Source organism: Polaromonas sp. CG_23.6, from assembly GCF_029892315.1.
In the GTDB taxonomy this organism is placed as follows: domain Bacteria; phylum Pseudomonadota; class Gammaproteobacteria; order Burkholderiales; family Burkholderiaceae_C; genus Polaromonas.
This window is the reverse complement of record NZ_JARXUY010000001.1, coordinates 685,356-742,550: the sequence shown is the minus strand read 5'-3', so window position 1 is coordinate 742,550 and position 57,195 is coordinate 685,356. Positions and strand designations below refer to the sequence as shown.

The window sequence follows — 57,195 nt, the reverse complement described above, 5'->3', positions numbered from 1 at the left end:
CCGCCTTGTTGTTGTCCACCTGCACCGCGTTGAGCTCGATGGCCCGCATCAGCGCCGCATGCGACAGCGGCACCCGGCCTTTTTGCCAGGCAAAGCCCAAGATCAGCGGATTGGTGTAGATCGAGTCGCCAATCAGCTGCACCGCGACCTGTTCGGCATCGAAACTGGCCAGGCCTTCTGCGCCCACCGCCGCCTGCACCGCGCTTTCGCAGTTGCCGCCCGGAAATTGCCAGCCGGGATTGGTCACAAACGCTGCCGTCGGCGCGCCGTGCGAGTTCATGGCGACAAACGTGCGGCCCGGCTGCATGGTGGCCAGCGTGTACGGGCTGGCGGTGACGATCGGGTCGCAGCCGATCACCAGGTCGGCCTTGGCGGTATCGACCTTGGTGGTGTAGATCGACTCCGGCCGGTTGGCAATCTGGATATGGCTCCAGGTCGCGCCGCCCTTTTGCGCCAGGCCGCCCGCGTCCTGCGTCACCACGCCCTTGCCTTCCAGGTGCGCGGCCATGCCCAGCAACTGGCCGATGGTGATGACGCCGGTGCCGCCAACGCCGCCCACCACGATGCCCCAGGCCTTCTCGGCCACCGGCAACACCGGCTCGGGAATCGGGCTCAAGCTGGACAGGTCGCCTTTCTTTTCTTTCTTGGGCTTTTTAAGTTGCCCGCCTTCAACGGTCACGAAGCTCGGGCAAAAACCCTTGACGCAGGAGTAGTCCTTGTTGCAGGTGTTCTGGTTGATGCGGCGCTTGCGGCCGAATTCGGTTTCCAGCGGCTCGACCGACAGGCAGTTGGACTGCACCGAGCAGTCGCCGCAGCCTTCGCACACCAGTTCGTTGATGACGACACGCTTGGCCGGATCCACCAGCGTGCCGCGCTTGCGGCGGCGGCGTTTTTCCGTGGCGCAGGTCTGGTCGTAAATGATGGCCGTGCAGCCCTTGAGCTCGCGGAACTCGCGCTGGAGCTTGTCAAGTTCATCGCGGTGAAACACCTCAACGCCCGGCGGCAAGTCGTTAAGCAGCTCGGTGTGGCTGGCGCGCGCAGCGCTGGTGTCCTGGGTGTGCGTGCGGCCGTGGTATTTCTCGGGCTCGTCGGTGACCACGATCAGCTTGACCACGCCCTCGGCGCGCAGGCTGTGCGCAATTTGCGCCACCGAATGGCCTTCAGGGCGCTCGCCGACCTGCTGGCCGCCCGTCATGGCGACCGCGTCGTTGTACAGAATCTTGTAGGTGATGTTGACGCCAGCGGCAATGCTCTGGCGAATCGCCAGCAGGCCGCTGTGAAAGTAGGTGCCGTCGCCCAGGTTGGCAAACACATGCGCGTCGGTGGTGAAAGGCGCCTGGCCAATCCAGCTCACGCCCTCGCCGCCCATCTGCGTGAAGGTCGAGGTGCTGCGGTCCATCCAGGTCGCCATGTAGTGGCAGCCAATGCCGGCCACGGCGCGCGAACCTTCGGGCACGCGCGTGCTGGTGTTGTGCGGGCAGCCGCTGCAAAACCACGGCGCGCGTTCGCCGGTGTCCAGCTTGGTTTCAATGAGTGCGCGTTCGCGGGCGTCAATCACCGCCAGCCTTGAATCCATGCGGGCCACGATGTCGGCGGACACGCCCAGCTTCTTCAGGCGTTTGGCAATCGCCTTGGCAATGATCGCCGGCGTCAGGTCGGCCTTGGCGCGCAACAGCCAGTTGTCGCTCGGGTTGGCGCGACCCCATTCGCCGCCCGACTGGTCGCCTTCGGGTTCGTCGAACTTGCCGAGCACATTGGGCCGAACATCGGCGCGCCAGTTGTAGAGTTCTTCCTTGATCTGGTACTCGATGACTTGGCGCTTTTCCTCAACCACCAAAATTTCCTGCAGCCCCTGCGCAAAGTCGCGGGTGATGGTGGCCTCCAGCGGCCAGACCACGTTGACCTTGTGCAGCCGGATGCCCAGCTGGTGGCAGGTGTCTTCGTCCAGGCCCAGGTCGCTCAGCGCCTGGCGCGTGTCGTTGAAGGCCTTGCCACTGGCAATCAGGCCGAAGCGGTCGTTCGGCCCGGAAATGACGTTGTAGTTGAGCTTGTTGGCGCGCACATAGGCCAGCGCGGCATACCATTTGTAATCCATCAGCCGCGCTTCCTGCTCCAGCGGCGCGTCGGGCCAGCGAATGTGCAGGCCGCCCGGCGGCATCTGGAAGTCCTCGGGAATGATGATCTTCACGCGGTCCGGGTCCACCGACACCGAACTCGACGATTCCACGACTTCCTGGATCGTCTTCATGCCCGACCAGACGCCCGAAAAGCGGCTCATGGCAAACGCATGCAGCCCCATGTCGAGGATTTCCTGCACGCTCGATGGAAAGAACACCGGCAGGCCGCAGGCCTTGAAGATGTGGTCGCTCTGGTGCGGCGCGGTCGAGCTTTTGGAAATATGGTCGTCACCGGCAATCGCGATGACGCCACCATGCTTCGCCGTGCCGGCCATGTTGGCATGCTTGAACACGTCCGAGCAGCGGTCCACGCCCGGCCCCTTGCCGTACCAGATGCCGAACACGCCGTCGAACTTTTTGCTTTGCGGGTACAGGTCGAGCTGCTGCGTGCCCCAGACGGCGGTGGCGCCAAGTTCTTCGTTCACGCCGGGCTGGAAGACGATGTTTTGCGCCGCCAGATGCTTTTTGGCCGCCCACAGCGCCTGGTCGTAGCCGCCCAGCGGCGAACCCCGGTAGCCGCTGATGAAGCCACCGGTATTCAAACCGTCGATGGCGTCACGCGTGCGCTGCAGCATCGGCAGGCGGACCAGCGCCTGCACGCCGCTCATGAAGGCGCGGCCATGGCCAATCGAATATTTGTCGTCGAGCGTGACGGTTTCCAGCGCTTTGCGGATGTGCTCGGGCAGCGGTGCATTCATGGTGTTTGTCTCCGAAGGGTTGTCGTGACCTGCCTTGTGGGCAGATGGTTTTGCCAGCATCAAGCCCGGTCAGGCCAGCGCTTTGCCTTTAGGCAAAAGTGTATGTCCCGCCTTGTGATATGTCTTTGCTTTTTTTGCCTGATTTGGCGAGTCTCGCGAAAGATTCTTGCTGCAAAATACGAAAAATGGAAACATTGGACAAGTTTGACATCGCCATCCTGAACGAGTTGCAGCGCGAGGCCCGCCTGACCAACACAGAACTGGCGTCGCGCGTGGGCCTGTCAGCCGCGCCCTGCTGGCGGCGCGTGCGGGCGCTTGAAGACGCCGGCTTCATCACCGGCTACCGCGCCGAGATCAACCGGAACAAGATCGGCCTGGGCGTGCTGGCCTTTGTGCGGCTGGACGCGGCGCGCAACAGCGGTGACGTGCTGCAGTCGCTGGAAGAAGCGATTCGCAAGATTCCGGAAGTGGTGAGTTGCCACTACATCAGCGGCACCGGCACGTTTGAATTGCAGGTGGTCAGCCGCGACCTGAACAGCTTCAGCCAGTTCGCTAGAGACGTGCTGATCAACCTGCCGAATGTGAAAGACCTGCACACCAGCTTTTCGCTCGGCGAGGTGAAAGCCAGCGGCGCGCTGCCGCTGGATCACTTGTTGCAAAATGACGCGAAAAAATCTCTGAAATAGGGTGCTTGTTCAGGCTGATGCTGGGTTTATTGCTATGGTTTATGCAGCATATGGGTATTGCAACTGCTCCTACCGGTTTTGCCGGCGCTCAGACGGCTGTCACGCACACGGCAACCATGTTTTGCCACGTTACTCAGCCCTGCCTTGTAAAGCGGATGGTGATGCGGCTTCTGAGATAGGCAACGTGAACATTCCTTTCAATAAATCCGCACACAACTCGACGACAGAAGCCACTTTGGCCGCATGATCGCCTGCTACCCAGTGTTAAGAAAAACTGAACAACAAGACAGGGCGGTGGCGGCGACATGGCGACTCTTATTCCCACGACAGGAACCACTTCATTCGATACCACGGGCAAGCGCTGGCTGGCTGAGCGGTTGGGGCAAAGGCTCAGTGACTATTCGCTGTGGCACACCGTGCGGGTTGGCCTAAAGCAACCCGTCAGCTGCGGACGCGACGGGCAAGCCCCCATCCTCAACAAACTGCCCACCCAGCGCGACGAAGCATTTGCCATCGCCGACCACTTGGCCAGCGCCCAGAAAAAGGGATTCGTCTGGGGCGACATGGTGATGCCGTACCTCGACTGGGCCACCATGGACCTGTGCGCCAGCGCCCTGGCCCAACGCAAGCTGCCGCACCGCGTGCGCAAACGCAGCGGCGACTACAACCTCGGCGCAGACGCCATCCAGGTCATGACCATGAAGGTCAGCAAAGGCCTGGAATTCCCTGTGGTGGCGCTACCCGGCGTGGGGCACATGCCTGCGCCGGGCGAGGACGAGAAGGAAGCGGCGCGGGTGTTTTATATGGCGGCGACGAGGGCTACGCAGAGGTTGGTGATGGGGGGTGTGGGGGATTGGTGGGTTTGGGCGTACGTTAAATGAAAGATTGTCAGAAAAATGAAAATTGAACCGATAAGCAATCTGCTGTTTGAAAATAATCTTAAGTATCCAACTCTCGCGATACTTCAACCAACAATGACGCCTTATACAGCGCTACTGGTACAACCAGAAGCCACTATTCAGGTGCGTGACGATTTCATTCGCAATGCAGATCGCATGAACGCACAAAAATTGTTCACTGCAATTGCGCAAGAAGCTAGTGCACGTTCAGTTGAATTACTGGTCACGCCCGAATACAGCTTCCCATGGATCGCAATAGAAGAGCTTCTTTCTAACGGTACTACCCCGAGCACGGGCCAGCTCTGGGTATTGGGTTGTGAAAGTTTGCCAATTGCGGAACTTCATGGTCTTCAGACTCGATTCTCAAAATGGGCGGAAGTGATCCACGAGCAAATAGTTCGACCACAAGGAGCTACCACCCGCTACCTAAACCCAATGGTTTACATTTTTCGAACTGAAACGATCGATACGAACGCCCCAAAAGTCGTCATGGTCGTCCAGTTCAAGACAGCCCCGTCTGGTGACCCGCAGAACATAGAAGCAACTCGCATGGCGTTAGGAAATGCCGTATACCTTTTCGAACACGGAAATGAAGTTCGACTAATTACGCTCATTTGCTCAGACGCCTTAGCATTCAGCAAAAAGGACATAGACGATAACTACGAGCATCTCCTTCTATTGCACATCCAATTAAACGATAAGCCCAGACATGAAACCTACATGCGCTATAGGCGACAACTCTATGAATTGGAAGGTGACAGGACTGAAGTGATTTGTTTGAACTGGGCAGAAAACATTACGTTTGACCTGCATGATGGAAGCGCACCAGTCAAAAAAGCAAACATTAGCGCATCGGCGTGGCACTCGAAATCTGCCAAGCTCGCTACTGACGATGTCCATGTGGAAAAGAACCACCTCAATGGGCTGTATTACACGCACGATGACGAACAGCACAGTCATATGCTTCATTTCAGCTATAAGCCGGCGGCATTTCTACTGCAAGCATCAAAGGTTCGTCATCACGCTGTAGCCGCGGCCTTGTCCCGACGCCTTGGCCCGGAAGTGACAAAGGTTCTTGGATGGGATGCAGCTATTGCAGCGTGGACTGAGGCGACGAAACCGCTAGACGATGGCTTCAATGCGATGACCGAGGCCTATGGTGCCCCGATTACTCGTTTAAATACTTGTCATGAAGTTAGCCCACTGGCAATCGAACGCATTTCCTGCATTGCAAGCGGCGACTTTGGACCTAGGCAAGATTGGTTCAAAGCAAGTACCTTGTCTACTACTCGTCTGGAGCCTAGAACCGAAGTCGTTCGACGTGTATCTGTTGCCATGGACCCCGACGGCAAAACATTTAGGGATGAGCGTGTCCGAACCATTCGTGCCCTCGTAAGAATTCCGAATGCATCGCTACCCTTGCCAATGCGAATGATGGATTTGCAATCAGGCTACCAATTCAATTGGAGCGCGACGTCACCCAATTGCAATGTACGGTCGATTGATGCCGATAAGCCCGCAACACTTGTATATGCAGGAGACGGGCCGCTAAATGAAGATCTTTCAAGGCTTCTCGCAAAAATTAGGGCGACGACATCCAACACCCCGCTTGCTGACCGGTTTTGTCTTCTATACCGGGATGGCCAAGATGTGAAACGATTTGATCCACCACTAGACCGATCAATCACAGGTGCCGACGCCCACCCAGGGAAAAATTTTATGGAGCCTGAAAAATGATCACTGCGGATACCCTTGGCAATCAGGTGGGAGCAAAATTTGCAAATGTAAAACATGTATCCAAGGAGGTTGTACGAGGCGAGCGGACGGACTCGACGGGGCGTCCCTATGCCATCTACTATTTTGCGTTGTCAACTGACCTGAAAGATTGGTTTGAGCATCTAGAGCAACGACAAGACGAGCTAATGGGCTCTAGTTATTTCGAAACGCCGGGCGACCTTCGCTGGAACCACTATCTCTATCTGTTGGTTGACAATGCTGAAGTAGCCAGTGATTCATTTGCTGCATACAAGCGGCAAATTGAAAGTGACAGAAGTTACGCTCGTAAGCTTGTTTTGAAGCAAGAAGAACTCGCAACCGCACTCGATGAATTGGAGTTTTCTCATGCCAAGCCGACTGACGTAATCAACCCTGATGTTTCCGAAAGATGGACGAATCGACTTCTAAAGGCAAACCTTGGAATCATCCTGGATCAATTACCACTTGCCGAGACCGTTCGTGCAATATCCAGAGGGCTACCGGGTCAGCGCCCTCTAAATGCCGACCGTGATCGCCAACAAAAGCCATTGCAGCCTCTTGCGACAAAATTCATTGACGCAATCGACTTGGTTCATTTTCGAAATTGGCCTCAAAAGCAGACGTTTGATTCGCTTGGCACTGTCAATCTGCTTGTAGGAAGCAATGGGGTGGGGAAGACTTCGATGTTGGAGGCCATTGAGTTCTTCTATTGTCAAGACAACGCTAGAACCACGGCCCCTGGTTCAGCTCACGTAAGAATCAGACTCCAAGATTCCGCGAAATGGCTTGATACCAAGGTATCGGCCAATTCAGCAGAGGCCAAACAACGAAATTTGGATTGGTACGGGCAACGGGACTTGAAGGGCAGCACTCTCAAAAACAGTTTCGCACGCTTCAATTTTCTGGCCACTGACGATGCTGCCACGCTTGGACAAAAGGACGCAAAGATTAGTTTCGAGGAAATGCTGTCTCGGCTTGTAGCGGGTCCTCAAACGGCCGAGCTCTGGGATCACATATCTCGCATCCAACAGCCGGTCGCCGCAGAGCTGGCACGCATTCAAACAGGTCTTCATGAGGCAACAAAGAGGAAAGGAAACATAGCGACTCTGATCAAGACCGCAGAAGCATCCCCACGCGCCTCTGATTCCGATTTCTCTGCACTAGCAGAGGATCTTTTGCGACTCCACTGGATAGAAGAACCAGCGAGAAATACTATTGCCTCTGTTTCTGTACCAGCATTGACGAGAGCATCTTCAATTATTCGGGAGCTTCTGACCGCGAAACTCGGATTGCAAGTCGTGTCGCCCGCAACCGTATCAATTGCACTGCAGACGGTGAGTTCAGCGTTGACGACTGCTGAAGAGAGGGTTAATGAGCTCGCTGAAGTTGATTTGAAGATACGCACTGGACGCGCTTTGGAGGCCAAATTGAAGCGAGAGATCGAAGCCTTCAAGTCGATACAACAGGCGCAACAACTGGGAGCGTTTAGCTTGACGCGCGATCTTGACCGATTGAATAGGCAGCACAGCGCGTTGAAGGCAATCGTTGGTTCAGAAGCAATTCCAATCGAGCGTCCAATTTGGTTTGATACTGCGGCAGGCACGCTTGGCGAGCAATCCTCTTCTGTCATTGAGCAGAGCAAGGAGCTTAAAAATGAAATTTTGAGACTTAACGAAGAACTCGTATCTGCGCGTGCCGCACAAGAAGCAACCACGTCATTGGTCGCGGAGCTGCGTACGCTAGCTATTCACTATTTGCAAAGCAACCCAAGTCACAAGGATTGCCCTGTTTGCGCAACCTCCTTCGATCCAGGCCAACTCCTTCAGCGACTAAAGACGGTGGCGCTTGAGGCGTCAGCGGAAAAGACAGCTCCCATACTGAACGGACTTGAGGCGGCAAAGCAAGCCTATTCACTGGCGGAATCCAAACGACTCACCCTCACTTACTTACTAGCTTACGCGAAGCGAACCGAGTTTTCGACCGAGAGCATGACTATGCACGAGGTTCATTCGAACTACTTAATGCAACGTGAAAGATTTGAGGAAACTCATCGATTACTTTCTGAAGTTGCCCAACGGATATCTGATCTGACGAGTGCTGGAGTAGCCCTAGGTGGAATTGCGGAACTTCTGCAGCTTGCCCAAGACTTAGGGATAGACGCGTTCGCATCCAATAGCGCTGACCAAGAATTGCTGAATAAGGGCGAAGAACTCCGAACCGTCATCAATTTGCTTCATGAATATGCAGCCGATGAAGCTCGCTTGATGTCGTCAATCCGCTTCACTCTTTTGTCGGATGGCGAGACAAATCTCGGGCTTGATCACATTCTGGAAGAATCGCGTGATCGCCGCAAGCTACTGCAGAAGGCGAAGGAATTGATTGAGGAATTAGGAGCATTCGTGATGTTGGAGGAATCAAGTGATGCCACATCGATTGCTGTAAAAATCGAAAGCGCAAAAATCGCAGCAGAGCGATTTGCCGCAGCGCTCGTCACTGAAAATTCCTCCAGAGCGGCCGAGACAAGTGCGAGAGCGCAACTTACACAGATTGAAGTTGAGATATCCGAATATGAGGACACCGCAAAGCGGCTCAAACTCGCGTCGGCTGAACTTACGGAACTCAAAAGTGATGATTCCCTAACCGATGCCACCAACACTGAGCTACTCGGTGTACAGGCAACGACTGACACGGTATTTCGGAGAATCCATTCCCCCCACGAATATGGTGTGCAAAGAAATTCCCACGCGCCCCTATTCCCATTTCGTTATACACAAGTCCCCTGAGCCTGAAGCTCGCGTGAGAACCTGATGCCGGCGGCAAAGTCCAGGATGCGCTGCATGCCCAGCCAGATGGTTTTCACGCCCGGCTCACCATCACCCGTGCGCGCTAGAAAGCCACCGAGTCTGGCAACCAAGCGCACCACCTCGTTGAGCGTGGGCGGCTTGCTTGGCAGCTTCTGCTTGTTCAGGATGTAGGCGGCTTTCCACTCATCGGGCTCGAACATCAACTGGGCATCCAGGTCCGGGCAACTTCGCCCCAGCCGCATCAGCCGGGCGATACGCCAGGCCACCACCATGTACAGCACCAGCGCGCGCTCAATCTTCTCGATGCTTCCCAGTTGCAGCGCCTCGATGCGGCAGCCGTTCTTCAGGACATGAAAGAACATCTCGATTTCCCAGCGGGCCCGGTACCAGTCAATCATGCGCGCGGCCTGCTCCAGGCTCTGCACCGGTAGATTGGTCAGCAGCCGCCACTCGACAGGCTTGTCGCCTGCGGCAGGCTGCATTTCCTTGGCCACGATGCAACTGGCCTGCACAAAGTGGCCTTTGCCATCGGGCAGTTCGAGCATTTGCGCCCACACCTGCTGGACCACTTCACGGGCGCGCTGGCCCTTGCGCGAGGCCATTACAAAGCGTATTTCGCCCAGAGGCTCGCTTTGCAACACAGAGATCCAGAGTTTGTCGCCGCTGGACAGGGTGCGGTTGTGTTGGGAGCGCAGCAGCCAGTCCACAGGCGTGCCCAGCGCGCGCGCACGCCGCATCAACTCCATGATGTCGGCCTCGCGGTCAGCCAGGTACACCAACCGGGTGCCGGACAACTCGGCGGCCATTTCGGCCAGCCGCTCGTAACCTTCCACCCAGCGCACACTCTCCTTGATGCCGGGGCGGCTGCCGTCCTTGTTTTTGGGTTCGCGTGCCCACATCCACGCGTCGAGCACGCCCAGCGGTTCGCGCGAAGTCGACACGGCGTAGGTCGGATGCGCGTACATGCCGCGCTGCGCTTCGTAGCTCAGCGGCCCCAGGCCGCTGGCCTCCTGCCCGTTGAAGTCCAGCTCGGTCGTGTCCTGAATGCACAGCACCACCTCGTGCCCGGCCATGCGCGTCTTGGCGCAGTCCGTGTGCGCGCCCAAAATCGCACGCCAATCGACTTCCTCGTTGCCGAAGAACCGGTACGCCGCCATGGTGTCGGCCCAGTCCCCGCAGGCTTGCGGCACGCTCGCCATGGGCTGGGCGCTCAAGCGCTCCACCAGCCGGATGGCCCGCTTGTTGCGCCGCTCATCGCCCAAGTCTATCGTCTCAAATTCAGTGCCTGCCCAGCCCATCGTTTTCCTTCAAATCTTTCTTGAGGGGAATTTTGCCGGAGTTGTGTATAACGAAATGCCCTATTCCGCCTTGACGCTCCGAACAAATCGGTAACGCTTCGCGACATAAGCACAGGACAACGCGCCGCGTTTGTGCTGTCGGTCTTCATGGCAATGAATTCAAAACTTCAGACCGCACCACCAGTACTGCTGTTCGACGATCCCATTGCCCATGTCGACGACTTCAACTCACTTTCATTTCTGGATCACCTTAGAGATGTCGCGCTCATGGGAAACCGGCAAATCTTCTACGCAACTGCGGACGCAAGGCTTGCGGGACTTTTTGAACATAAGTTCTCTTTTCTGGGCAATAAATTTCGGCGGTTTGATTTGGTTAGGTAACGCCTCATCGACACCTGGTTGCTGTTCCATGAGCGGTCGACAACCCCCCAAAAAAAATGGCCAGTATGTTCAGACAGATACAAGTCCAACCAAAAAAAAGAGGCTCCGTCGCCATGCATGAAATCATCTGTCCACACTGCAGCAAAGCCTTCAAGATCGACGAAGCAGGGTACGCCAACATCCTCAAGCAGGTGCGTGATGGCGATTTTGATAAACAGTTGCACGAGCGGCTGGAGCTGGCCGAGCGGGAAAAGCGCGACGCGATTGCCTTGGCCGAGGCCAAGATCGCCAATGCGCTGCAAAGCGCTGCGGCCCGCAAAGATGCAGAGATTCAGGCCTTGCAGGCCCAGCTCGCTGCCGGTGAGGTAGCCCGCAAGCTGGCGGTGACAGAGGCTTTGGGCGCGGTCAGCAAAGAGCGCGATGGGCTGGCGAACGCGCTGGAGCAAGCGCGCACGGCGCAGCAAGCTGCTGCTCAATTGGCCGAGGCCAAGCTGGCCCATGCGCTGCAAGGGGCTGCCGCCAAAAAGGACACCGAGATTCAGGCGCTGCAAGCCAAGCTGCAGGCCGGCGACGTGGCGCGCCAGTTGGCCGTGAATGAAGCCGTGGGTGTGGTCGCCCGGGAGTGCGATGGGTTGAAAAACGACCTCAACCTCATCGCCGTGAAAAATCAGCTGGAAGAGAAAGCCATCAAGGAGCAATACGCCTTGCAGCTGCGCGACCGTGATGGGGAGATTACGCGCCTGCGGGACATGAAGGCGCGGTTATCGACCAAGATGGTCGGTGAAACCCTGGAGCAACACTGCGAAATCGAGTTCAACCGCATCCGTGCTGCCGCCTTTCAGCGAGCGCATTTTGAGAAAGACAACGACGCCCGCACCGGCAGCAAGGGCGACTACATTTTTCGCGACTCGGACGAGTCAGGCACCGAGATCGTCTCCATCATGTTTGAGATGAAGAACGAGAGCGATGAGACGGCGACCAGGAAGAGGAACGAAGATTTTCTGAAAGAGCTGGACAAGGACCGCACTGAAAAGGCGTGCGAATACGCGGTGCTGGTGTCGCTGATTGAGCCGGAAAGCGAGTTGTACAACAGTGGCATCGTCGATGTCTCGCACCGCTATCCGAAGATGTACGTGGTGCGGCCGCAGTTCTTTGTGCCCCTGATCACGCTGCTGCTCAATGCCGCTTTGAACGCGATGAAGTACAAGTCCGAGCTGGCGCTGGTGCGCTCGCAGAACGTGGACATCACGAAGTTCGAAACCCAGCTCGACGAATTCAAGATGGCGTTTGGGCGCAATTGGCGCTTGGCCTCCGAAGGCTTTGAAGAAGCCATCAAGCGCATCGACGATGCGATCAAGGACCTGGAAAGAACCAAGGAAGCACTGCACAAGTCAGCGAACAATTTGCGACTCGCCAACGACAAGGCCGACGATCTGACAATCAAGAAGCTCACACGGGTCAACCCCACGATGGCGGCAAAGTTTGCCGAGCTGCCGGGCAGCATGACGTCGGCTGAGACAGAATAGGACCCGCTGGATTGTCGAGGGAGTCTCGATGACACAAGCCCTGCGTGCCGGGCCGAGAGATACGGCGAATTGCTTCTGATTTGACAGCTGGTTGTGCATACTACACTAGGGCTTCAGCCCGATTTGGCACTCAACCCTGCACCGACCGCGCCCCCACCTTGAACTGCAATCCCAGCGCGTGCATGACTTTGACCACTGTCGCAAAGCTGGGGTTGCCTTGTTCGCCCAGCGCCTTGTAGAGCCCTTCCCGGGTGATGCCGGTGTCGCGGGCAAGTTGCATCATGCCGCGCGCCCGTGCAATGTCGCCTACGGCTTTGGTGAACAGGGCGGCGTCTTCTGGCGCTTCGTCCATGCAGGCCTGAAGGTACTGAGCGCAGTCTTCGTCAGATTGCAGATAGTCGGCGGCTTCAAAGGGTTTGATGCCAAGTTGTGTGGCGGCAGTGGGGTTCATCAGATTACTCCTTCAAAAGTGTGACCATGTGCTGTGCTTTGGCAATGTCGCGCTCCTGGCTGGACTTGTCTCCACCGCCCAGTGCAATCACCACGGTGAGGCCGTCTTTCCAGCAATAGACGCGATAGCCTGGACCGCTATGCAGGCGAAGCTCGACAACATCGCCGCCAACCGGCTTGCAGTCGCCCCAGTGCCCCAAAGACAATCGGGCCAGCCTCGCCAAAACCTGCTTTTGCCCTACTTTGTCCCGCAATGCAGCCAGCCATGTGTCGAAATCGGCTGTGCGGAGGATTTGGAGCATCCTTAAAATGTAATCTATGGTTTACATAATTGCAAGCAGCAAGATTGTTCCATCCGATTTGACTTAACGCACAAACGGAACACTCTCGCCCATGGCTACCGACACCCAATCCCGGCGCGTACTGGGGCTTGCTGCACAGCAGGGGCTGCTAAGGGCCAGCCAGTTGCAAGCGCTGGGCGTTGCGCGGGTGGTGCTCACGCGGCTAACCGCGAGCGGTGCGTTGGAGCGTGTGGGGCGCGGGGTGTACCACCTGCCTGGCACGCAAAACGCCGAGCATGAAAGCCTGGCCACCATTGCGGTCAAGGTGCCGCAGGCGGTTTTTTGCTTGGCTACTGCCTTGCAGATTCACGGGCTCACCACGCAGCTGCCGCGCCAGGTGTGGATCGCCATGCCGCAGGGCAGCCACGCACCCAGGATGGATTACCCGCCAATCAAGATGGTGCAATTCTCGGGCGCCGCCTATGCCCAGGGCATTGAGGTGGTGCAGGCGGACCAGGTGGCGCTGCGTGTGTATGGCGTGGCCAAGACGGTGGCCGATTGCTTCAAGCACCGCAACACGGTGGGACTAGATGTTGCGCTGGAGGCTTTGCGTGAGACTTTAAGCACCCGCAGGGCCAGCGCAGACGAGCTGTGGCGGTTTGCCAAGGTGTGCCGCGTGGCCAATGTGATGCGGCCGTATCTGGAAGCCTTGGGGCACGGGGGTCTTGCTTGCCAAGCCAACCAGAGTTTGAGCGCCGCGAACTTGGTCGCGACCTGAACAGCTTCAGCCCGTTCGCCCGCGATGTGCTGATCAACCTGCCGAATGTGAAAGACCTGCACACCAGTTTTTCGCTGGGCGAAGTCAAAGCCAACGGCGCGCTGCCGCTGGGGCACTTGTTGCCGTCTGCAGTCAGAAATTCAAGCAAATAACGGCTTTTGCGCACGATGGGCGTGCGCAAACAGCTATTAAATTTATAGTGAAAACGAAAAAACCCGGCCTCCGCAGGAGACCGGGCAACCGGCTGGGCCGGAAATAGCGCTGTTATTTTTTCAGCGTTAGCCAGTTCAAATCATCACGCATTGCTCAGCTTCATCTGGGCCGGCTCGCAGGTCAGGTAACCGACGGCGGCACCAAACTTGTCCTTGTAGTTGGCCTTGACCAGCGGATCGAGCGTGGCCTTGACGACGCTGTGGATGCTGCCCCAGTCGCCGGCATGCTGGAAGTTGCTCATGATGTAGGTCCAGCCGTTCAGTTCGTCCACCGCATGCAGGCCGGTCGATTCTCCGCCCGCCGGAATCGACATGACGCGCGACAACGCCTTGGTATCGATGTGGTAGGCCCAGAGGAAATTGTTGACGTGCTGGCTGCTGTCCTCGCCGATGAACAGCGTGCGCATCTTCTCGGAAAATTTCAGGTTGTCGGGGTTGGCGATTTTGTTCGGGTTGGCGGTGTTGCCCAGCGCGTCAGACGTGATGTCTTCGCCGGCCAGGAGGGCTTTGGTGTCCACCGGCATCCACTCGGTATTGATGGCCGTACCCTTGTCGTCTTTCTGGCCACCCTTGAGGTTCAGGGCCATCACGGCGCCTGCCACCAGTGCCTTGGGCACCGAAATGCCGTTGCCGGGCACATTGGCTTTGTCGCCCGCCACCATGGATGCCTGGATGTTCTGCAGTGCCGAATAAGCAACCTTGTCCTTGATATTGACGGTGGTGCCTTCCATCTTCGTGAAGCCCAGGCTGGCGCCTACATACGCGGCATAACGGTGGGTTTCGAGAAAGGCAGCGGCTTTTTCCATGCCGGCATTGAGCTTGATCCACTCGGCCCGGCCATTGGAAACCACTTTTTTGAACGCCGCGTCCACCGGATCGGTGCTGCGCACGTCCATGATGTCGGTAGGCTTGATGCCGCCATCCACCAGGGCGCGAACCTCAGCGCTGGTGGCGCTGCCCAGCTTGATCCAGGTCAGCGCGGCGGCCGCATCGCCCGGGACGATGGAAAAACCCGTTCCCACCTTGGCGACGTACAGCGAACCGGCGGACAGATCCTTTTCCTGGTCGGCCACGAATACGAAGTAGCCGCTGTTGGTGGCGTCGTCGCCCATGAGCACCGTGCGGTTGTCGGGCATGACCTGCACCAGTTCGTGCGAAATGCGGCCCAGGTTGTAGTGCTTTTTGATGGAGGCGGTGCCGTCAGGGTTGACCGTCACTTCAGGCATGTGGCCGTAGTTGTAGGGGTTGGCCCTGGCTGCGTCGCCATACAGGTTCTTGCTGAATTCGTCCATGAAATTGCTGGCGCGCGAGGCGAAGGCGTTGGGTTCGTACTCTTCGCTGGACAAGTGGGTGCCCCAGGGCGAGATGCTGGCGCCGCAGGTGATCCACAGGCCATTGACGCCGGACGTGTCGACGTTGTGGTATTTCACCAGCGACAGCTTGCCGGTGGTGGGGCTTTGGTCGAGCGTCAGCACCGCGATGGGTGACGGCAGCTTGCCATACATGCCCGTCGTGCCATCCTGGGCGCTACTGGTGTACTCGAACTGGACCACGGCAAACACGGTATTGCCCGTGACACCGGCAACCTTGGCACCCGGCACCGTCAGCAGCGACGTGCCATCGGGAGCGTCAGAGAAAAACTGGCGCTCCTTGCCCGCTACGGTGGTGTCCATGATGGGCTTGTTGTTGATGTCCACATAGCCACCCGCCAATATTTTTCCGCCCTTGCCATCGGCCACCAGGTCGCCGGTGACAAAGAAAGGCTGGTAGGCCAGCTTGAAATCAAGCTTGCTGCTGTCGCTGTAATTGACCGTCATCGTCGAGCCGACGGTGGTCGTGGCCATGGCGGCTGCGTTGGCCAGTGTCGGCGCGGACATGGAAGAAAAACTCACGCTGCTGTAAGTGGCCACGGCCACCGGAGCGGCAATCGCATCATCGCCACCGCCGCAGCCGGCCAGCAGAAAGCTTCCGGCAAAGGTGGTCGACAAAGGCAGCATGGGCGCACCCGCAAAAAATTGCAGGGCACGGCGACGGGACAAGGTGGCAACAGGTTTCATGGGTTTTTCACTCCGGGCAAATGAGACTGCGCGCGGCGGAAATGGCCGGCGTCAGCGGGATAAATCACCCGCGTACTGTCGCCTGTCCATATTTCAACTTGATGACACCCTGCCGTGCCCGGCACGCACTCAGTCGCGCATGCAGCGCACCACCACCAGCGGCGGCTGCAAATACTGCAGCACCGCCTCGCGCCCGCCCTCGCCCGCTCCGAACTCGGCGCGCAGCCGCGCATTGCTGTAGACCGTCTGCGCGCCCTGGCCGCCGGCATCGCGCAGCAGCACATCGTCGCCGCGCGCGCCTTTGAGCACGGCGGTGTCATTGACAAACCTGACGGTGAACTTCAGGCCCTGCTCACAGCGGTACACCGGGGTTGATGCGGTGGCCGGTGGCCCGCCACCCGTCAGGCCGGCGCAACCGGCCAGTGCCGCTGCACCTACGAGCAGCAGGCATGACGCCATGCGTTTGCGCAGAAGTTTGTTCATTTTTTGTCTTTCAAGGTTTATTTGGGCCACAGCGCCCACAAGCGAAGCGGCTGGTTGACGCGCGACGCCAGCAGGCCAGCGTCAACGCCTGTGCCGGCAAAATAGTCGGCCCGCACAGCGCCGACGATGGCGCTGCCGGTGTCCTGCGCCAGTACCAGCTTTTGCAGGTTGGCGGCGCCGCCGCGCGACGCCAGCCAGACCGGCGTGCCATACGGAATGCTGCCCGGATCGACGGCAATCGAGCGGCCCGGCGTCAGCGGCACACCCTGCGCGCCCTTGGGGCCAAAGGCGGCGTCGAAATCACTCAAAGGCTGCTCCTGAAAAAAGGTGTAGCGCGGGTTGCTCCAGAGCATTTGCTGCACACGCTGGGGATTTTTAAATGCCCATACCTTGGTCGATTCCACCCAGGGCGCGAGCATCTTGCCTTCGCCCTGGTTGAACAACCACTGGGTGACACTGCGAAAAGGCTGCTCGTTCGAGCCGGCATACGCCACCCGGACGACACGCTGGGAACCGTCGGGCTCGGTAATGTTCAGCCTGCCCGAGCCCTGGATATGCAGAGACATCACCTCGACCGGGTCGTCCACCCAGGCAATCTCGCGCCCCCGCAGCGCAGCCCGCGCCTCGGGCAGGGTGTCGATTTCCTGGCGTGAAAACCACGGTTTGCGGCTGCCCAGGGTGGCCGGCGTGCGATAAACCGGCACCCCGTAGCCGGCGCCGGGCAGGCGGCTGGCCTTGAGCACCGGCTCGTAGTAGCTGGTCAGCAGGCCATCGGCGCTGCCTTGCAGGGATTCGACCCGGTAGGGCTGGAGCCGGGCGACCATCCAGTCGCGCTGTTCCTGCGCCGAGGCGATGCTCAGGCGCCTGACTTCACTGCACAAGGGGGCAAACACCGGACCGGGCCGCTCGCAACTCTTGATCCAGGCGTTCCAGGCTTCAAACAGGGTGTCTTCTTCAAAACCCGGCAATTCGGCCCAATGCACCGGAACCCAGCGGCTTTTGCTCAAGAGCCGGGGCGGCGGCAGCGGCCCGGCATCGTCCGGACGCACGGCAGTTGGAACGGACACGCTGTCTGGCATAGACGCAGGCGGCAAAGGCACGCTGGTGCAGGCGGCCAGGAACAGGGCAGCGGCGATAATCGACACCTTGCGCCATGACGGCCTCAACCCCCTTGGCCGCTTCATGCTTGCTGCCGCTTTCCAGGAATCAATCATGGCTTTGCTTTTACTCGAAGCGCTCGGTGCGCTGCTGCTGCTGGTGTTCATTGTGTGGTGGACGATGTTTTCGGGCCGTCAAAAAGGCGAGCTGAAGGACGAATCGGAGCGCGTGACGCCAGACCCGGAAAAAGAAAAGAAATAAACGGCATCTGCTACAGACTGCGCAGCAGATTGGCCAGCTCGACCGCCGACTTGACGCCCATTTTCTCAAAAACCCGGGCGCGGTGCACTTCAACGGTCCGCACGCTGATGTCAAGCTGGTCGGCCACCAGCTTGTTTGGCAGTCCTTCGATCACCAGTTGCATCACCGCACGCTCGCGCTCGGTCAGGCCGTCCAACTGGGCGCGCAGGCCGGTGGCCTGGCTGTGCTGGACCAGCGCGGCGGCCGACTGGCTGAGCGCCTGCTCGATGCGGTCCACCAGCGCATTGTCGGAAAACGGTTTTTCAAAAAAATCAAACGCGCCGCGCTTGACCGAATCGACGGCGGTCGGCACATCGGCATGGCCGGTCAGGAAAATGACCGGCAGGGTCGGCAGCAGGCCGTAGCCAATCAGCTTTTCAAACATCGCCAGTCCGCTGAGCCCGTTCATGCGCACATCAAGCAGCACACACGATGGCGAGCGTACCTGGAAGTTCTGCGACACCCGGTCGTCAAAGGCTTCGCCGCTGGCAAACGACTCGCTGGGCAGCCGCCGGGAGCGCAGCAGCCAGGCCAGCGCGTCGCGCACGCCCTTGTCGTCGTCAACGATGTAGACGGTGGCATTGTGAATCGGTTCCATGTCAGCTTTCTGCGGGCGTGTGGTGCATTGCGTCCCCTGCTGCCGACCTGGTGACGGCCACCGGCAGGGTAAAGATGAAAATGGTACCTTGCGGCCGGACGCTTTCATAGCCAAGAAAGCCGCCATGCTGCTCGATCACCGTGCGGCACAGGCTCAGGCCCAGGCCCATGCCTTCCTTCTTGGTGGTGAAAAAAGGGGTGAACAGCTGCCGGGCCACCTCGGCGGAAATGCCTTCGCCCTGATCGATCACGGCAAACTCGATCCACTGGCTGTGCGCGTTCGAGACAGCCGGCCGGATGCGCAAGGTCAGCACCTTGCCGGACAGCGCCGGTGCCGGCTGGCCGGTTTCGTCGCTGCTGTGCATGGCCTGCATGCCATTGCGTGCCAGGTTCAGCAGCACCTGCTCGACCATGGTGCGGTCGCACAGCACCGGCGGGCAGGTTTCATTGACTTCCAGGTTGATGCGCACGCCGAGCTTGCGTGCCTGCAGGATCACCAGCGGCATGATGGCGTCCAGCAGCGCACGCGGCGCGACCGCCTCGCGCACCCGCTCGCTGCGGCGCACAAAGTCATGCACGCTCTTGATCACCTTGCCGGCACGCTCGGCCTGCTCGGCAATGCGGCGCATTGCCAGCTGCAGGTCATCAGACAAGGCCGGCGCATCGGGCGCCTGGTCGCCCGCCGACGCCTGCGCCAGAAGGTTGAGCGAGCCGGTGGCGTAGCTCGAAATGGCCGCCAGCGGCTGGTTCAGCTCATGGCTGAGCAAGGACGCCATCTCTCCGACCATTGCCAGCCGGGCGCTGGCCTGCAGGCGGTCCTGGCTGGCACGCGAGACTTCCTCCGTGCGGCGCTGCTCGCTGACATCCAGAATGGCACTCATCCAGCCGGTGTGCTTGCCCAAGGCATTGATCAGCGGCGCTTCCATGATGAGCACCGGAAAGCGGGTGCCGTCCTTGCGCATGAAGACCGACTCATGGCCCTCGCGCGGCAGGTGGTTACCAGCCAGGCGTATGGCCTGGCGGTGCTGATAGACGCCTGCCAGCTCGGGCGGCCAGTAGGGCGACGGCATGCTCTGGTTGAGCAGTTCCTGGGCATCAACGCCGACCATCTGACAAAAGGCCGGGTTGACATAGGTGATGCGCCCTTGCAGATCCCGGGCGCGCAGGCCGGTTAGCAGTGAGTTCTCCATGGCCTTGCGAAAGGCCAGCGCCTCGCTCAAATCGTTCTCGACCTGCAGGCGCCGCCGCATGTCACGGCCCAGCAGGAACAGCACGGCCATCAGGGCAAGCGACATGGCGGCCACCAGCGCCGTCAGGATGTTGGGAAACAGGGCGGGCGTTCCCAGCCGGCTTTCCATGCGCAACACGAAGGTGGTGCCTGGCAGGTCAAGCAGTTGCCGTGCCACAAACATGCGGCTGGCGCGCGCCGGCACGCCGTACAACGCCAGGCGCGTACCGTCCGCCTCGGTCAGCGACAGGCCAACACCTTGCGACAGTGGTTTGCTGACCAGTTCGCTGAGCAGGCTCTGCAGCGAATAGGTGGCCACCGCATAGCCGGTCACGCGGCCTGCGTCGGTCAGGGGCATGCACATGTCGTACACCTCCATGCCCAGCCCGTCGGATTGCGGCACAAAGTAGCTGGTCGAATACACCGGGCCGCTGATCCGGCGGGCAGCGGTGCAGGCCAGGCCGACATCAGCCTGCAGGCTGGTGCGGTCGAGCTTCTCAAACACAGACTTGCGAAACGGGGTCTCGACAAAACTCAGCATGTCGAGCTTTTCGTTGCGCCACTCCAGCCGCAGGATTTCCCGGTGCTCGTGCAGCAGCTGGGCTGCGGGCACATGCCAGGCTTGGGCGCTGCGCTCGCGGGCATGCAGCGCCTGGATCGACTGAAGGTTGCGGTTCAGGCCGGAGCGGATGTCGGTTGCGGCCATTTCCGAATGGTCTTCCAGCCGGCTTTGCACCAGGCTGGATTCGTAACGCCCGGCCAGCCAGACCAGCAGGCCCAGCAGGGCCACCACCAGCGCCAGCAGCAGCAGCCAAAGGGAACCACGCCGGCTGGCCCAGCCGGCAAGTCCGGGAGACTTCAGCGCCATCGGCTCATAACACCCTGTGGTTCAGGGCGGGCAGGCGCTGGCGAACCTCTTGCAGCCGGCTGGCCTGCACTTCACTCATGACCACCCCCGGGCCCTCGGCCTGCACGGCCAGGATCTCGCCCCAGGGACCAACCACCATGCTGTGGCCCCAGGTGCGGCGGCCGTTCTCGTGCACACCGCCCTGTGCCGCTGCCACCACGTAGGCCAGGTTTTCAATTGCCCGGGCGCGCAGCAGCAACTCCCAGTGCGCCTGGCCGGTGATCCAGGTAAACGCGCTGGGCACCAGCAGCACATCGGCCTTCAGGGCGCGGTAAAGCTCAGGAAAACGCAGGTCGTAGCAGACGCTCAGGCCAACCGTGTAGATGTGGCCATCGCGCGAGGCCAGCTCGAAGCGCACCGGCTGGTTGCCGGGGTCGAGCACGCGGGTTTCGTCATGCGCTTCGCCGCCATGGTCGAAGCGAAACAGGTGGATCTTGTCGTAGCGCGCGACGCAGGTGCCCGAGGGCGCATAGACAAGCGAGCTGTTGCGCGCGCGACCGGCATCGCCAGTGGCCGTGGGCAGCGTGCCGCCGACAATCCACATGTCCAGCTCGCGCGCCGAGCGGCTCAGGAAGTCCTGGATCAGGCCACTGCCAGCGTGCTCCCGGACCTTCAGCTTGTCGGTGTCCTGCAGGCCCATGATGCAGAAATATTCGGGCAGAACGGCCAGTTCGGCGCCCTGCCCGGCCGCCTGGGCCAGCAGCCGGTGCGCTGCGTCCAGGTTGGCCTGTACGCCGGTGCCTGAGACCATCTGGATGGCAGCTATTTTCATGGTCAACGTGTCTCCGGTGTGGTCTCGTCCGCCTGGGCTTTTGCCCGCGCCTTGCGGTCAACCTTGGTGATTATCGGGTCGTACCAGCTTCCGTCAATCTGGAATTCCTGCGTGGCCGCCTCCATCAGCGGACGGCGCAGGAACATCTGCGCCAGAAAGCTGCCCAGGCCGACCACCGGATTGATGGCGGTGGCGATGAGCGAAGCCGTTCCGGCATTGATCTCGGGCACCACGACCACCTTCAGGCTTTGCGTTTCGTCGGCAAGGCTGGCGCGGCCTTCCATCAGCACGGCGGCATTGACGCCGCTCATCTGCAGGTTGTTGGTCTGCGCTACGCCGCGCCGCACCGTCACGTCGCCGCGAATGAAGTCAAAGGCAAAACCCTGCGAGAACACATCGCGGAAGTCCAGCGTCAGCCGGCGCGGCAAGGACTGCAGGCTGAGCACGCCCAGCAGCTTGGCAATGCCCGGGTCGGCTTTCATGAACTGGCCAGACGCGACGTTCACATGAAACTCTCCGCTCAGGCTCGGGTAGTCCAGGCTCAGGGGCGACCCCATCCAGGCGATTTCACCTTCCAGCGCGCCCTTGCCGCGCCGGATCACGCCGTTCATGCCAAAACGCCCAAGCAGCTCGCCCGAATCGGCAATGTCGAGCTTGAAGTCCATGCTCACCCGGCGGCGCTCGTTCAAAGGCCGTGCGGCCCGGGGACCGGCGGGCAGCGCCGCCCAGTTGCCGGTAGCGGTCAGCACGGCTTCGGGCAAGATGACATTGAACTTGTTCAGCCGCCACTCGCGCACACCACCCTCGGCCTGCGACCCTCCCCGGTTGACTGCCTCGATCTCGACCCGCCCCAGCTTCTTGCCACGCAATTCCAGGTTTTCCACCACGATGTCGAGCCCCGGAATGCTGGCGGGCTGCTCGTCCAGCATCGCCTCGACCTCGCTGGCTTCGCTGGCGGCCAGGCTCAGCCGGGAAAGCCGCGCATAGACGCGTCCGGCGCCCTGCGCACCGGGCTGGCGAAACTCCAGGTAGCCGTTCAGTTCGGCGGCAGCGATATTGGCGCGCCAGTTCAGGCCGTCCCGGCTGGCGCCCACCACCACATTGTTCAGGCTGCGGCCCTGCACCTTCAGCTGACTGGCGCGTATGGCCATGACGTTGGGCAGGTAGCCCATGGCGTCGGCCGTCGCGGCCGGCGCGCTGGCAGCCGGCGGTAGCGCGCCGGCGTCGGCGGTCTGGCCCAGAATGCGTTCCCAGGCGTCCAGGTCCAGCGCCGCCAGATTGACATGGGCACCCACGCCGGTTGGCGGCGTCGGCGTTGCTTCACCCGTGTCCAGTCCCACGCCGATGCTGCCCCGGACCACGCGGACATCCTTGCCGCCGAGGTCACGCAGGTAGCTGATCGCCACCACCTGCCCGATGCTGAGCGACAGCTGGTCCTGCAGCGTCTGGCCCGCGTCCATCGAGCCGGGTACCAGCCGGTTTTCAAAGCGCAGCGGCAAAGCCGTCTCGGCCGTCTTGGTGAGTGGTGCCGGCAGGTTCAGCGCCATGCCCTGCAGGCTGCTCGACACCATGACCTCGGGCACGGGCACGCCCTGCCTGAACTGCAGCGTGGCGGTGTAGGCGGTGCTGCCGCCAAGGTTCGCTGCCACGCGCGATGCCAGCCCGAGTTCCGTGGCCTGCCGCAGCCCTTCTGCGGTGACCGTGCCCTGCGCCCTGAAAACGACGCTGCCCCTGGGACCGGTAGGCAACGCCGATGGCCGTGTTCCGCCGTCGATACGGACATCGCCGCCCAGCAGGCTCGCCTGCGTGCCAGCCATGCTGAAACCCTGGTCGGTGACTTTCACCACGCCCCTGGCCTGGCCCAGCACCGGCGCCTGGGGCAGAAGTTTCAGGTCATTGCCAGGCAAAGTCACCGTGCCCTCGACCGTCGATTTTTCGATCGTGTCGATTGGCAGGCGCAGGCCAAACCGGTAGTCGGCCACGCCAGTCGCCGTGGCGTCTGCCAGGGCATGCTCTGTCATGGCGCCAAGCGGCGAGGTGTTGACAAAACCCAGCGCGTCTGACAACGCGCCCCTGACCGCCAGCGCCACCTCGACCACCGGCAGGTGTTCAAGGTCGGCGATGCGGGCGTCGCTCTTGAGCAGTTGCAGGCCCGGCAGGCCGGCAACCTTGCCGCTGGCGACCTTGACGTCCAGCGAAGCCCGGCTGAACAGCAGTTCGCCATTCAACTCCGTCAGCGCTGGCCAGGGCGCGGCACCGGGCGGCTGCAAGGCCTTAGGCACATAGACGAAATGCCCGTTGCGCACTTTCGCCGAAACCTGGAAATCCCCCTGCGCCGCATTGGCAAACGGAAGGTGGTGAACCGGCCCCTTGACCTTGAATTTCACCTCGCTGACCTGGCCCTTGATGACGGCATCGCGCACATAGTGGCGAACCTCTTCGTCCAGCACCAGCGGCAGGTAGCGGTGGACCCGGCTGCCGTCGCCCCGGCTCAGGCTGCCCTGCAGGTCCAGGATGCCCGGAAAGCGGCGGTCGGCTGGTTTGCCGGGTTCGGGCGGGCCGGCGGTGGCGTCATCGGTGCGCCAGCGGACCTGCGCCTGGCCCTTGGCGTCGTCATTTTCAAACTTCAGGTCGCGCAACTGCAGGTCGATTTTTTCGCCAGCGCGTTTCCATTGCGCCTGCACCGACAGCTGGTCGAGCGGCAGGCGGGATTCCTCGAAAATCCCCGGCAGGTCAAGCGCCCCTTTGGCGATCTTCACACTGGCCTGGCCACCGTCCTGCGTCAGGTTGAAGTCCATCGTGGCGCCGCTCAGGCCTGGACGGCCGGGTACCGCCTGCGCGCCGCTGCCCACCGCTACGCCGGACGCAGCGGCAGCGGCGGCCGGCATTGCGGCAACGCTCAAATCCGTCACACGGCCCTTGGCGGCAAAAGTTGATGGACTGTCAAGCGGGCCCTGCCAGCGGGCCTCCAGCGTTTCCACCAGCCCTTCAGGCGCCAGCGACGCCAGCAGCGCATGCGCCGAGGGCTCCAGCGGCAGGCGGCCGGCTATCCGCGCCAGCGAAGCCAGGTCCAGGCGGTCGGCCTTGAGCGTGGTGTGCGCAGGCGTGCCGCGTGACGCCCTGGCATGCACCAGCGCCAGATTGCCGCCCGGCCACTGCAGACCATCCCGGATGCTGAACTGCAGACCCTCGGTACTGACGTCGAATCCGCCGGGATGCTGGCTTGCCGTCACGCGCCCGGCCAGGGTGTTGAAGGCCAGCGGCTGCAAATCGGCACCCAGGCGGGCATCGACGTCCTGCAGCGCGACATCGACCAGTGCCCCGGTGACTTTTCCATCGCTGACGTCGGACCAGGCGCGCAATGCGCCCTGCCCCCGGTTCAGCGCAATGCCGAGCTTTTCCAGCCCGCTGTATTGCTGGACGCGGGACACATCGACCCGGGAGAACTCGCCATACACCTGGCCACTCCAGTTCAAAAAATCGCCACTGCGCCGGGACAGCAGCGGCTGCCGGAAGATGGCCCGCAGGCTGAAGCGCTCGCCCCACTCGGCCGGCGGCGTTGCGTCCAGCCGCATCAGGTGGCGCTGCCGGCCATTGCGCATCACCGCATCCACCTGACCCAGGGCCAGCGGCGGGGCTGGCCGCATCTCGTCGGTCCAGCGCAGGGTGCCGCCACGCACGACAAATTCGGTCTGCGAAAACAACCAGTCGGCCACCGCGCTGTGACCGGTTGCGCTGTCTTTCGACACATCCAGGCCGCCGACAAAAATCTTGCCGTCGGCAGCGCGGCGAATATCGACTTCGGGCCGCTCGATCACCAGTTGCTCGAAGCCAAGTCCCCACAGTGAGGATGGGGAAAGCGTGCCCAGCACCTGCGGCAGGCGCACCGCTTCGCGCCCCTGCGCATCGAGCAGGACCACGTCATGCAGCGCAAAGGACGGGATCGCGCCCAGCGATTTTCCTGTGATGCCGCCGATGCGCACCGGCACGCCGAGCGCCCGGCTGGCCTGGGCTTCCAGCTGCGGACGGAACTCGGCAATACGCGGCACAATCCAGCCGTGAAGCACCCCCCAGCTCAGGCCGAACAGCAGCCAGGCAGTGGCCACCAGCCAAAGCAGGCCGCGAACGGCCACGGCGATCCATCGCAGACGCCGGGATGGCAGGGCGGGAGTGGCGGACGGGCTGATGGGGATGGGCTCCATTGACCGGAGAATTATGACCGCCGACGGTTTGACCGGCCGGTGCAGAACCATGAAGTTTGTGAAGTAGTGTTGTGATGACTGATTCCTCGACTGACTGTTCAATAACCCTCGTTTCTGCAGGGTCGATTCCTCCTGATTCCTTGCCGGACACCCCGTCTTACTCGCGCTTCGTCCAGCGCATTCGCCGACGCTATGCCGAAGAGATGCCGCTGCTGGCCGCCGGCGCGCCACTGCGTCCGGCGATGCAGGCCACACTCGATGCGCTGCTGGCCAAAGGACTGGGCACCGGCGCTGCGCTGCGTGTGCTGCGCCAGCTGGTGCTGGAACGGCTGGTGGTGCTGGACTGTAGCCCCCACGCTCCGCCGCTTTGCGGGTCGCTGCCCCCCGAGGGGGCCACTGCGCCTGCGGCCTGGCAAAGCCAGTTCCGCAGCCCTGGCTTGCAGGGGGATGACCCCCACGCTCCGCCGCTTTGCGGGTCGCTGCCCCCCGAGGGGGCCGCTGCGCCTGCGGCCTGGCAAAGCCAGTTCCGCGGCTCTGGCTTGCAGGGGGATGACCCCACGCCCCCCACTGTGTGTGGTTGGGTGGCCCCTGCTGGATTGGAGAGTCCCTGCGCTGTAGGTGGTTCGCTGTCTGGCGTTCCACTGCAGGTGGTGACCCGCGCCATGACCGAACTGGCTGAACTGGCGCTTGACGTGGCGATGCAGCACTCCCGCGCGGCACTCGATGAACAGCACGGCGCGCCCCAGGCCGTGGGCGGCGGGCTGGCGCGGATGTGGGTGGTCGGCATGGGCAAGCTGGGCGCGCGCGAGCTCAATGTGTCCAGCGACATTGACCTGATCTATGTCTACGACCATGACGGCGAGACCGCCGGCCAGCCCGATGGCCGGGGACAGATTTCAAACCACGAGTATTTCGCGCGCCAGGTCAGGGCGGTGTTCAGCCTGATTGGCGAGGCAACCGAGCACGGCTTTGTGTTTCGGGTCGACCTGGCGCTGCGGCCGAACGGCAATTCGGGCCCGGCCGCGATTTCGCTCGTCGGGCTGGAAGACTACTTTCAGGCGCAGGGCCGCGAATGGGAACGCTTTGCCTGGCTCAAGAGCCGGATCGTGGCGCCGCTCGAATGCATCGGGGATGGTTCGGCGCAGGCCTTGCGCGGCGCCGTGCTGCCCTTTGTGTTTCGCCGCTACCTCGACTACAGCGTGTTCGATGCGCTGCGGGTGCTGCACCGGCAGATCCGCGAGCATGCGGCCAAGCGTTGCGCTGGCCACCCGGAACGCGCCAACGACGTGAAGATGTCGCGTGGCGGCATCCGCGAGATCGAATTCACCGTGCAGGTGCTGCAGGTGGTGCGCGGCGGGCAGTTCCCCGAGTTGCGTACCCGCTCCACGCTGGACGCACTGCAGCGCGTCGCGCATGCCGGCCTGATGCCGCAGGAAACCGCCGACGCCATGGCGCGGGCTTACGAATTCCTGCGCTGCGTCGAGCACCGTATCCAGTACCTGGACGACCAGCAGACCCATGTGCTGCCGACCCGCGACGACGACCTCGCCTGGATTGCAGAGACCATGGGTTACGCCGACGGCTGCCTGTTCCTGCATGACCTGGACGCGCACCGCGAACTGGTTGCCGGCGAATTCGACATCCTGCTCGGCGGCCAGCCCGAATGCAAGGGCTGCCGGCAAGGCCCTTCGCCGGCAAAGCAGCTTGACGACCTGCTGGAGCAGTTGCCGCTCGACTGGCCGGAGCTGTTCCGGAGCCGGTTGGCGGCATGGCACCAGCACCCGCGCATTCTGGCGCTGCGCGAGGACTCGCGCGCCCGGCTGAGCCGCCTGGTGCAGCTGACTGCCCAGTGGCTGATGGAAGGCAAGGTCAGCGAAGAAGCCGCGCTGCGGCTGATTGACTGGATCGAGCCGCTGCTGCGGCGCGAAAGCTACCTGGCGCTGCTGATGGAGCGTCCGTCGGTGCACGAACGCCTGCTGCGGTTACTGGGCGCGGCCAAGTGGCCGGCGCGCTACCTGATGCAGCACCCCGGCGTGATCGACGAACTTGCCAGCGACGAGCTGATGCATGAACGCTTTGACGCCGCCGCCTTTTCCCGGGACTTGCAGCAGCGCCTGGCGTCGCTGCGGCGCACCGGCGAGGATGACGAGGAAACCTGCCTGAGCCTGTTGCGCCACGCCCACCATATCGAGGTGTTCCGCACCCTGGCACGCGACGTCGAGCGCGTGCTCAGCGTCGAGCAGGTGGCCGACGACCTGAGCGCGCTGGCCGAGGTGATCCTGGACATCACGGTGCACTGGTGCTGGCAGCACCTGAAAAACCGGCACCGCGAAAACCCCCGCTTCGGCATCATTGCCTACGGCAAGCTGGGCGGCAAGGAACTGGGTTACGGCAGCGACCTGGACATTGTCTTTGTCTACGACGATGACGACGAACGCGCCCCCGAGGTGTATGCCGGCTTTGTGCGCAAGCTGATCAACTGGCTGACCCTGAAGACCGCCGAAGGCGACCTGTACGAGATTGACACCGCGCTGCGGCCCAACGGCAATTCCGGCCTGCTGGTCACGCCGTTCGAGTCTTTTGCCAACTACCAGCAACGGCGCGGCAGCAACACCGCCTGGACCTGGGAACACCAGGCGATGACGCGCGCCCGCTTCGTGCTCGGCAGCGAGTCGCTGCGCCAGCGTTTTGACGAGGTGCGCCGGGCAGTCATCACCGCGCCGCGCGACCCGCAGGCGCTGAGCCGTGAAATCGTCGAGATGCGCCAGAAAGTCCGCAGTGCGCGCCCGGTCCGGGGCAGCAAGTTCGACGTCAAGCACAGCGTCGGCGGCATGGTCGATGCCGAATTCGCAGTGCAGTTCCTGGTGCTGTCGCAGGCCGCACAGCACCCCGAACTGGTCGACAACGTCGGCAACATCGCATTGCTGCAGCGCGCGGAAATGGTCGGCCTGCTGCCCGACGACGTGGGTCAGCAGGCTGCCAGCGCCTACCGCGAACTGCGGCGCGTGCAGCACCTTGCGCGCCTGAACGAAGAACCCACGCAGGTCACGCCGCCCGCATTGCAGGCCGAACGCGATGCCATTCAGGCATTGTGGCTTGCCTGCTTCAAGTCAAACGACTGATTTAACTAAATCAAACGTTTGACTGGCTTATGTGCTGTAATTTGGCACATGATTTCAAGCGACTCCACCCCCTCTGCTGCCGAGCCGCGCAAGCAGCGTTCCGACGGCGCTGAAGCCCGGCTGCTGCTGCTGCATGCCGCGCTCAAGCTGTTTGCCGAAAAAGGCTTTGCCAAGACCTCGACGCGCGAGATTGCGCTGGCCGCCGGCGCCAACCTTGCCGCCATCAGCTACTACTTCGGCGACAAGGCCGGGCTGTACCGCGCTGCGTTCACCGAACCGATGGGCTGCACCGAAAACGACCTGGCGCTGTTCGACCAGCCGGACCTGAGCCTGCGCCAGTCGCTGCACGGTTTTATTGCCAGTTTTTTGGCCCCGATGAAGCAGGGCGAACTGGTTCAGCAATGCACCCGCCTGCACTTTCGCGAAATGCTTGAACCGACCGGCGTCTGGGCCGAGGAGATCGACAACGGCATCAAGCCGGCGCATGCGGCGCTGGTGGCGCGGCTGGGCCGCCACCTGGGCTTGAATAAAGCCGATGACAGTTTGCACCGGCTGGCCTTCAGCATCACCGGCCTGGCCGTGCAGCTGTTCGTCACGCGCGACATCGTGCAGGCCATCCGCCCCCGGCTGCTCGACCCCCAAGGCATCGACGCCTGGTGCGACCAGATGGTGAATTACGCCGAAGCCATGGTGAACATCGAAGCGGCGCAGCGCAGCACCGCCCCCGCGCAGGCCTCAACACCCGCCCCTTCACCTCACAGCAACGCCGCCGCATGAAACCCCACACCGTCCTTTTTTGCGTCCTGCTGCCGCTGGGGCTGGGCGCTTGCGCCACGGCCAACGTTCCCGGCGCGGTGTCAGCCCCCGTGCCCGCGCAATGGTCCGCGCCATTGCCGCCGCAAGCGGGTCCCGCAGCGCATGCCGGACTGCCGGAAAAACCGCACCACGGCAGCCTGACCGACCTGACCCAATGGTGGCAGCAGCAAGGCGACCCGCTGCTGGTCGAGCTGATCACCGCCGCGCAGGCCGTCAGCCCGACGGTGGCAACGGCACGCTCGCGCATTGAGCAGTCACGCGCCACGCGGGTCGCGGCCGACGCGGCGTTGGGGCCGTCGCTCGATGCCTCGGCCAGCGTCAACCGGGGGCGTTCGCTGCAAAGCGGCGGCGGGGCGGATCTGGCGCCCATCGTCACCACCACCCAGGGCGGCTTGCAGGCCAGCTGGGAAATCGATGTGTTCGGCGGCAACCGCGCCAGCCGCAATGCCGCCGATGAGCGCCTGGCCGGCGCCGAGGCGCAATGGCACGATGCCCGGGTGTCGGTGGCGGCCGAAGTCGCCAACCAGTATTACAGCCTGCGCAGTTGCGACCAGCTGGCGCAGATCACGCGCACCGACGCCACGTCGCGCCAGGAAACCGCGCGCCTGTCCGGCCTGAGCACCCGCGCCGGCTTCACCGCACCGGCCACCGATGCACTGGCGCGGGCCAGCGCCGCCGAAGCCAGCGGCCGCGCCACGCAGCAAAGCGCCCAGTGCGAACTGGACCTCAAGGCGCTGGTGGCACTGAGCGGCCTGCCAGAGTCCGATTTAAAGCAAAAAGTGGCTCTGGCGCAGTATCCATCCGCACAATCAGCTATTTTTTCAATAGCAAGCGTGCCCGCTGACGCGCTGGCGCAGCGGCCTGATGTGTTCAGCGCCGCGCGCGACGTGGCGGCGGCCAGCGCGGACGTGGGCAGCGCCGACGCCCAGCGCTATCCGCGCCTGAGTCTGGGCGGCTCCATTGGCGCATCGAACTTTCGCAGTGGTGGCCTGTCGGCCAGCCTGACGACCTGGTCCATCGGCCCGCTGGCGCTCAGCCTGCCGCTGTTCGACGGCGGGCGACGCGTCGCCGACGTGCAGGCCGCCCAGGCGCGCTATGACGAAGCCGCCGCGATTTACCGCGCCAGGGTGCGCCAGGCCGTGCGCGAGGTCGAAGAAGCGCTGGTCAGCCTGCAAAGCACCGCTGCGCGCGAAAGCGATGCGCAAACCGCAGTGGCCGGCTACCGCGCCGCGTTCACCGGCACCGAAGCGCGTTACCAGAGCGGCCTGGCCAGCCTGGTCGAACTGGAAGACGCGCGTCGCAGCCAGCTGGCTGCGCAGACCACGCAGGTGTCGCTGCAACGCGAACGCCTGACTGCCTGGGTGGCGCTGTACCGCGCCATGGGCGGCGGCTGGACGCCCCTCATGGCGCAGGCCGGCAACCAGGGCAAGACCAACGCCGCAGCGGATGCCACTGCCGCCCTTGCCGCCGCCACGTTCGTACCGCCAGCCGCATCCAGCCACGCGTCTGCTGGCGTGCCCGCCCGCCGCTGAACCCGCCCTTCGTCCTTATTTTTTTTCACGCCATGCAAAAATTCAAACTCAAACCCCTCGTCGTGATCAGCTTTGTGGTGGTCGCCCTGGCGGCTGGCGCGTTCTTCTACGTGTCTGCCCGCAAGCCCGAGGCAACAGCGGCCGGTGCCCAGACCGCGCCCAAGCCAGCGCTCACCGTGACGGCCGCCTTGCCTGAAACCACCCGCCTGCCGATCCGGCTGTCGGCCAACGGCAACATCGCCGCCTGGCAAGAGGCCGTCATCGGCGCCGAATCCACCGGCCTGCGCCTGACCGAGGTGCGCGTCAACGTCGGCGACGTGGTCAAGGCCGGCCAGGTGCTGGCGACGTTTTCGACCGACAGCGTGCAGGCCGACGTGGCGCAGGCGCGCGCCAGCTTGTTAGAGGCCCAGGCGAATGCCGCCGACGCGGCTGGCAACGCCGAGCGGGCGCGCAGCCTGCAAAGCTCGGGCGCGCTGAGCACGCAGCAGATCAACCAGTACCAGACCACTGAGAAAACCGCCAAAGCCCGCGCCGAAGCCGCGCAGGCGGTGCTGGGCGCGCAGCAGTTGCGCGGCCGGCAGACGCAGGTGCTGGCGCCCGACAGCGGCGTGATTTCAGCGCGTACTGCCACCGTCGGCTCGGTGGTCGGCAGCGGCGCCGAGCTGTTCCGCATGATCCGCCAGGGCCGGCTGGAATGGCGCGCCGAAGTCACCTCGGCCGAACTCGGCCGCATTGCCATTGGCACGCCGGTCAGCGTGGTGCCGGCCAGCGGCGGCGAGTTGCGCGGCCGGGTGCGCATGGTCGCGCCCAGCGTCGATCCGCAGACGCGCGCGGCGCTGGTGTATGTCGACCTGCCGGCCATGACCAGGGCAAGCGCGGGGTTATCTTCCCCAGCAGGGGCCGCGGAACCGGCTTTGCCGGGCCGCAGGCGCAGTGCCCCCTCGGGGGGCAGCGCAGCACACGAAGTGGCAAGCGTGGGGGCTGCATTACCCGGCATGTTTGCCCGTGGGGAATTCGAGCTCGGCGCCACCGACGCGCTGACCGTTCCGCAGCGTGCGCTGGTGGTGCGCGACGGCTTCAACTACCTGTTCCGCCTGGGCGAAGGCAACCGCGTCAGCCAGCTCAAGGTGCAGACCGGCCGGCTGGCAGGCGATCGCGTCGAGGTGGTTTCAGGCTTGCCGGCGGACACCCGCATCGTCGTCAATGGTGCTGGCTTCCTGAACGACGGCGACCTGGTTCGTGTGGCTCAGGAATCTGAATCAAATACGGCATCCGCGCAATCTGTACCTGCTTCAGCAGCTATTAAAACAGGAGCAACGCCATGAACGTCTCCTCCTGGTCCATCAAGAACCCGATTCCGGCGGTGATGCTGTTCGTGCTGCTGACTTTTGGCGGCATCCTGTCCTTCAACGCCATGAAGGTGCAGAACTTTCCCGACATCGACGTGCCCACGGTCAGTGTCTCGGCCTCGCTGCCGGGCGCGGCGCCGGCGCAACTGGAAACCGAGGTCGCCCGCAAGCTGGAGAACTCGATTGCCACGGTGCAGGGCCTCAAACACATCATGACCAAGGTGCAGGACGGCGGCGTCAGCATCACCGCCGAATTCCGGCTGGAAAAGCCGGTGCAGGAAGCGGTGGACGATGTGCGCTCGGCCGTGGCGCGGGTGCGCTCGGACCTGCCCGCCGACGTGCGCGACCCGGTGGTCACCAAGGTTGACCTGGCCGGTCAACCCATCCTGGCCTTCACCGTGGCCTCCAGCCGCATGGACGCGGAAGCGCTGTCGTGGTTTGTGGACAACGACATTTCACGCAAGCTGCTGGCGGTGCGCGGCGTGGGTGCGGTGAGCCGCGTCGGCGGCGTGTCGCGCGAGGTGCGCGTGGCGCTGGACGCGTCCAAATTGCAGGCGCTGGGCGCGTCGGCCTCGGACATTTCGCGCCAGCTCAAGCAGGTGCAAACCGAAAGTGCCGGCGGCCGCACCGACCTGGGCGGCAGCGAGCAGCCGGTGCGCACGCTGGCCACCGTCAAGTCGGCGCAGGCGCTGGGCGAACTCGAACTGGCGCTGAGCGACGGCCGCAAGATCCGCCTGAACGACGTCGCCACGGTCAGCGACACCGTGTCCGACCCGCGTTCGGCCGCGCTGCTCGACGGCAAGCCGGTGGTCGGTTTTGAAGTCGCCCGCAGCCGGGGCGAGAGCGAAGTCGCCGTCGGCGCGGCGGTGCAGGCGGCGCTGAAAGACCTTCAGCTCCAGCACCCCGACCTGGAACTGACCGAAGCCTTCAATTTCGTCAAGCCGGTCGAGGAGGAATACGACGGCTCGATGCACCTGCTGTACGAAGGCGGCATTCTGGCGGTGCTGGTGGTGTGGCTGTTTTTGCGCGACTGGCGTGCCACCTTTGTCTCGGCGGTGGCGTTGCCGCTGTCGGTCATTCCGGCCTTCATCGGCATGTATGTGCTGGGCTTTTCGATCAACATCATCAGCCTGCTGGCGCTGTCGCTGGTCATCGGCATATTGGTCGATGACGCGATTGTCGAGGTCGAGAACATCGTGCGCCACCTGCGCATGGGCAAGACACCGTACCAGGCGGCCATGGAGGCGGCCGACGAGATTGGCCTGGCGGTGGTCGCCACCACGTTCACGCTGGTCGCGGTGTTCTTGCCGACGGCTTTCATGAGCGGCATTGCCGGGAAGTTCTTCAAGCAGTTCGGCTGGACGGCGGCCTTGGCCGTCACCGCGTCACTGATCGTCGCGCGGGTGCTGACGCCGATGATGGCGGCTTATATTTTGAAACCCATCGTCGGCGACCACAAGGAGCCCGGCTGGCTGAAGGCCTACATGCGCGCCGCTGCGTGGTGCCTGAAGCACCGCGTCGTCACCATGGTCGCGGCGACGCTGTTTTTCATCGGCTCGATTGCGCTGATTCCGCTGCTGCCGACCGGCTTCATTCCGCCCGACGACAACTCGCAAACCCAGGTTTACCTGGAGTTGCAGCCCGGCAGCAGCCTGAAGCAGACCGAAGCTGCCGCCGAGCAGGCGCGGCTCTTGATTGCCAAGGTCGAGCATGTGCGCAGCATCTACACCACGATTGGCGGCGGCACGGCGGGCAGCGACCCGTTCGCCGGCTCGGGCGCGGCCGAAACCCGCAAGGCCACGCTGACCGTGCTGCTGGCCGAGCGCGGCGACCGGCCGCGCAAGCAGGGCATCGAAAACAAGATGCGCACCGCGCTGGAACAACTGCCCGGCGTGCGCAGCAAGGTCGGCCTGGGCGGCTCGGGCGAGAAATACATCCTGGTGCTGACCAGCGAAGACCCGCTGGCGCTCAGTTCGGCCGCGCGCGCGGTCGAAAAAGACCTGCGCTCCATTCCCGGCCTGGGCAGCGTGGCGTCGAGCGCCAGTTTGATCCGCCCCGAAATCGCCGTGCGGCCCGACTTTGCCCGCGCCGCCGACCTGGGCGTGACCAGCGCCGCCATCGGCGAAACCCTGCGCATCGCCACGCTGGGCGACTACGACGTGGCGCTGCCCAAGCTCAACCTGTCCGAGCGCCAGGTGCCGATCGTTGTCAAGCTCGCCGATGCCGCGCGCCAGGATTTGAGCGTGCTCGAACGCCTGTCGGTGCCGGGCGCCAAGGGGCCGGTGATGCTTGGCCAGGTCGCCACGCTGGAAATCGCCAGCGGTCCAGCCATCATCGACCGCTACGACCGCTCGCGCAACGTCAACTTCGAGATCGAGCTGTCAGGCCTGCCACTGGGCGACGTGACCAAGGCGGTGAAGGCGCTGCCCGCCGTCAGAAACCTGCCGCCGGGCGTGAAAGTGGTGGAAATCGGCGACGCCGAAGTCATGGGCGAGCTGTTCGCCAGCTTTGGCCTGGCGATGCTGACCGGCGTGCTGTGCATCTACATCGTGCTGGTGCTGCTGTTCAAGGACTTCCTGCACCCGGTGACGATTCTGGCCGCCTTGCCCTTGTCCCTGGGCGGCGCCTTCGTCGGCCTGTTGATCGCCGACAAGAGCTTTTCGATGCCCTCGCTGATCGGCCTGATCATGCTGATGGGCATTGCCACCAAGAACTCGATTTTGCTGGTCGAGTACGCCATCGTGGCCCGGCGCGGGCATGACGGCAGCGACGGCCGGCCGGCGGTGGCAGGAATGAGCCGCTGGGATGCGCTGCTGGACGCCTGCCACAAGCGCGCCCGGCCGATCATCATGACCACGCTGGCGATGGGCGCGGGCATGCTGCCGATTGCGCTGGGCTTTGGCGCGGCCGATTCAAGCTTTCGCTCGCCGATGGCGGTGGCGGTGATTGGCGGGCTGATCACGTCAACCGTGCTGAGTTTGCTGGTGGTGCCGGCGGTGTTTACCTATATGGATGATCTCGAGCAGTTCATCCGGCGCATGGCGGGGCGGGTGCGGGGCAAGTCGGTGGAGGGGGCGGCGGTGCGGGCTGGGGATGTGGCGCCTTGAGCTTTTGCGCAGGTGGGGCTTTGAATGAGGTTCGCATTTTCAGGCTGTTTTTGCGTTTTGCGCAATGAATTCGTGCGCTGCCAGCTATTGAATTCGTAGCTTGCTTGGCTCCGCCTGGTTGGGCTGGCCGGGGGTAGCCCGGCGGCTACTCACTTTCTTTGGCTATCGCCAAAGAAAGTAAGCAAAGAAAGGCGACCCCTGCTGTCCGCGACCCTACGCTTCGCTACGGGCACCCTGCGGTACTCGCTTCAGGCGGGGTCCGCGCAAACTCGCCTGCGGCTCAAACAGCGCGCGGCCCTGATCCGCCTGAAGCTCCGTTCCTCAGCGCAGACAGAAGGGGTGGGGAAAGGAAAAACAAAAACCAACAGCCGAAGTCAAGCATCCGTAGCGCCCAATCCATCATGATGCTACAAATTTAATAGCTGATTGCGCTTGCGCCATCAAAGTAAAGAGCGCTTTTTACTCCGAACCCGCTCCCGAACCCGAATTCCTTCCCCACCCCGTTCTGGCTGGGCCGGTGATGACCGGGAAAAGCGGGATCAGGGCCGCGCGCTGTTTGAGCGCAGCGAGTTTGCGCGGACCCCCGCTTTTCCCGGGCAGCGCAGGTTGCCCGAAGCGAAGCGCAGGGACCCAGGCAGCCGGGTCGCCTTTTCTTTGGTGACTTTCTTTTGGCGAAGCAAAAGAAAGTTACTTGCCGCCGGGCAACCCCCGGCCAGCAAAATCAAACAGAGCAAACAAAGACAAGAATTCAACAGCCAGCGATGCAAGCCTTGAATGAAAACCAGGTTCAAGCCCCAGAAGACCCTGCGCGAATCTTCTTCACCAACGCCGTCGTCGAATACCCCTCAACGAACGCAATCGCCAGCGCCCGGCCGCCATAAGCCTTCACCACCGCCGTTTCAGCGAGCGTGTCCATGTCGTAATCACCGCCCTTGACCAGCACGTCGGGCTTGAGTTCGGCAATCAATTCCAGCGGCGTGTCCTCGTCAAACCACGTCACCAAACTGACCGATTCCAGCGCCGCCATCAGCACCGCCCGGTCGTCCTGCGGGTTCAGCGGCCGGTCCGGGCCCTTGCCCAGGCGACGGGCCGAGGCGTCGGTATTGAGTGCCACAACCAAACTGGCACCGAGCTGGCGGGCTTGCGCCAGGTAGGTGGCGTGACCGCAATGCAGCACATCGAACACCCCGTTGGTGAACACCACCGGCCGGGGCAGCGCGGCCAGACGATCGGCGGCGTCGTTGCGGTTGACGATCTTGTTCAAAAAGGCGGGCGGCTTCATAGGGCTTTCAGGCAGGGTCCAGCGCCTGGGCTGCGGCGAGCTGGCGGCCGATTTCTTTGCGGTAGTGGTTGAGCTGCTGGACAGTCTTGAACGGCTGGCCCAGCAAAAGCCCCAGATTGTGCAGGATGCGCTCGACCACTTTGGTTTCCCACACCGCGTCGAAGCGGATCTGCGTGTCGAGCCAGTGGTCCAGCCACTCGGGGTCGGGCAGGCGGCTCTGGATGGTGTCGCGGGGAAACAGGCTTTTGTTGACATGCAGGTTGGTCGGGTGCAGCGCCTGGGAGGTGCGCCGGGCGCTGGCCATCAGCACACCGACCTTGGCGAAGGCCGCCCGGGCCTCGTCACCCGATGTGGCGATGGCGCGCTTCATGTAGCGCAAATAGGCGCCGCCGTGGCGCGCCTCGTCCTGGCTGAGCCGGGTGTAGATCTGCTGGATGACCGGCTCGGTATGCCACTGGCTGGCGCAGCGGTACCAATGGTTCAGGCGGATTTCGCCGCAAAAATGCAGCATCAGCGTTTCCAGCGGCGGCGCAGGCTCGAACTCGAAGCGCACCGCGTGCAACTCGGCCTCGGTGGGCACCAGCTCGGGCCTGAAACGCCGCAGGTAGTCCATCAGCACCAGCGAATGCTTTTGCTCCTCGAAAAACCAGATTGACATGAAGGCCGAGAAATCGCTGTCGCCCCGGTTGTCGCGCAGGAACATTTCGGTCGCCGGCAGTGCCGACCATTCAGTGATCGCGTTCATGCGGATGGTCTGGGCCTGCTCGTCGGTCAGCAGCGACGCATCGAACGTGGCCCAGGGAATATCGGTTTCCATATTCCAGCGGACAGCTTCGAGCTGTTTGAACAATTCGGGGTAAAGCATGGGATCTCCTAAGTCAGCAAGTACGCACTCTGGCGCGTACCGGATGTTGTCTTGCCGGATTGTTGTTGATTTCAGCAAAACACCACCAGGACAAGTGCTTTCAGGGCGATTAAAAGCCGCCACCGGCACGACGGGTCAATCCGGTGCACCATCATCAACAATCTGAATCCATCGGCCGAGCTGGTGCGTATAAGCTCAAACCCTTTTGTCCTGAGAGCAAGCGATGCAAGCCTTTCCCCTCATTCCCGTGACGCTGGCGCTGCTTGCCAGCGCCGCGCTGGCTGCTTCTCCGGCCAGGGCTGCGCAGCCCGGAGCGCCGGCCCAGGCGTGCCCTGCCGTTTTGCAACAGAACGTACTGCGCCTGCAGGACGAAAAACCGCAGTCACTGTGCCAGTACAGCGGCAAGGTGGTGTTGGTCGTCAACACCGCCAGCTTTTGCGGCTTCACGCCGCAGTACAAGGGCCTGGAAGCGCTGTACAACAAATACCAGGGACGCGGCCTGGTGGTGCTGGGCTTTCCGTCGAATGACTTTTCGCAGGAATCAGGCAGCAACAAGGACATCGCGGAATTTTGCGAGAGCACCTTCGGCGTCAAGTTTCCCATGTTCACCAAGACCGCCGTCAGCGGCCAAGACGCCAGCCCGCTGTTCAGGCAACTAACCGCTGCCAGCAGCACGCCGGTGCGCTGGAACTTCTACAAATACATCATTTCGCGCGACGGACTGGCCGTAACGGCCTTCAACTCGATGGCCGATCCCGGCAGTCCCAAGTTCGTTGCAGAAATTGAAAAGCAGCTGGCCCGCCCATGAACACAGCGCACGCCAAAACCATCAACGGCTTGACAAAACTTTACAGGCCAACCACCCCGTGCAGGGGAACTCGATCAGGCGGCAGGCACTCTTACAGCTTGCCTTGCTCCCGCAGCGCCACAGCGCCGGACCAAGGCCAGTACAGCTTCATTGTTGCGAAGCCTTTCCGGCCCTTCAGGCCGGTCTGTACACCCGGGGCGGTTTTACTCCTCCCTCACTCCCTTGTTTGCACCGGGACGCTTCGCAGCATTTTTACAGTCCCCACGGGCCCCGGAGCGCGGGCATGAGCCTCTCGCTTCCCAGGGCGGCCATCGTCGGCTCGGGTATTTCGGGGCTGGCGGCGGCGCATGCGCTAAAAGGCCAGGCCCGTATCACGCTGTTTGAGGCGGGCGACTATTTCGGCGGCCACACGAACACCGTCGATGTCACGCTGCCGACCCCACACGGCCCGGTCACCCACGGGGTAGATACCGGTTTTCTGGTGTTCAACGAACGCACCTACCCGAATTTGATCGCGCTGTTTGCAGAACTGGGCGTAGAAACCGCCCGTTCGGACATGTCGTTTTCGGTCAAGGCGCCCGGCGCGGCAGGCGGCAGGTTGCTGGAATGGAGCGGCTCCAGCCTGAACAGCGTATTTGCCCAGCGCGGCAACCTGGTCAGCTGGAAATTCCTGCGCATGCTGCGCGACATCGTTCGCTTCAACCGCATCACCACCGCGCTGGCGCTGTCGAACGCCGAGGCCGCCATGGTGCAGCCGCTGGGCGATTTTTTGCGTGACCAGGCGTTTTCAGCCGAGTTCCGCGACTGGTATTTTTTGCCGATGATGGGTTGCATCTGGTCCTGCCCGACCGACCAGATGCTGCAGTTCCCGGTGGCCACCATGGTCCGCTTTTGCCACAACCATGGCTTGATCCAGGTCACCGACCGGCCGCAGTGGTGGACGGTCCAGGGCGGTGCGCGCCACTATGTTGAAAAAATCATCGCCGGCATTGCCGACAAGCGGCTGAACACCCCGGTAGAGCGCATCGAGCGCGACGCCGGGGCGCTGCGCGGCGGCGTGCGCATCATCACGCGCGACGCCATCGAGCATTTCGACAAGGTCGTGCTGGCCACGCATTCCGACCAGTCGCTGGCGCTGCTGCCGGACGCCAGCAGCGCCGAGCGCAAAACGCTGGGTGCCATCCGCTACCAGGCGAACCGCGCCGTGCTGCACACCGATTCGTCGGTATTGCCGCAAAAAAAGATCGCCTGGGCGGCCTGGAACTATGAGCGCGCCGCCGGCATCGAGCGCGAATCGGCCGGCGTGTGCCTGCATTACCTGCTGAACATGCTGCAGCCACTGCCTTTTCCCCAGCCGGTACTGGTGTCGCTCAATCCGCTGCAGGACATTGCGCCCGCCCACGTCCTGGGCGAATACGACTACATGCACCCGGTGTTCGACCTGGCCGCGACCCAGGCGCAGCAACAGCTGCCGGCATTGCAGGGGCGGCAGCACAGCTATTTCTGCGGCGCCTGGACCGGCTACGGTTTTCATGAAGACGGCCTGAAGTCGGGCATGAACGCCGCCCGGTTGCTGCTGGCGCAGCACGCACAAGCGGTGCCGGCCCTGGAAGGCGTGCCGGCATGACCCGCCTGCCCGTGCGCGACGTTCCGCTGATCGGCTTTGGCCAGGTCCTGCACAAGCGTCTGCGCCCGGTCGCCAACGCCTTCAACTACCCCACCTATTTCCTCATGCTGCCGATGCGCAGCCTGCAGCAGAACGGCAGCGGCGCGCTGGCGCACAACCGGAGCGGCGCGTTGAGCTTTTTCGACAGCGACCATGGCGACGGCAGCAACAACGCGCTGGCCTGGCTCGACGCCCTGCTGCTGCGCGAAGGCGTGGAAGATGCGAACGGCGAAGCCTGGCTGCACACCTACCCGCGCGTGCTGGGCTACACCTTCAAGCCGGTCAGCTTCTGGTATTGCCACCGGCCGGACGGCAGCCTGCGCGCCATCGTCGTCGAGGTGAACAACACCTTTGGCGAGCGCCATTGCTACTTGCTCGACGCGCCCCGGTACGGCCAGGAACTCAGCGCCGACAAGGTGTTCCATGTCTCGCCGTTTTGCACCCTGGCGGGCGGCTACCGCTTTCGTTTCCTGCGCAGCGACAGCAACGGCGTGCACAACACCGTTGCCCGCATCGACTACCACGACAACCTGGACGACCCCTGCGGCGCAGTGCTGCAGACCAGCGTCAGCGGCACGCTGGAGCCACTGACCAGCGCCAGCCTGCGCAAGGCGCTGTGGCGCTACCCGGCCATGACGCTGGGCGTGATGGCGCGCATCCACTACCAGGCCTTCAGGCTGTGGCGAAAACGCATTCCCTTCGTCAGAAAACCCGATCTTCCCAAAAATACCGTGACGCGATGACCACTCTCAACCCGACCTCCGCTCCCGCCATCCAGCCCATCCCCCGCGACGCGCCCGGCGCCGCGCGTACCGCACTGAAGATGCTGCGGCGCCTGAAGCACGGCACGCTCACGGTGCAACTGCCCGATGGCGCGTTGCAGCGTTTTGGCTCGGGCACGGCGCCCATGGCCAGCCTGCACCTGCACAACTGGAAACCGTGCAGCGCCGCACTGCGATCGGGCGACATCGGTTTTGCCGAAAGTTATATTGCCGGCGACTGGACGACACCGCACCTGACCGACCTGATGGAACTGCTCATCATCAATCGCAAGGAAGTCGAAAGCGCGATTTACGGCAGCTGGCTGGGGCGCCTGGCCTACCGCGTCAAGCACCTGCTGAACCGCAACACCAAGGCCAACAGCCAAAAGAACATCCATGCGCATTACGACCTGGGCAATGCGTTTTATGCGCTGTGGCTGGACAAGACCATGAACTATTCGTCGGCGATTTTCGAGTCGCCCGAAACCACGATGGTGGAGGGCCAAATGGCCAAGGTGCGCCGCGCGCTGAGCCTGACGCAGGTCAAACCGGGCGACCGCGTGCTTGAAATTGGCTGCGGCTGGGGCGCGCTGGCTGAAATGGCAACGACCGAATTCAGCGCCTCTGTCGTCGGCGTGACGCTGAGCACCGAGCAGCTCGAATGGGCCAAGCAGCGCATGGCCCGCCTGGGCGCGTCCGACAAAGCCGACCTGCGATTGCAGGACTACCGCGACATTGGCAAGACCACGCCCGACGCGCCCTTCGACGCCATCTGCTCGATCGAGATGGTCGAGGCCGTCGGCCGCGAATACTGGCCGGAATACTTCCGGACCGTGGCGCGCCTGCTCAAGCCCGGCGGCCATGCCTGCATCCAGAGCATCGTGATTGACGACGCGCTGTTCGAGCGCTACATCGGCTCGACCGACTTCATCCAGCAGTACATCTTTCCGGGCGGCTGCCTGCCGTGTCCACGCGAATTCCGGGCGCAGGCCGAGGCGGCGGGTTTCGACATCGTTGACGAGTTTTCGTTTGGCCAGGACTATGCGCGCACGCTGCGGCTCTGGCGCGACGACTTCCTGGCACAGGAACAACGCGTGCTGCGCCTGGGTTTTGACAAGAAGTTCATCCGCATCTGGGAGTTCTATCTGGCTTACTGCGAAGCGGCCTTTGCGCAGGGCAACACCAGCGTGATGCAGTTCACGCTGCGCAAGCGCTGAAGCCGGCCATGAAGCACGCGCTGCCCGTCGGTCTGGCCGCATTGCTGTGGGCCGGCGCTGCGCTGGCGCAATCGCCTGTACCGCCCGCTGCGCCGCAGCGGATTGCCAGCCCCGCCGGCACCACCCCCTCGCGGCCGGAACTGAGCGTCCTGCCCCGGGCCAGGCTCATCGGACAGGCGCGGCTGACGGTCTGGGGCTTCGACATCTATGACGCCCGCCTGTGGGCGTCAGCCCCTTTCAGCGCTGCCAGCTTTGCCGCATCGGCGCTGGCGCTGGAACTGAACTACCTGCGAAATTTCCAGGCCTTCGAGATTGCCGAACGTTCACTGAAGGAAATGCGCCGCAGCCAGCCCGTCAGCGACGCACAAGCCGCGCGGTGGACGGCCGAGCTGCTGCGGGTGATTCCAGACGTGCGCAAGGGCGACCGCATCACGGCCGTGCACCGGCCCGGGCTGGGCATGGCCTTCTGGGTGAATGGCCGGGCCAGCGGCGAAGTGCTTGACGCCGACTTTGCCCAAAGGTTCTTCGGCATCTGGCTGTCGCCCGACACCTCCGATCCCCGGATGCGCGAAGCCCTGCTGGCAGGCAGCGCCGAATGACCGAAGCGGCGGCTTCGCAGCCTACGCCTTCTGCGCCGTCTGAGGTTGAGGCCAAGCCCGAGACTTTTTCTGCCCGCAACGGCCTGGCCTATGGCCTGCTGGGCCTGCCGCTGGCGTTCGTGGCGCTGCCGCTCTACGTTATCTTGCCCAATCACTATGCACGCGAATTCGGCATGCCGCTGGCGCTGCTGGGCGCGATTTTGCTCGGCGCCCGGCTGTTCGATGCGCTGATCGACCCGCTGCTGGGCCGGCTCAGCGACCGGCTGTTTGCGCGCTCTGCCGCATCGGTGCTGCGCTTGGGCGCGCTTGCGGCGGTGGCGCTGGCGCTGGGCTTTACCCTGCTGTTTTTTCCGCTGCAGGCGGTGCAGGATTCGCCCTTCGCACTGGCCGCCTGGGCCGCCGCCAGCCTGGTGCTGACCTATGCGGCCTACAGCGCGCTCAGCGTGTCGCACCAGTCCTGGGGCGCGATGCTGGGCGGCAACGAGGCGCAGCGCAGCCGCATTGTTGCCTGGCGCGAAGGACTTGGCCTGGTCGGTGTGGTCTTGGCATCCATTACGCCGGTAGCGCTGGGCCTGCCTGCGACCACAGCTCTTTTTTTTGTAGCACTGCTGGCCGGCTGGCTGGCCTGGCACCGGGCACCCGTGCCAGCAGTGCGGGTCTCAGGCCAGGCGCCAGCGGTAGGCGCACTCTGGCTGCCTTGGCGCTCGCGCGCCTTTCGCCAGTTGCTGGCGGTGTTCATGCTCAACGGCATTGCCAGCGCGGTGCCGGCCACGCTGGTGCTGTTTTTCATCCAGGACCGGCTGCAGGCGCCGGCCAGCATGGAGCCCCTGTTTTTGGGCAGCTATTTTCTGGCGGCGGCGCTGTCGATTCCGCTCTGGCTGATGGTCGTCAAGCGGCTGGGGCTGGCGCGCACCTGGCTGGTCGGCATGGCGCTGGCGATTGCCGTGTTTGCCTGGGCCACGCAGCTGGGCGCCGGCCAGACCGTGGCCTTTGCGCTGGTTTGCGCGCTGTCTGGCGTGGCGCTGGGCACCGACCTGGCGCTGCCAGGCGCGCTGCTGGCCGGCGTGATCCAGGCCGATGGCCAGTCCGGGCAAGCCGAAGGCGCTTACTTTGGCTGGTGGAATTTCGCCACCAAGCTCAATCTGGCGCTGGCCGCCGGGCTGGCACTGCCGCTGCTCGGGGCCTTTGGCTATGCGCCCGGCAGCCGCGACGCCGCCGCACTGGATGCGCTGGTGGTAGCCTATTGCGTGCTGCCCTGCATCTTGAAACTGCTGGCGGCGGCCAGTGCCTGGTTTTTCCTGATCCATCCTTCTGAAAGCGTCCCCGCATGACCTTCATTTCCCAATCCCCCCGGCTTTTCAAGGGTGCCTTGCCGGCGCTCCTGCTGTCGCTGACGCTGCTGGCGGGTTGCGCCGGCCCGCAAGTCGCCGACTACGCCGCCGAGCAGCCGGTGCTCGACATGCGCCAGTACTTCAACGGCACGCTGGACGCCTACGGGTTGTTCACCGACCGCTCGGGCAAGGTCGTCAAGCGCTTCACCGTCGTCATGGTCTGCAGCTGGAGCGGCCCGCCCGGCGCGGAGACCGGCGTGCTGGATGAAAACTTCACCTATTCCGACGGCACCAAGGACCGCCGCGTGTGGACGCTCAAGCGCCAGCCTGACGGGCGTTACACCGGCACGGCCGGCGACGTGGTGGGCGAAGCCGCAGGTCAGGAAAAAGGCAATGCCTTCCGCTGGGGCTACACCCTGAAGCTGCCGGTCGATGGCCGCATTATCGAAGTGCAGTTTGACGACTGGATGTACCTGATGAACGACAAGGTGATGCTGAACAAGGCCAAGATGAGCAAGTTCGGTTTTGGGCTGGGCGAGGTCACGCTGTCGTTCGTCAAGCGGTAAAAATACATCAAACAGGCCGTTTGCGCATGCATGACGGGCGTAGGCCGCTATTAAATTCATAACAAATAGAAAACTCAGCACGATGTCCTTCAATCCTCAGCTTGCCGACTGGCGCGGCAAAACCGTCTGGCTGGTCGGCGCGTCCAGCGGCATCGGCCAGGCCACGGCGCATGCCTTGCATGCGGCGGGCGCAAAAGTGTTCGTTTCAGCGCGCAATGCCGATGCGCTGGCAGACTTTGTGCAAAGCCATCCAGGCGCCGTGGCGCTGGCGCTCGATGTCACCGACCCGCTGGCCCTGAAGGACGCAGCGAAAACCCTGCTGGCCACCGGCCCGCTCGATCTGGTGATGTATTGCGCCGGCTACTACAAAGAGCTGCGTGCCAGCGCTTTTGACCTGACCGAGATGCTCAGGCACAACGAGGTGAACTACTGCGGCGCGCTGTATCTGCTGGAGGCGGTGCTGCCGGCGCTGCTGGCGCAACAGTCCGGCCACATCAGTTTGATCAGCAGCGTGGCGGGCTACACCGGCCTGCCCCAGAGCCTGGCCTACGGGCCGACCAAGGCGGCGCTGATCAACCTGGCCGAAACGCTGTACCTGGACCTGAAGGACAGCGGCATTGGTGTCAGCCTGGTGTGTCCGGGTTTTGTCGAAACGCCGCTGACGGCACAAAACCAGTTCAGCATGCCCGCGCTGATCACGCCCGAACAGGCGGCGCAGGAAATCCTGAAGGGCTGGCGCAAGGGCGCGTTTGAAATCCACTTTCCCAAGCGCTTCACCCGCTGGATGAAGGCCCTGCGCCTGCTGCCCTACGGCGCGCGGTTTGCCGCCGTTCGCAAGATCACTTCGCTTTGAAGCGCCAGGCCATGACCACGGACTCAGCACAACAAAACACCCCGCCCATGCGCGAAGCCGCCGCACGCGTCGTCGATTTTTTCGAAAGCCTGAGTCCGGCCAGCCTGGAGCGGCTGGATGCGCTGTACGCGCCCGAGGCGTATTTCAAGGACCCGTTCAACGAGGTGCGCGGCTTGCCTGCCATCCGCCAGGTGTTTGACCACATGTACGCGTCACTGGAGCAACCGCATTTCGTGGTGACCGGCTGCATCGTTGACGGCGGTGAATGCTTCCTGACCTGGAATTTCATTTTCCACTTCAAGCGCTTTGACACCCAAACGCTGCAGACCGTGCGCGGCGGCTCGCACCTGAAGTTCAACGCTGCCGGGCTGCTCGATTTTCACCGCGACTACTGGGATGCGGCCGAGGAACTGTACGAAAAGCTGCCGCTGGTCGGGCGGCTGATGCGCTGGCTGAAAGAACGCGCGCGGCAGTAGGCCCAGGCAATTCAGCCGGCCTGCGTTTCCACGAAACTCGGCCGCAATGCCAGCTTGTCATACAGCCTGGCGAGTTGGGGACGGGTGTCGCGCCACTGCACTTCGGGGAAACGAAAATTCAGGTAGCCCAGCACCGAACCCACCGCCACATCCGACAGGCTGAAATGAACGCCGCTGCAGTAAGCCTTGTCACCCAGGCCCTTGTCCATGGCATGCAGCGCCGTGTCGATTTTCCCCATTTGCCGCGCAATCCAGGCGTCGCTGCGCTGCCCGTCACTGCGGCCTGACCAGGTCGCTTCCAGCCGGGCCAGCAGCGCAGCGTCCATGACGCCATCGGCCAGCGCTTCCCAGGTCTTGACTTCGGCGCGTTCGCGGCCTTGCGGGGGAATGAGCTTGCCCACTGGCGACAGCGTGTCCAGGTATTCGACAATCACGCGCGAATCGAATATGGCCTCGCCGGCCTCCATGATCAGGCACGGCACTTTGCCCAATGGGTTGGACAGGCTCATGGCGGTGGTTGCTGACCAGACGTCTTCGACCACAAACTGGTAATCGAGCTTTTTCTCGGCCATGACAATGCGCACCTTGCGGACATAGGGGCTGGTGGCGGATCCGATGAGTTTCATCATGTGCTGTGTTCTTGTCGTGCCGTGGGAAACCAGCATTCTATCGATTCAGGGCGCGCGCTGTAGTGCAGCGACGTGCCGACATCAAATTCTGCGGCAACGCAACGGGACCGGTATCGTTACCCGTGCGGCCTACAATCGCCCGCATGAGCTTTTCACCCATCAATGCACTGTCGCCGCTGGACGGCCGATACGTCGCCAAACTTGCTACCTTACGCCCCCTGATGTCCGAGCAAGGCTATATGCACCGCCGGGTCCAGGTGGAAATTGCCTGGTTCATCGCGCTGTCCGACGCCAAATTTGCCGAATTCAAACCCCTGAGCCCCGGTGCGCGCACCTACCTGCTCGGCCTGGTGAAAAACTTCAGCGAAGCCGACGCAATGGCCATCAAGGTGATTGAAAAAACCACCAACCATGACGTCAAAGCCGTCGAATACTGGATCAAGTCCAAGTTCGAAGCCCGGCCTGAACTGCAGTCCGCCAGCGAATTCGTCCACTTTGCCTGCACCAGCGAAGACATCAACAACACCAGCCAGGCGCTGCAATTGAAAAGCAGCCGCGAACAGGTGGTGTTGCCGGCGCTGGACAAGGTCATCGACAAGCTGCGCCAGATGGCCCATGCGCATGCCGACGTGCCAATGCTCAGCCGCACCCACGGCCAGACCGCCAGCCCGACCACCGTCGGCAAGGAGCTGGCCAACGTCGTCGTGCGCCTGGTCAATACCCGCGAAAAAATTGCCGGCATCAAGCTGATGGCCAAGATGAATGGCGCCGTGGGCAACTACAACGCCCATTTGGCCGCCTGGCCCGACTTCGACTGGGAAGCCTTCAGCCGCCACGTGATCGAAACGCCCGAGCCGCTGGGCCTGGGCCTGACCTTCCAGCCCTACAGCATCCAGATCGAGCCGCACGACTACATGGCGGAACTGTTCGACGCGGTCGCCCGCACCAACACCATCCTGATCGACCTGGCACGCGACATCTGGGGTTACGTCAGCGTCGGCTACTTCAAGCAGCGCCTGAAGGAAGGCGAAATCGGCTCATCGACCATGCCGCACAAGGTCAACCCGATCGACTTTGAAAATGCCGAGGGCAACCTGGGCCTGGCCAACGCGCTGTTGCGCCACATGAGCGAAAAACTGCCCATCAGCCGCTGGCAGCGCGACCTGACCGACTCGACCGTGCTGCGCAACATGGGCGTGGCGCTGGGCTATACGGTGCTGGCCTACAACTCGCTGTGCGTCGGCCTGAACAAGCTGGAACTGAACGAGGAAAACCTGGCCGACGACCTGGATGGCGCCTGGGAAGTGCTGGCCGAGCCGATCCAGACGGTGATGCGCCGCTACGGCGTGCAAGGCGCCTACGAAAAGCTCAAGGAAGTCACGCGCGGCAAAACCGTCAAGCCGGAAGACCTGCACGGCCTGATCCGCTCACTGGACATTCCCGAGGCCGAAAAAGAGCGCCTGCTGGTGATGACGCCGGGCAGCTATGTCGGCATGGCGGCCGAACTGGCCCGGCGAGTCTGAAAACAAAGCCCCCACGGTCGTTCGCTTCGCGTAACTCCCTGCCCCCCGAGGGGGCCGCTGCGCCTGCGGTCTGGCAAAGCCAGTCCCGCGGCCCCGGCTGGTGGGGGGATGTGGCCCCCACGGTCGTTCGCTTCGCGTAACTCCCTGCCCCCCGAGGGGGCCGCTGCGCCTGCGGTCTGGCAAAGCCAGTCCCGCGGCCCCTGCTGGTGGGGGGATGTGGCCCCCACGGTCGTTCGCTTCGCGTAACTCCCTGCCCCCCGAGGGGGCCGCTGCGCCTGCGGTCTGGCAAAGCCAGTCCCGCGGCCCCTGCTGGTGGGGGATGTGGCCCCCACGGTCGTTCGCTTCGCGTACTGCGCTGCAAAGGGGCTGAACTTTGCTGGGACTGACCCAGCGCGGCGTTCAGGCCAGGTCTATCGGCATGGCGGCGCCGCATTGCCAGCATTGCTCGAAACCGCCCTCGACCGTTTCTCCGCAGGTGCACAGCCAGCGTCGCTGCGGCATGTTCTGCAGCGCGTCGAGCAAAGTGCGGGCGCCTGCCTCTTCATGGTCGTGGGTCAGCCAGATTTCCGGCTGGCATTGGTCGGGCGGCAACTCGCCCGCCACGCTGCCCAAAAAATAGCGCTGCACGCTGGCCGAAAAGCCGGCCTGCTGCAGCGCGTCGGTCCACAGCGCGGCGATGGCAATGTTGGGGGCATGGGTCAGGCGAAGCATGCGATCAGTGTAACGCCGGAATCCAGAAACTCCTGAATTGATAGCTAAAAGCACACGCTGGTTTTGCGGAAAAAGCCTTTTTTGCTTGAAAAGCAAGCCAAGATCAGGCTACTTTTTCTCCAGCGCCCGATCGGCATAGCGGCCAAAGCGCCAGGCTGTCGCCTGCTGGGTGATGCGCTGCCAGGTGATGCGTTTTTCAACCGGGCTCATCGACAGCCAGTGCTGCACTTCCCCAAAGGTGCGGCCGCAGCCCTTGCATTCTTCGTCACCCTGGCTGGTGGAACAGATGGCGATGCACGGCGTGTCGGCGGTGGTGTCGTACCAGGCATGCCAGGCGTTCAGCGCCTCTTCTGAAAAATCCGCCTCGTCGGCAGTGTTGTGATGCGCCAGCGCCATGCGCGCATAAATGCCGGCCAGGGCGCGCACCTCGGGCGCCAGGCTGACGCCGTCGGCCGAGGGATTGCGGTGGCGCCAGTAATTGATGGCGGCTTCAAGGTCGATGATGTGGATGCCGGGCATGGGAAACGCATCATAGCCATCCCGGCCCGGACACGCTCCTTTGCCCTGCCGGCTGGGGCTTCTCTGACGAAGTTAACCGCGCGGCACGTCGGCCGGTGCCGAACGCAGGCTGAGCAGCATCGTCAGCGCCAGAACGCCCACCACCACACCCAGCGACGCCATCACCGGGATCTTGTAGACGTCGATCAGGCACATCTTGGCGCCGATGAACACCAGGATCACCGCCAGGCCGTAGTTCAGCAAATGGAACTTGTTGGCCACGGCGGCCAGCAAAAAGTACATGGCGCGCAGGCCCAGAATGGCAAAGACGTTGCTGGTCAGCACAATGAACGGGTCGCTGGTGATGGCGAAAATCGCCGGAATCGAGTCCACCGCGAAAATCACGTCGGTCAGCGCCACCAGGCAGATCACCATGAACAGCGGCGTGGCGATTTTCTTGCCGTTCTCGACGGTCCAGAACTTCTCGCCGTCGTAATGCTGGCTGACCGGCAAAATGCGGCGCAGCAGCTTGAGCGCCGGGTTGTCGTCCAGCGCCGGCTCCTTGCCGGCAGCCCACCACATCTTGATGCCGGTGAGGATCAGGAAGGCGCCGAACACGTACAAAATCCAGTGGAACTCCGCCAGCAGCCATCCGCCGACCAGAATCATGACGGTGCGCAGGACGATGGCGCCAATGATGCCGATCATCAGCACCCGCTTCTGGTAATGCGACGGCACCGCGAAGTAGGTGAAGATCATCAGGAAGACAAAGATGTTGTCCACCGCCAGTGATTTCTCGATCAGGTAGCCGGTCAAAAATTCAAGCGATTTGGTGTTGGCGATCTCGGTGGAGCCGGTGCTGTCCCTCACCGCCCACCAGAACAGGCCGTTGAACATGAAACTCAGGGCCACCCAGACCAGCGACCACTTGAGCGCTTCTTTCACGCCAATGTCATGGGCGCCCTGCTTTTTCAGCACGACAAAATCAACGAACAGGGACACGAGAACAATGCCGATGAAGGCGGCCCACAGCCACAGGGGCGCAATGGTTTGCATGACAAGACCTTTTTGAAAAATGGAAGACGCACAAAGCGTCCCAAAAGGTCTTGCGGGAAAGAGCTGCCTGGCTCTTTTATGTGCTCCGGCTGCCGTTTTGACGGGCAACGTATTGACGAAACACAAGCGCTTGCGGCCGACAGGCCGCAAGGTCGCTACTCCCCTTTCAGGTGTCGAAAAGTATCGTTGTTTTACAAATTCCACATGGTCTCTGCGGATTTCTGCCCCCGCCCGTCAACCTGTCACGGTATGCACCAGGTGCTATCCTTCAAGCCATGAAACTCATCCTCAAATGGCTTTTGAGCGCCGCCGCCCTGCTGGCAGTGGCCTACCTGTATTCCGGCGTGACGGTGACCAGCTTCACCGGCGCGCTGGTCGCCGCAGCCGTACTCGGTGCGCTGAACATGGTGGTCCGCCCGCTGCTGGTGCTGCTCACGCTGCCGGTGACGGTGCTAACGCTCGGCTTGTTCCTGTTTGTCATCAACGCCCTGATGTTCTGGGCCGCCGCCAGCCTGGTCAGCGGCCTGAATGTCAACAGCTTCGGCGCGGCGCTGCTGGGGTCGCTGATTTATTCGGTGCTGCAGCTAGCGGTCGATTTTCTCCTGGAGCGCCTGTTCCTTAAGGATTGACTCGGCCTGCCGCGTCCGGGTGTCAATGATCGAAGCCTCGACGTAATCGGCACGGCCCGGCTGGCTGCGTATCAGCCCCTGCGCCGCCTTGAAGCGGTCCAGCGCGGCGCCGTAGTCAAGCTGGGCGGCGCGGCTTTCGGCGTCGGCCCGGATGGCGCGCACCGTCAGGTTCTGCTGGCCGTAGGCGACCGCCAGCATCTGCCAGGCGCCCGCATCGCGCGGATGCACGGCCACCCAGGTCTGCAGCGCTTGCGACACGTCCGGCGCGCGTTGTGCCGCCATCAGTGCCTTCGACATCAGCAGCAGTTCCGCCCGCGAGCCGGCCTTGCTGATATCTGCCGTGGCGGCCGCAGCCGGCACCTTGCCTTCCAGCAGGTCCAGCTCGACGGCCAGCAGTTGCACCGCCTTGCCCGCCGGGTCCGGGGCGGCGGCCAGGCTGGAAAGCCGGTCAAGCAAGCTGCGCGCCGCTGCGAAATCACGCAGTTGCGCTGCGGCAAAGGCGCCGCCGTAGAACGTGCCGGCATCGCGGGCAGCAGCCACCGGCGCCGACGCGGGCAAGACGGCCGCCCTGCGCTGCGCCTCAGTCACCAGGGTGCGCAGCACATCCACACCGGGAACCGCCAGAATGCGGGCGCGTACGGCCATCATCGCGTGCAGGCGCTGCGTACGTTCGGCCGCCGCCTGCTGCGCGGCTGACGGCGCGGACGCTGCGGCCGCCAGTTGAACGCGGGCCTGCGCCTCGGCAATCCGCTCGGTGGTCAGCGGGTGCGAGCGCAAATAAGGAAACGAGCCGTTGTCGTTGAGCCGGTTGGCCTGTTGCAGTTTTTCAAACATGCCCGAGATGCCCCGGCTGGCAAAGCCGGCATCGGTCATGACGCTAAAGCCGACGCGGTCGGCCTCGCGCTCCATGTCGCGTGAAAAATTCAACTGGCCCTGCGCCATGAGCGCCTGCCCGCCAACGATTGCGGCCGTACCGGCATCAGGATGACGGCTGGCCGCCAGCGCGCCGAGCACCATGGCGGCCAGCATCCACGGCGCCTGGCGCGACTGCTGCGTCATCAGGCGCGCGATATGGCGCTGCGTGACATGGCTCATCTCGTGCCCCAGCACGGCGGCCAGCTCATCGGCACTGCTGACGCTGCTGATCAGGCCCAGATGCACGCCAAAATAGCCGCCGGGCAATGCAAAGGCGTTGATGCTCCGGTCGCGGAACATGAACAATTCCCAGGCAAAACGCTCCTCCAGCTCAGCCGACAGTTCGCCGCGCGCACGCGCCGCCGTCATCAGCGGCTGCCAGATGCCCTGCAGGTAATCGGCCAGCACCGGGTCTTCGATCAGGTCGGGGTCGCGGTAGATGCTGGCCGCGATGCGGTCGCCAATGCGGCGTTCGGCCGCCGGTGACAGATCCGAGTTGTCGCCCAGCGTCGGCAGCGAACGGGCGCCGGGCGCCGGCAACAAGGCTCCAGCGCTTGGCCCCTGGGCCAGCGAAGCCGTGCCAAACGCTATCAGGACCATAGCTGCCAACGCATGCTGGACGTGCGCAAAAGCACGTTTTTGCTTAAAAATTTCGGGACAGGTCAATGAAGTCAAGGGCAGTCACCTTTGGGGCCAGAAAAAAGACGCCGGCAAGCCTCTTATGATGCGGCATAGTTGTAAAGGTTCTGTATCAGCATGACGACGCCCACTTCCCCCCTCACCCATTTCGACGCCCAAGGCCAGGCCCACATGGTCGATGTCGCCGCCAAAGCGTCCACGCACCGCATCGCCGTCGCGCAGGGCCGCATCGACATGAAGCCCGCCACGCTGGCGCTGATCGTGTCCGGCTCCGCTAAAAAAGGCGATGTGCTGGGCATTGCCCGCATCGCCGGCATCATGGCCGCCAAGAAAACCAGCGACCTGATTCCGCTGTGCCATCCGCTGGCGCTGACCCGCGTGGCGCTTGAATTTGTGACGTCTCCGGCAGACGGCGGCACCGGCAGCGTGACCTGCACCGCCACTGTAGAAACCGTCGGCCCTACCGGCGTCGAGATGGAAGCCCTGACCGCCGTCAACATCGCCCTGCTGACGATTTACGACATGTGCAAGGCGGCAGACCGGGGCATGACGATCACCGACGTGAAGCTGCTTGAAAAGCATGGCGGCAAGTCGGGCAGCTTTGTAGGCGGTTAAAGGCCATGGCCTGCCAGGCCTGACAAGATAAATTACAGACAGTCCATCCCCAGCCAGCGCTGCGTTTTCTGAACGGCCCCGAGAGTCCGACCTCTTTCCAGCATTAGCCGATCGAATGGCTGAAACGCTTTCTTCGTTCCTATTTTTACGGCACTTTGCCGTAGCTGTTTTCAACCGGTCTGGACGGAGACGGAGAGGCAGAAGCAGGCGCCGGCCTGACGGTGACAGACAGCCGGTCGGCAGCGCTGCGGGCAGGCACCGGTTCAGCTGCCACGCTGGCGCCCTGAACGACTTCGGTGTTGGGAAAACTCGACAGGGAAATCTGGGACATGGCCGCCCTGCGCTCCACATCGGTCAGCATCACCTCAAACACCATGACCTCTTTCTTGAGCGCGACAATCTTGGAGCGAATCACCCGCGACTGACCTTCGAGCGACAGGTTGGTGGGAGCCGGGGCCGCCGTGGACCCTGCATTGGAAGCAGAAAAGCCGGGCGCTGCACAGCCCGACAGAAAAAAGGCCGCCAGTCCCGCCACGGTCATCAGTTTATTCATCTCGTCCTCCCTTTTGTTGTTGATCTTTCGACGCCATCGACCTCACTGACTGCGCAGCAAACACGTTCATGGCGATTTGCCTTGGCGCCAGGCCATCGGCAGCGACGGCGTGCGCCCTTCGATTTCGTTCAGCAGCTGGTCGCGCCGGTAGGCGTACCAGCGTTGCAGACAGCCGCGATCCCGGCAAATCGTCTCGCGCCGGCGCACTTCGACATCATTCTGGCGGCGAAATGCTGCGCGGTCAGCGGTGGCATTTTTGGCGCGTGCGTACACCCGGCCGACGTCATGGTTGATCTGAAAAAGCTCGGCGTCCGAGCAAATCATCTTTTCAAGTGCTGAACGCGCCCTGCTGCAATCAAAACTGGCGTCCGAACGCATTCCCGGGCGTTCATCCTGCGGTGCTTCGGAGGAGGGCAGAGCCGCTTTGGCAACCTCGACCTTGCGGACCGGCGGGTTCGCCACGGACACCGGGGAAGACACCGAAGCGCGGGCCGGCCCCAGACTGGCCAGCGCCGAGTATTGATGCGCTTTCTCAGGCGCCTGCGCGAGCGGCGCTGCTGGCAGCACTTGCGACTTTGCCAGCGTTTGCCGCACCGCCGCCAGCCCGTCGGCCGCAGACCGCGAGCGCTCATCGGCCTGGCCGTAGGCAGTGGAATAGATACGCAAACTGTCCGTGTAAAGAAATTCCGCGCGCTGGAGCAATTCTGGCCGGTGGGCATCCTGCGCGGAACCAGCACCCCGCGCGAGCTGGGCATAGTGCGCGCCCAGCAGGTATTTGCCATCGGCCGACTCAACCGAATCTGCGCCCTTGAGCTTGTCGGCCACGCGGCACGACATCAAGAAAGCCACCTCGGCGTCACGCGGACGGCTGGACGCAGCAGCATCCTTGCCCATCACGATGAACGACGCCATGTCGGTCGCCGTCAGGCCAGGCGCGTCAGGCTGGAAAGGAAAACGTCCGTCCTGGCTGCCCGCCACCGCTGTTGCCGGCGCCAGCGGACAACTGGCGACATGTCCCGAAGCCTGCGGGCCCGAAACGGACGCCTTTGTTACCTGCTGACCAGCAATGGGTAACCCCAACGGGTCCAGCAACACCCATGCAGCGGCGATGGCCGCAGCGGCCAGCACACTGCCCGAAATGAAAACCTTGAGCTGCCTCCCTGTTGGCGGATCGCTGTGCGGCGGCGAAACGGCCGTTTTCGACAGCCCAGGCAAAGGATGCGGCGGGGCAACCCGCGCTTTTGTTGAGCGCCTTGCGGTTTCACTTGCCGATGCCTGCAGCGAAGATAGGTTCTCCCTCTGTGGCTTAGCTGTAAACAAGGCATGCGGAGCGCTTGTTTCCAGGTTGCCCGACGCTGGCTCAGGCAAGGAAACACTTGTTTGCAGGGCTTCAGGCGCTTGTGATGAAACAGGACCGCGTTTTTTCAAGGCTCCGGCAACCGCTGCCGCGCCCAACAACACCCCTGACGCAAAAACTGCCCCCTGACGCTTATCGATAGTCATGCCCCAACCATAGCGCGGCCATGGCGTCAGGAAGTGTAGAAGTCACACTTTGATGCAGAATTTGCCCTTTCTGCCACGCCAGGATTTACATGCTTTCGAGTGGGCCGGGTATGTCGTGCTGCTCGCTGTTGTTGCTATTTCCTGCGCCCGCAAGCAGCTTCAAACCATGCCCCGCGTGCCGGAATGTATCGGCAGTTATAAAGCGGAATCCCGTATCAAAACGGCCAGGGGCCGGCCCTGTGCGCCGGGCAGCGGCGCTGCGTTCATCTCGACCCAGCGCGCATGCTCTTTGGGGAAAGCCGCCCGATAGCGCGCCAGGAAATACAAGGCCTCGTCATCACGCCCCAGCATCACCGCACTTTCAATCACTTTTTCAATCACACGCGGCTCTGGCGAATAGTGCAGCAGTTCAATCGCCATGGCATGCTGGGCAACGGCGTTCCCCTGCGTGAGCGGCGTGATGCTCAGGTAGGCAAAGCGCGCCTGGTCACGAAACAACCGGTTGTCCTGCACCTTGGCCAGCGTACCCTCGCGGTAGGCAGCACTGCGCTTGTCGGGCGGCAGGTAAATCTGGCTGACCCGGTAGTAGCTGACCGCCACTCCGGCCAGAGCAACTATCATAATAGTAGCTACAAAGGCATACAGATATTGCGCAAAACCGTTGTTTTTCTTAAATTCTGAAGAAGATTCCTGGCTCACGGCCAGCTTTTTCTCGCGCGGTACGCACAGCAACCAGACCGCCAGCCCGGCAGCCATCTGGAACGGGCCGTACCAAAGCGGATATTCCAGCAAACTGTGCAAGCCGATGACGGCCAGCACGGTCCAGGCCATCTGGCGCAGCGGATTTTTCTCGTGCCACGGCCGGGCGCGCCACGTCAGCCACCCCAGCACACCGAAAATCGCCACCGCCGCCGGAATGCCCAGTTCCACCGCCAAGTGAAGCGGCAGGTTGTGCGCGTTGTCCAGGATTTCGCAAAAGCGCGGACCGTCGTACAAGGTGATGAAATGCGCATAGTCCAGTTCGCCCCAACTCCAGCCCAGCCAGGGTTTTTGAGCGATCAGCGTCAGCACGTTGGACCAGAGAATTTTTCGGCTGGAGCAGGCCGGTATTTCCCCCGCCAGGCGGCCAAACAATCCGCCGCTTTGCAGGCCGGTTGCCCATTGCAGCAACCACGGCAGCGCAAACACGGCGAGTCCATAAACCAGCAAAGCCTGCATGACAAATACCAGCAGGTGCCTGCGCGCCGGCAGCGCCCACCAAGCGGTGAACAAGGCAATCAGCCCCCATTGCAGCAAACCCGTGCGCGAACTGCTGGCGGCATTGCCCAAAGCCAGCAACAAAGCGATCAGATAAGCCCACCACGGCATCAGCCAAGCCGGCGTTTTGAGCCGTCCTGCAGAGGTTGCCCGCAGCGCCAGCCAGCCGATCAGCGCGGCCAGGCCCATGCTTGTCAGGGTGGCAAACTGGTTACGCTGGCGCAGGTTGGCATAGGCTTCGCCCGCCTGCGGCTGGTTGATCCAGGGGCTCAGTGCCGGTGCCAGGCCGAAATACTGCACCAGCCCCATCAGCGCGCTGATGACGGCAGCCAGCACCCAGGCCAGTGTTACCAATTCTGGATCAAGCCGACGCCGGAGCAGGCACACACAAACCGCGCACAGCGCCGACAGCAGCCACGGCCAGACATTGGGTGTGGGGCCGGCGGTGTAGGGGCTGAGCCAGGGCAGGAGCAGGAATGCGGCCAGGATGCAATCCCGCAGAGACTGGTTTTTCAAGCGTGACAACAGATAAGGAACCGGATTGGCTTTGAGTAAAAACTGGATGGTACGTGGTCAATTCAATGAGAAAAACGGATTCTCCAATTTTCTAGCGGGTTCATCGGTTCTTGATGAAAAAGCTGTGCTGCCCCGTTCGTACTTGCGGAAAGCCCAAACCGTTCTAAAAAACTATCGCCCTTAAAACCCGTCACCGCGCAGGAACCCCTGGA

At 62.6% G+C, this 57,195-nt stretch carries 47 protein-coding genes and 1 pseudogene (2 of these 48 running past the window's edge); 26 read left to right on the top strand and 22 right to left on the bottom strand.

Annotated elements, in window-relative coordinates; all coding sequences use genetic code 11:
- On the bottom strand, positions 1–2,875 hold the 5' portion of the coding sequence (locus H4V98_RS03530; RefSeq protein WP_196864916.1) for an indolepyruvate ferredoxin oxidoreductase family protein. Its footprint begins 746 nt before the window's first position; the window shows 2,875 of its 3,621 coding nt (coding positions 1–2,875); it begins with the start codon at positions 2,873–2,875; its stop codon lies beyond the left edge, outside the window.
- Positions 2,876–3,060: 185 nt separating this feature from the next.
- On the opposite strand from H4V98_RS03530, the gene H4V98_RS03525 reads away from it, so the two are divergent.
- The 4 genes from H4V98_RS03525 to H4V98_RS03510 all read left to right on the top strand — a co-directional run bounded on the left by H4V98_RS03525 (position 3,061) and on the right by H4V98_RS03510 (position 8,998).
- Complete coding sequence (locus H4V98_RS03525) at positions 3,061–3,561, top strand: Lrp/AsnC family transcriptional regulator (protein WP_196864917.1); 501 nt, start codon at positions 3,061–3,063, stop codon at positions 3,559–3,561.
- Positions 3,562–3,866: 305 nt separating this feature from the next.
- Positions 3,867–4,442, top strand: a complete 576-nt coding sequence (locus tag H4V98_RS03520) for a 3'-5' exonuclease (protein WP_231374905.1) — start codon at positions 3,867–3,869, stop codon at positions 4,440–4,442.
- A 15-nt stretch (positions 4,443–4,457) separates the two neighbouring features.
- Entirely contained in the window at positions 4,458–6,197 is a 1,740-nt protein-coding gene (locus H4V98_RS03515; protein ID WP_196864918.1) for a hypothetical protein, read from the top strand.
- Positions 6,194–8,998 carry a hypothetical protein gene (locus H4V98_RS03510; RefSeq protein ID WP_280757284.1) on the top strand — a complete coding sequence of 935 codons (2,805 nt, stop codon included), beginning with the start codon at positions 6,194–6,196 and terminating at the stop codon, positions 8,996–8,998. Before H4V98_RS03515 ends, H4V98_RS03510 begins: the two co-directional genes overlap by 4 nt.
- Here H4V98_RS03510 and H4V98_RS03505 read toward each other — a convergent pair.
- Positions 8,980–10,317 (bottom strand): IS4 family transposase, encoded by a 1,338-nt coding sequence (locus H4V98_RS03505; RefSeq protein WP_280757283.1) that lies wholly within the window; start codon positions 10,315–10,317, stop codon positions 8,980–8,982. The two genes, H4V98_RS03510 and H4V98_RS03505, sit on opposite strands and share 19 nt — an antisense overlap.
- 147 nt (positions 10,318–10,464) lie before the next feature.
- Here H4V98_RS03505 and H4V98_RS03500 point away from each other — a divergent pair, with 147 nt between their 5' ends.
- Both H4V98_RS03500 and H4V98_RS03495 read left to right on the top strand, forming a co-directional pair.
- Entirely contained in the window at positions 10,465–10,698 is a 234-nt protein-coding gene (locus H4V98_RS03500; protein WP_280757282.1) for a hypothetical protein, read from the top strand.
- Between the two features lie 113 nt (positions 10,699–10,811).
- On the top strand, positions 10,812–12,224 hold the full coding sequence (locus H4V98_RS03495; RefSeq protein WP_280757281.1) for a DUF2130 domain-containing protein: 1,413 nt from the start codon (positions 10,812–10,814) through the stop codon (positions 12,222–12,224).
- Between the two features lie 130 nt (positions 12,225–12,354).
- Here H4V98_RS03495 and H4V98_RS03490 read toward each other — a convergent pair whose 3' ends face one another.
- Complete coding sequence (locus tag H4V98_RS03490; RefSeq protein ID WP_196864487.1) at positions 12,355–12,675, bottom strand: addiction module antidote protein; 321 nt, start codon at positions 12,673–12,675, stop codon at positions 12,355–12,357.
- A gap of 4 nt (positions 12,676–12,679) precedes the next feature.
- Positions 12,680–12,976, bottom strand: coding sequence for a type II toxin-antitoxin system RelE/ParE family toxin (locus H4V98_RS03485; RefSeq protein ID WP_196864488.1), 297 nt, complete (start codon positions 12,974–12,976; stop codon positions 12,680–12,682).
- Between the two features lie 91 nt (positions 12,977–13,067).
- Here H4V98_RS03485 and H4V98_RS03480 point away from each other — a divergent pair, with 91 nt between their 5' ends.
- Together H4V98_RS03480 and H4V98_RS03475 are read left to right on the top strand one after the other, a co-directional pair.
- Positions 13,068–13,733: an AbiEi antitoxin N-terminal domain-containing protein gene (locus tag H4V98_RS03480; protein ID WP_196864489.1), complete on the top strand. Its 666-nt coding sequence runs from the start codon at positions 13,068–13,070 to the stop codon at positions 13,731–13,733.
- Positions 13,703–13,885: pseudogene (locus H4V98_RS03475) on the top strand (Lrp/AsnC family transcriptional regulator); the annotation flags it as partial. The gene H4V98_RS03480 and the pseudogene H4V98_RS03475, both read left to right, overlap by 31 nt.
- A 143-nt stretch (positions 13,886–14,028) precedes the next feature.
- On the opposite strand, the gene H4V98_RS03470 reads toward H4V98_RS03475, so the two are convergent.
- From H4V98_RS03470 to H4V98_RS03460, 3 genes are all read right to left on the bottom strand, one after another.
- On the bottom strand, positions 14,029–16,002 hold the full coding sequence (locus H4V98_RS03470) for an alkaline phosphatase PhoX (RefSeq protein ID WP_280757280.1): 1,974 nt from the start codon (positions 16,000–16,002) through the stop codon (positions 14,029–14,031).
- A gap of 129 nt (positions 16,003–16,131) precedes the next feature.
- Positions 16,132–16,485: a hypothetical protein gene (locus tag H4V98_RS03465; protein WP_280757279.1), complete on the bottom strand. Its 354-nt coding sequence runs from the start codon at positions 16,483–16,485 to the stop codon at positions 16,132–16,134.
- Between the two features lie 17 nt (positions 16,486–16,502).
- On the bottom strand, positions 16,503–17,750 hold the full coding sequence (locus H4V98_RS03460) for an MltA domain-containing protein (RefSeq protein WP_196864492.1): 1,248 nt from the start codon (positions 17,748–17,750) through the stop codon (positions 16,503–16,505).
- Here H4V98_RS03460 and H4V98_RS03455 point away from each other — a divergent pair.
- A complete protein-coding gene (locus tag H4V98_RS03455) occupies positions 17,698–17,844 on the top strand; it encodes a hypothetical protein (protein ID WP_196864493.1) in 147 nt (48 codons plus the stop codon). The two genes, H4V98_RS03460 and H4V98_RS03455, sit on opposite strands and share 53 nt — an antisense overlap.
- A 10-nt stretch (positions 17,845–17,854) precedes the next feature.
- On the opposite strand, the gene H4V98_RS03450 is transcribed toward H4V98_RS03455, so the two are convergent.
- The 4 genes from H4V98_RS03450 to H4V98_RS03435 are packed head-to-tail and all read right to left on the bottom strand — an operon-like array spanning position 17,855 to position 25,589.
- Positions 17,855–18,481 (bottom strand): response regulator, encoded by a 627-nt coding sequence (locus H4V98_RS03450; RefSeq protein ID WP_196864494.1) that lies wholly within the window; start codon positions 18,479–18,481, stop codon positions 17,855–17,857.
- 1 nt (position 18,482) lies between these two features.
- Positions 18,483–20,576 carry an ATP-binding protein gene (locus tag H4V98_RS03445; protein ID WP_196864495.1) on the bottom strand — a complete coding sequence of 698 codons (2,094 nt, stop codon included), beginning with the start codon at positions 20,574–20,576 and terminating at the stop codon, positions 18,483–18,485.
- 4 nt (positions 20,577–20,580) lie between these two features.
- The gene (locus H4V98_RS03440; RefSeq protein WP_196864496.1) at positions 20,581–21,387 is read right to left on the bottom strand and encodes a carbon-nitrogen hydrolase family protein; all 807 of its coding nucleotides are present in this window, start codon (positions 21,385–21,387) and stop codon (positions 20,581–20,583) included.
- 2 nt (positions 21,388–21,389) lie between these two features.
- On the bottom strand, positions 21,390–25,589 hold the full coding sequence (locus tag H4V98_RS03435) for a YhdP family protein (protein WP_280757278.1): 4,200 nt from the start codon (positions 25,587–25,589) through the stop codon (positions 21,390–21,392).
- A 74-nt stretch (positions 25,590–25,663) separates the two neighbouring features.
- Between H4V98_RS03435 and glnE the strand changes: the two genes are divergently transcribed.
- The 5 genes from glnE to H4V98_RS03410 are packed head-to-tail and all read left to right on the top strand — an operon-like array spanning position 25,664 to position 35,515.
- Positions 25,664–28,711 carry a bifunctional [glutamate--ammonia ligase]-adenylyl-L-tyrosine phosphorylase/[glutamate--ammonia-ligase] adenylyltransferase gene (gene glnE, locus H4V98_RS03430; RefSeq protein WP_280757277.1) on the top strand — a complete coding sequence of 1,016 codons (3,048 nt, stop codon included), beginning with the start codon at positions 25,664–25,666 and terminating at the stop codon, positions 28,709–28,711.
- A gap of 48 nt (positions 28,712–28,759) precedes the next feature.
- Positions 28,760–29,488, top strand: coding sequence for a DUF1956 domain-containing protein (locus H4V98_RS03425; RefSeq protein WP_280757276.1), 729 nt, complete (start codon positions 28,760–28,762; stop codon positions 29,486–29,488).
- Positions 29,485–31,059, top strand: coding sequence for an efflux transporter outer membrane subunit (locus H4V98_RS03420; protein ID WP_280757275.1), 1,575 nt, complete (start codon positions 29,485–29,487; stop codon positions 31,057–31,059). The genes H4V98_RS03425 and H4V98_RS03420 overlap by 4 nt, the downstream gene beginning before the upstream one ends.
- A gap of 32 nt (positions 31,060–31,091) precedes the next feature.
- The gene (locus H4V98_RS03415) at positions 31,092–32,384 is read left to right on the top strand and encodes an efflux RND transporter periplasmic adaptor subunit (protein WP_196864500.1); all 1,293 of its coding nucleotides are present in this window, start codon (positions 31,092–31,094) and stop codon (positions 32,382–32,384) included.
- A complete protein-coding gene (locus H4V98_RS03410; RefSeq protein ID WP_196864501.1) occupies positions 32,381–35,515 on the top strand; it encodes an efflux RND transporter permease subunit in 3,135 nt (1,044 codons plus the stop codon). Before H4V98_RS03415 ends, H4V98_RS03410 begins: the two co-directional genes overlap by 4 nt.
- Before the next feature lie 787 nt (positions 35,516–36,302).
- Here the strand turns inward: H4V98_RS03410 and rfaE2 are convergent.
- Both rfaE2 and H4V98_RS03400 read right to left on the bottom strand, forming a co-directional pair.
- On the bottom strand, positions 36,303–36,797 hold the full coding sequence (gene rfaE2 / locus H4V98_RS03405; RefSeq protein WP_196869989.1) for a D-glycero-beta-D-manno-heptose 1-phosphate adenylyltransferase: 495 nt from the start codon (positions 36,795–36,797) through the stop codon (positions 36,303–36,305).
- A gap of 7 nt (positions 36,798–36,804) precedes the next feature.
- Positions 36,805–37,662 carry a ferritin-like domain-containing protein gene (locus H4V98_RS03400; RefSeq protein WP_280757274.1) on the bottom strand — a complete coding sequence of 286 codons (858 nt, stop codon included), beginning with the start codon at positions 37,660–37,662 and terminating at the stop codon, positions 36,805–36,807.
- A gap of 223 nt (positions 37,663–37,885) precedes the next feature.
- Between H4V98_RS03400 and H4V98_RS03395 the strand changes: the two genes are divergently transcribed.
- The 9 genes from H4V98_RS03395 (at position 37,886) to H4V98_RS03355 (ending at position 45,939) form a co-directional block, all read left to right on the top strand.
- A complete protein-coding gene (locus tag H4V98_RS03395) occupies positions 37,886–38,470 on the top strand; it encodes a glutathione peroxidase (RefSeq protein ID WP_280757273.1) in 585 nt (194 codons plus the stop codon).
- A 283-nt stretch (positions 38,471–38,753) separates the two neighbouring features.
- A complete protein-coding gene (locus H4V98_RS03390) occupies positions 38,754–40,097 on the top strand; it encodes an FAD-dependent oxidoreductase (RefSeq protein ID WP_280757272.1) in 1,344 nt (447 codons plus the stop codon).
- Positions 40,094–40,879, top strand: coding sequence for a DUF1365 domain-containing protein (locus H4V98_RS03385; RefSeq protein WP_196864506.1), 786 nt, complete (start codon positions 40,094–40,096; stop codon positions 40,877–40,879). The genes H4V98_RS03390 and H4V98_RS03385 overlap by 4 nt, the downstream gene beginning before the upstream one ends.
- Positions 40,876–42,114 (top strand): cyclopropane-fatty-acyl-phospholipid synthase family protein, encoded by a 1,239-nt coding sequence (locus H4V98_RS03380; protein ID WP_196864507.1) that lies wholly within the window; start codon positions 40,876–40,878, stop codon positions 42,112–42,114. The genes H4V98_RS03385 and H4V98_RS03380 overlap by 4 nt, the downstream gene beginning before the upstream one ends.
- A gap of 8 nt (positions 42,115–42,122) precedes the next feature.
- Positions 42,123–42,713 carry a chalcone isomerase family protein gene (locus H4V98_RS03375; protein ID WP_196864508.1) on the top strand — a complete coding sequence of 197 codons (591 nt, stop codon included), beginning with the start codon at positions 42,123–42,125 and terminating at the stop codon, positions 42,711–42,713.
- Positions 42,710–44,044 (top strand): MFS transporter, encoded by a 1,335-nt coding sequence (locus H4V98_RS03370; RefSeq protein WP_196864509.1) that lies wholly within the window; start codon positions 42,710–42,712, stop codon positions 44,042–44,044. The genes H4V98_RS03375 and H4V98_RS03370 overlap by 4 nt, the downstream gene beginning before the upstream one ends.
- Positions 44,041–44,610, top strand: coding sequence for a DUF3833 domain-containing protein (locus tag H4V98_RS03365; RefSeq protein WP_196864510.1), 570 nt, complete (start codon positions 44,041–44,043; stop codon positions 44,608–44,610). The genes H4V98_RS03370 and H4V98_RS03365 overlap by 4 nt, the downstream gene beginning before the upstream one ends.
- Positions 44,611–44,692: 82 nt before the next feature.
- On the top strand, positions 44,693–45,463 hold the full coding sequence (locus H4V98_RS03360; RefSeq protein ID WP_196864511.1) for an SDR family NAD(P)-dependent oxidoreductase: 771 nt from the start codon (positions 44,693–44,695) through the stop codon (positions 45,461–45,463).
- An 11-nt stretch (positions 45,464–45,474) separates the two neighbouring features.
- Positions 45,475–45,939 carry a nuclear transport factor 2 family protein gene (locus H4V98_RS03355; RefSeq protein ID WP_231374852.1) on the top strand — a complete coding sequence of 155 codons (465 nt, stop codon included), beginning with the start codon at positions 45,475–45,477 and terminating at the stop codon, positions 45,937–45,939.
- An 11-nt stretch (positions 45,940–45,950) separates the two neighbouring features.
- On the opposite strand, the gene H4V98_RS03350 is transcribed toward H4V98_RS03355, so the two are convergent.
- Positions 45,951–46,565: a glutathione S-transferase N-terminal domain-containing protein gene (locus H4V98_RS03350; protein WP_196864545.1), complete on the bottom strand. Its 615-nt coding sequence runs from the start codon at positions 46,563–46,565 to the stop codon at positions 45,951–45,953.
- Positions 46,566–46,711: 146 nt separating this feature from the next.
- On the opposite strand from H4V98_RS03350, the gene purB reads away from it, so the two are divergent.
- Entirely contained in the window at positions 46,712–48,091 is a 1,380-nt protein-coding gene (gene purB, locus H4V98_RS03345; RefSeq protein ID WP_196864512.1) for an adenylosuccinate lyase, read from the top strand.
- Positions 48,092–48,490: 399 nt separating this feature from the next.
- On the opposite strand, the gene H4V98_RS03340 is transcribed toward purB, so the two are convergent.
- The 3 genes from H4V98_RS03340 to H4V98_RS03330 form a co-directional block, all read right to left on the bottom strand.
- Entirely contained in the window at positions 48,491–48,802 is a 312-nt protein-coding gene (locus tag H4V98_RS03340) for a DUF2007 domain-containing protein (protein WP_196864513.1), read from the bottom strand.
- 108 nt (positions 48,803–48,910) lie between these two features.
- Entirely contained in the window at positions 48,911–49,321 is a 411-nt protein-coding gene (locus H4V98_RS03335; protein ID WP_196864514.1) for a DUF3717 domain-containing protein, read from the bottom strand.
- 72 nt (positions 49,322–49,393) lie between these two features.
- A complete protein-coding gene (locus tag H4V98_RS03330; RefSeq protein ID WP_196864515.1) occupies positions 49,394–50,356 on the bottom strand; it encodes a TerC family protein in 963 nt (320 codons plus the stop codon).
- Between the two features lie 275 nt (positions 50,357–50,631).
- Here H4V98_RS03330 and H4V98_RS03325 point away from each other — a divergent pair, with 275 nt between their 5' ends.
- A complete protein-coding gene (locus tag H4V98_RS03325; RefSeq protein WP_196864516.1) occupies positions 50,632–50,985 on the top strand; it encodes a phage holin family protein in 354 nt (117 codons plus the stop codon).
- Here H4V98_RS03325 and H4V98_RS03320 read toward each other — a convergent pair.
- On the bottom strand, positions 50,941–52,500 hold the full coding sequence (locus H4V98_RS03320) for a M48 family metalloprotease (RefSeq protein ID WP_196864517.1): 1,560 nt from the start codon (positions 52,498–52,500) through the stop codon (positions 50,941–50,943). The genes H4V98_RS03325 and H4V98_RS03320 overlap by 45 nt on opposite strands.
- A 156-nt stretch (positions 52,501–52,656) precedes the next feature.
- Between H4V98_RS03320 and moaC the strand changes: the two genes are divergently transcribed.
- Positions 52,657–53,154 (top strand): cyclic pyranopterin monophosphate synthase MoaC, encoded by a 498-nt coding sequence (gene moaC, locus H4V98_RS03315; protein ID WP_196864518.1) that lies wholly within the window; start codon positions 52,657–52,659, stop codon positions 53,152–53,154.
- A gap of 145 nt (positions 53,155–53,299) precedes the next feature.
- On the opposite strand, the gene H4V98_RS03310 is transcribed toward moaC, so the two are convergent.
- The 4 genes from H4V98_RS03310 to tfpZ form a co-directional block, all read right to left on the bottom strand.
- Positions 53,300–53,707 carry a hypothetical protein gene (locus tag H4V98_RS03310; RefSeq protein ID WP_196864519.1) on the bottom strand — a complete coding sequence of 136 codons (408 nt, stop codon included), beginning with the start codon at positions 53,705–53,707 and terminating at the stop codon, positions 53,300–53,302.
- Positions 53,708–53,773: 66 nt separating this feature from the next.
- Positions 53,774–54,922, bottom strand: a complete 1,149-nt coding sequence (locus tag H4V98_RS03305; protein ID WP_196864520.1) for a hypothetical protein — start codon at positions 54,920–54,922, stop codon at positions 53,774–53,776.
- A gap of 483 nt (positions 54,923–55,405) precedes the next feature.
- Positions 55,406–56,983 (bottom strand): Wzy polymerase domain-containing protein, encoded by a 1,578-nt coding sequence (locus H4V98_RS03300; protein WP_231374851.1) that lies wholly within the window; start codon positions 56,981–56,983, stop codon positions 55,406–55,408.
- 180 nt (positions 56,984–57,163) lie between these two features.
- Positions 57,164–57,195: the final stretch of a TfpX/TfpZ family type IV pilin accessory protein gene (tfpZ, locus tag H4V98_RS03295; protein ID WP_231374850.1), read on the bottom strand. The gene runs 706 nt beyond the window's last position; the window shows 32 of its 738 coding nt (coding positions 707–738); its start codon lies off the right edge, out of view — the gene reads right to left on this strand; its stop codon occupies positions 57,164–57,166.

Coding starts and splice junctions, on each gene's coding strand:
- H4V98_RS03340 (WP_196864513.1), bottom strand. CDS start 48,802: ATGCTTCGCCTGACCCATGCCCCCAACATTGCCATCGCCGCGCTGTGG.
- H4V98_RS03380 (WP_196864507.1), top strand. CDS start 40,876: ATGACCACTCTCAACCCGACCTCCGCTCCCGCCATCCAGCCCATCCCC.
- H4V98_RS03320 (WP_196864517.1), bottom strand. CDS start 52,500: ATGGTCCTGATAGCGTTTGGCACGGCTTCGCTGGCCCAGGGGCCAAGC.
- H4V98_RS03365 (WP_196864510.1), top strand. CDS start 44,041: ATGACCTTCATTTCCCAATCCCCCCGGCTTTTCAAGGGTGCCTTGCCG.
- H4V98_RS03495 (WP_280757281.1), top strand. CDS start 10,812: ATGCATGAAATCATCTGTCCACACTGCAGCAAAGCCTTCAAGATCGAC.
- H4V98_RS03440 (WP_196864496.1), bottom strand. CDS start 21,387: ATGAAAATAGCTGCCATCCAGATGGTCTCAGGCACCGGCGTACAGGCC.
- H4V98_RS03510 (WP_280757284.1), top strand. CDS start 6,194: ATGATCACTGCGGATACCCTTGGCAATCAGGTGGGAGCAAAATTTGCA.
- H4V98_RS03515 (WP_196864918.1), top strand. CDS start 4,458: ATGAAAATTGAACCGATAAGCAATCTGCTGTTTGAAAATAATCTTAAG.
- H4V98_RS03500 (WP_280757282.1), top strand. CDS start 10,465: ATGGCAATGAATTCAAAACTTCAGACCGCACCACCAGTACTGCTGTTC.
- H4V98_RS03425 (WP_280757276.1), top strand. CDS start 28,760: ATGATTTCAAGCGACTCCACCCCCTCTGCTGCCGAGCCGCGCAAGCAG.
- H4V98_RS03415 (WP_196864500.1), top strand. CDS start 31,092: ATGCAAAAATTCAAACTCAAACCCCTCGTCGTGATCAGCTTTGTGGTG.
- rfaE2 (WP_196869989.1), bottom strand. CDS start 36,797: ATGAAGCCGCCCGCCTTTTTGAACAAGATCGTCAACCGCAACGACGCC.
- H4V98_RS03460 (WP_196864492.1), bottom strand. CDS start 17,750: ATGAACACCAGCAGCAGCAGCGCACCGAGCGCTTCGAGTAAAAGCAAA.
- H4V98_RS03310 (WP_196864519.1), bottom strand. CDS start 53,707: ATGAATAAACTGATGACCGTGGCGGGACTGGCGGCCTTTTTTCTGTCG.
- H4V98_RS03455 (WP_196864493.1), top strand. CDS start 17,698: ATGGCTTTGCTTTTACTCGAAGCGCTCGGTGCGCTGCTGCTGCTGGTG.
- H4V98_RS03370 (WP_196864509.1), top strand. CDS start 42,710: ATGACCGAAGCGGCGGCTTCGCAGCCTACGCCTTCTGCGCCGTCTGAG.
- H4V98_RS03390 (WP_280757272.1), top strand. CDS start 38,754: ATGAGCCTCTCGCTTCCCAGGGCGGCCATCGTCGGCTCGGGTATTTCG.
- H4V98_RS03435 (WP_280757278.1), bottom strand. CDS start 25,589: ATGGAGCCCATCCCCATCAGCCCGTCCGCCACTCCCGCCCTGCCATCC.
- H4V98_RS03330 (WP_196864515.1), bottom strand. CDS start 50,356: ATGCAAACCATTGCGCCCCTGTGGCTGTGGGCCGCCTTCATCGGCATT.
- H4V98_RS03450 (WP_196864494.1), bottom strand. CDS start 18,481: ATGGAACCGATTCACAATGCCACCGTCTACATCGTTGACGACGACAAG.
- H4V98_RS03395 (WP_280757273.1), top strand. CDS start 37,886: ATGCAAGCCTTTCCCCTCATTCCCGTGACGCTGGCGCTGCTTGCCAGC.
- H4V98_RS03485 (WP_196864488.1), bottom strand. CDS start 12,976: ATGCTCCAAATCCTCCGCACAGCCGATTTCGACACATGGCTGGCTGCA.
- purB (WP_196864512.1), top strand. CDS start 46,712: ATGAGCTTTTCACCCATCAATGCACTGTCGCCGCTGGACGGCCGATAC.
- H4V98_RS03325 (WP_196864516.1), top strand. CDS start 50,632: ATGAAACTCATCCTCAAATGGCTTTTGAGCGCCGCCGCCCTGCTGGCA.
- H4V98_RS03350 (WP_196864545.1), bottom strand. CDS start 46,565: ATGAAACTCATCGGATCCGCCACCAGCCCCTATGTCCGCAAGGTGCGC.
- H4V98_RS03465 (WP_280757279.1), bottom strand. CDS start 16,485: ATGAACAAACTTCTGCGCAAACGCATGGCGTCATGCCTGCTGCTCGTA.
- H4V98_RS03375 (WP_196864508.1), top strand. CDS start 42,123: ATGAAGCACGCGCTGCCCGTCGGTCTGGCCGCATTGCTGTGGGCCGGC.
- H4V98_RS03385 (WP_196864506.1), top strand. CDS start 40,094: ATGACCCGCCTGCCCGTGCGCGACGTTCCGCTGATCGGCTTTGGCCAG.
- H4V98_RS03335 (WP_196864514.1), bottom strand. CDS start 49,321: ATGCCCGGCATCCACATCATCGACCTTGAAGCCGCCATCAATTACTGG.
- H4V98_RS03360 (WP_196864511.1), top strand. CDS start 44,693: ATGTCCTTCAATCCTCAGCTTGCCGACTGGCGCGGCAAAACCGTCTGG.
- H4V98_RS03470 (WP_280757280.1), bottom strand. CDS start 16,002: ATGAAACCTGTTGCCACCTTGTCCCGTCGCCGTGCCCTGCAATTTTTT.
- H4V98_RS03520 (WP_231374905.1), top strand. CDS start 3,867: ATGGCGACTCTTATTCCCACGACAGGAACCACTTCATTCGATACCACG.
- H4V98_RS03445 (WP_196864495.1), bottom strand. CDS start 20,576: ATGGCGCTGAAGTCTCCCGGACTTGCCGGCTGGGCCAGCCGGCGTGGT.
- H4V98_RS03410 (WP_196864501.1), top strand. CDS start 32,381: ATGAACGTCTCCTCCTGGTCCATCAAGAACCCGATTCCGGCGGTGATG.
- H4V98_RS03400 (WP_280757274.1), bottom strand. CDS start 37,662: ATGCTTTACCCCGAATTGTTCAAACAGCTCGAAGCTGTCCGCTGGAAT.
- H4V98_RS03420 (WP_280757275.1), top strand. CDS start 29,485: ATGAAACCCCACACCGTCCTTTTTTGCGTCCTGCTGCCGCTGGGGCTG.
- H4V98_RS03480 (WP_196864489.1), top strand. CDS start 13,068: ATGGCTACCGACACCCAATCCCGGCGCGTACTGGGGCTTGCTGCACAG.
- H4V98_RS03525 (WP_196864917.1), top strand. CDS start 3,061: ATGGAAACATTGGACAAGTTTGACATCGCCATCCTGAACGAGTTGCAG.
- H4V98_RS03355 (WP_231374852.1), top strand. CDS start 45,475: ATGACCACGGACTCAGCACAACAAAACACCCCGCCCATGCGCGAAGCC.
- moaC (WP_196864518.1), top strand. CDS start 52,657: ATGACGACGCCCACTTCCCCCCTCACCCATTTCGACGCCCAAGGCCAG.
- H4V98_RS03490 (WP_196864487.1), bottom strand. CDS start 12,675: ATGAACCCCACTGCCGCCACACAACTTGGCATCAAACCCTTTGAAGCC.
- H4V98_RS03505 (WP_280757283.1), bottom strand. CDS start 10,317: ATGGGCTGGGCAGGCACTGAATTTGAGACGATAGACTTGGGCGATGAG.
- glnE (WP_280757277.1), top strand. CDS start 25,664: ATGACTGATTCCTCGACTGACTGTTCAATAACCCTCGTTTCTGCAGGG.